We start from the raw sequence: 57,671 nt of genomic DNA on the forward strand, positions 1-57,671 counted from the left end.
TGCAAGGCGTGCGTAGCCGGGCATCCATAAACCTTTACGCAGAGTAAAAGGAGGAGCGTTGTTCGCTCACATTACAGCTATGGCTTTCCAAACCCAATTTTGTTTGACTATAAAACGGGTCAACGAGTTAACAAGTTAACCCATTGACCCGTTAATATTAATAAGGGTGTAATAAACAAAGCATTTCACTCCCCTCTTCGCTCATCTGAGTTGGTTTTGCTTACCTTGTGAGGTGTAATAAACAAGGCATACCACTCCCCTCTCCCCTTGGAGAGGGGCCGGGGGTGAGGCTTTTTCCTTACTCCGACTTCATGGTAACCTCAATCCTTCGGTTACTCTTGATAATGGCTTGCGCCACTTGCTGTATGTCGGCAGCCGAAAGTTGGTCTACCAACGCCTCGTAATCTGTGTGCAGGTCAATACCGTAGCGCAGGTGTTGGTACACAATACTGTTCCAATAGTCGTTGACAAGCGTTTCTTGTTGGTGAGCCTTCTTTAAGTAAGCCTTAATCTTGCGAATACTTTCGGGATTGATGCGACCTTGCGCCACGTGTGCCAACTGACGATACACGATGGGCATCAGTGCGGCGTACTTTTCAGGACCAGTTCGGAAAGCAATCTTCAACAACGAGTTGGGACGACTGTTGCAGTCTAGTTCGCCTTGCACACCCACGCCATAGGCACCGCCTTTCTCTTCGCGAATGCTGTCGGTAAAAGCGATGGTAAGCACGCGACGAAGGGCATCGAGAGCCAAGTTAGACTTGGGCGTATAGGGCAAGTTGAAGGTGTAGATGATGGTGACAAGTGCCGATGGCGTGTTCATCTTCTTGGTAAAGACATGCGTTTCGTTTACGTTGCGCACCTGCGGAAAGTTGTTGGCAAAGCTCTCTTTGCGCCCCGCTGCGGGCAACGAGGCCACATATTGGCAGAGAAGCGGGCGAAGCGAGTCGATGTTTACGTTGCCCACAAGCAACATCTTAAAGCCCGTGGCATCGGCAAAGCGTTCGCGATAGAGTTGCATAATGCGCTGATAGTTCACCTTGTTGAGGCGTTCGAGGGTCAACGGGGCGGTGCGTTCGTTGTGGCCATAGGCAATGAGCGAGAGCGAGTCGTTGTATTCTACCTGCGGATTGGCGTTTCTGTTCCTCAACATGGCCCGCCTGCGGTCGATGCTGGTGGCAAAAGCGGTGGTGTCTGTTCGCGGAGCGGTGAAGTAAAGATAAGCCAATTGGAACATCGTGGCTAGGTCTTTGCGGTTAGATTGTCCGCTGATGCCCTGCGTTTCTTGACCAACATAGGGCGAAACGCGCACATGTTTGCCTGCCAGCATCTTGTCTAAGCGGTCGGCCGAGAATGCGCCCACACCGCCATCAACGATGGCATTGGGCAGGAAAGAGAAGTTGGGGGCATCGGTTTCGGGACAAAGCGAGAGCCCGCCTTCGCCCCAAAGGCGCATGGTTATTTGGTCGGCGGCAAAGTTGGTGGGCTTGACATATACCTCGATGCCGTTGCTGAGCACAAGTTTAGTGACGCCGAAGTGTCCGTAAGGCTGCTCGCTCACAATCGTTCCGGCCTTTGGGGCATGCTCGATGAGGGTTGTGGGCAGGGGCTCTTCCTTGTATGGCTGGTAGCTATTGTCGGCTTGTGCCTGCAAAACGTATTGTTCCAATTCTTGATTGCTGGGCAATGTAAAGCCTGCCTTTTGCGGAGCAAGCACCGTTAGCACTTGATTTTCGTTAGAAATGAGCTTTCGGGCGGCCTCGTTCACCTCTTTGAGCGACACTTCGGCATCGAAACGCTTGGTTAGGGCAAGCCTTTCTTCGGGCGTTAGCAGGGGTTCGGACGAGAGAAAATGGCGAACGGCCTGCATGGCCAGCGTGCGATTACTACGTTCGTTGCGTTCGTCAAAGCGCGTTTGGGCACGTTGCAGCGCATCGGCTTTGGCGCGTTGCAGTTCGGTTGCGGTAAAACCAAAGCGGCGTGCGCGTTCGGTTTCGCCAATAACGGCACGAAACGAACCGCGTATGTTGTCTTCTTTACAGCCAAACGACAGGCTGAAAGCCTCTTTTGTCTGGGCAACGAGGAAGCTACCCGTACGCGCCGAGGCACTGAGCACGGGCGAAGGGTTGATCTGTTTGAGGGCGGTAAGCCGCTCGCTAAGCATCGCCGTAATGAGGTTTTCTATGTATCCGTCGCGCACATAGGCGGTTTGGCCCTTCTGTGCAAAGGGAGTGGCGGGGTGTTTCATGTGAAGACCCGCCAGAACAATGGGCTGTTCGCTATCCTTTTCTACGGCCACAATCATGCGTTTGTTGTCGGGCACGGGGTAATAGGTGCGCTTGGCGGGATTTTTGGGCATGGGAATGGTAGAGAACAGCTGCTTAATTTTGGCCTCGATGGCGTTTACGTCGATGTCGCCCACCACCACGATGGCTTGCAAGTCGGGGCGGTACCACTTGTTGTAATAGTCTTTGAGGTCTTGATAGGGAAAGTTGTCAACGATGTCCATCGAGCCGATGGGCATGCAGTCTTCGTATTTCGAGCCTTTAAAGATGGTGGGTTGCAGCTTTTCGTACATGCGTTGCGAGGCCATTTTCGCCCTGCGCGTGCGCCATTCTTCGTGTATCACGCCGCGCTCTTTGTCTATCTCCTTATCTTGCAGCAGCAAGTAGTGGCTCCAATCGTGGAGGATGAGCAGCACCGAGTCGACAACCGACGAGCGTTTCAGCGGCACTTGCGAGATGTTGTACACCGTTTCGTCGATGCTGGTGTAGGCATTGAGGTTGGTTCCAAACTTCACGCCGATGGTTTCGCACCACGGAACGATGCCCGGAGAAGTGCCATCGTTGCGGAAATGCTTGGTTCCGTTGAAGGCCATGTGCTCTAAGAAGTGGGCCAATCCGCGCTGGCGTGGCTCTTCGAGGATGCTACCCACGCGCTGTGCGATGTAGAAATCGGCCACGCCTGGCTCTTTGGCGTTGTGCCGAACAAAGTATGTTAGGCCATTTTTAAGCTTGCCCGTACGATAGGCAGCATCGTTTTTTAGGGGCTGCGCCAACAAAAGGGTTGGCAGAAAGAGTAATAAAAGGCTTACTTGCCTTAGAAATCTTGTTTGCATATTGGATAATGTTTTTGCTGTTTTAAACGTACGCCGATGTATGAAGGCATTTTTTAGAACCCGCCTTAAAACGTGCAGCCTATGGCCAAAGTGGCCTCGGTGCGGTGTTGGTTGTCAATCCAAGGCGAAGGCTTGGCGGTTTGGTGCCACGTGGTTTGGGCGCGAACGTAGAGGGGAAAGGGCAAATGGCGTAGGCCAAAGGCGTATTTGGCGGCCAGATGCAAGCCCCATTGCGGTGCGGTTAGCAGGTGATGCTGGCGGTAGAGATAGGCTTGCATCAGCGTTGGGGGCGTTTGTTTGTCGCTAGGCGTTGCCAATGTGGCTGTTTGGCCTGGCTCGCCGCTGCCCCATTGGTGAGAAAGTCCGCCCGTAAGGGATAGCATGGCGCGGCGACTAAGGGAGATATTGCGAGTGACGAGCAGCGAAAGCAGGTTGGTGTGCAGCTGTTGTCGCTGAACGTAGGGGTAGAGATAGGCCGACACTTGGCGGCTGTCGGCTTGCAAGGCGGCCGAGATGGTCCAATGCGCGATGCCGCCAAACAGCCTTAACCATGCTGTATAGGCTAGTTTCAGGCTGCTCCAACGCTTGTTGGATGTTTTTATGGGGTCGAAATACTCGTAAAACGAACTGCCTGTTGCTGTTTGGTTCTCGCGATAAGTGGTTTTGTGGTTGGTTAGCTGTTCGTTGGTGTACGACAGCGACAGCTGTTGTTGACTATGCGTGCGGTATTTATTCAGCACCAATTGTAGTCCAAAGTTGTCGCCCTGATGTTTGAAATGCACGATAGAATAAGGCGAGTTGCGCCCGTAAAATCCGCTTCGGTGCACCATCTGCGCACCAAGAAAGAGCGAGAACCCACGCCCCAAATTGCTTTCTGCCTGCAAGGCAAGCCCGTTTTGTTCGTCAAGTAGGGGCTGTTCGCGCGAGTCGTCGGTGTAGCCTTTGTTGCCAAACTGTTCCACTTCGCCCGTAAATGCGCCATAGTCTACAAGTGTTTTATACACCTTTTCGGTTTTTCCGTAGGTTACAAAGCGCAGACTTTCGGTGCTTCGGCCGTAAATATAGTTGGCACCCAACATCCATTTTTTACCTATTGGGGCTGCAATGCCCAGCGAAAGATTGAGTTGCATCAGGCTGTTTCGGTGGCGAAGGTCTTTGTATTTGGCGTAGTTGGCGGCGGTATAATCTACCTTTGCGCCCACGGCTAAGCCTCGCCAGAGGTCTATACCTACGGCTCCTACGAGGTTATAGGTGTCGCGATGCTTGTTGCCGGGATTGGTTAGCGAGTCTTCGGACAGGTCGAAGGGCTTGCGTTCGGGGTTGATGAACACCGAACCCAACATGTTTTTGCCCGCGAAGTTGTCGTAATCCATTCGCCCGTAAACCACCGTGCGTGGGTTAATACGGAAAAACGACTCGACCATCGCACCTGCTTGCACCACGTTGGCCGACTGGGAGTAGTCCACGAGGTCGCCTTTGGCCACGCTGCCCCTTACTTCGGCCATCGAGATATTGCGCTGATTGTAGCGTGTTAGTGCAGCTGCATTGGGCGAAGTGAGCCACGGGTTTGCCTGTTTCACGAGGTTGAAGTCGCGAAAGTGAGGAGTGGTGTCGGCTGGGAGAGCTGTCGACGTGAAGGATAGGGCGAATAAAAGGAGTGATAACACAGGGCAAATGGAGGGGTTAATGGGTTTAAAGAGGTAAGGATTAAAGGGGGATAGGGGCTGGGGTTCTAATAATTTTAGGCATCTCAGTTATTCATATTATCCTAGGGATTCTAGATATTCTAGGGATTCTAATTATCCTAGAAGTTCTAGGGGCTCTAGATATTCTTGTTATCCTAGGGCTTCTAGTTATTCTAGTTGCCCTAGGAATTCTAGGCATTCTGGTTGTTCCAGAACGCCTAGTTTTCCTAGAAAACAGCCCCCAAAGCCCTTTTTTGTTAAGCCAAGCCACGCAAGTGGCAGAGCGTTTTCAACTTGTTAATTTGTTAACTCGTTAATTTTCCAACTTGCCAATTTACTTTCCTTTAATGGAGAAAGCCTTTCTTTCGTGGAAGTCGTTGGTAGAGTTATTGGTGTCCATATATATAATATGTGCGCCATTCTTTATCGAAGCCTCGGCATCAATGCCACTGGGGTCGCCCGTAGACACGCCCATCGTGTAGCCATACACCAGCTTTCCCTTGTTTTCGGGCAGCTTTTCTGTTTCTTCTTTGTCCACGTTGCGGTAGAGCGTGTGGCCCAATTGGTAGGTAAGGAGTACGCTTCCGCCGTCTATTTCGGCAGGTAGGCGCTTGGCGTTCGCGGTCTTGTATGCAGAACTAAAAACTTCGATGCCATCGATAACCCACTCGTTAGGTATCTTTAGGTTGGCGGTCACTGGATTATGTGCAGCCCCTGGGGCATAGATAATGTTCGAGACGTTGGTGGCATAGTTGCGTGGCGTAACGCCTTGGGTTTGGAAAATGAACATGGCAGGTGACGTTACGCTAAGTGTCCAGCCATTACCTTGTCCATATTCAACAGCTTTTAGATAATGAGAAGTGGGGATAAGCTCTGATGGAGAGGGGTAATAAAGCTCATTGTCGTATCCCGATTCGGGGTCGTACATGGCATAATAGTCCTTGTTTGCATAGTTAACCGACTTAGAATAAGTCTTGGTATTGTCGATAGCACCATTAACATTCACCACAATTTGCGAGTAAGGCTGCATCACGAGCGGTCCTTGGAAATACCAAATACCATGAATACCAGGGATGTAACCTTGTCCGTCATATACCAACTTGCCGTTTTTTAGCCATTTGCTTGGTGCTTGCGAGTTGTAGGGATCTACAATACCAACGGCAAGATTGTTGATAACGGCCACCTCGCCACCATTGTTATAGAGAACGAATCCCTTGTCCATCTGGAAAAATCTACCACCATTATCAGGCTGGCAACCACCATTGTAAAGTTCTTTAATGATAATCTGGGCAGCTTTTGAGAGTTTCATTTCAAGCTTTATTTCCGTAGCGGGTGGCGATACAACTACCTTACTTTTATTGCCATTAAGGTTGAGTTTCCATATTCCATCGCCGCGTGTTGCGTTACTCCGAACATCGTATATGCCTGCTGGCACGTTGAACTCGGCCACGCCATTAGCGTTGGTTGTGGCAACAAATACTGATGCGCGTGCGTCAACAAGTTCAACCTTTGCACCTTCGTAGGGCTGAATGCTGTTTTCGGGATACTGCAAAGTTACGTTAACCTTACAGGTTTGCACAGTGTCTACCTTGTCGTCGCTGCTGCACGACAAAACCAGCAGCGCAAAAAACGCTGCTAAGAACGAATTGATAAGAATTGTTTTGCGATACATAATTGCTTATTTATTAATGAGTTTTTTAGTTTATGAGCTTGTGAGCTTGTGAGTTTATAAGCTTGTGAGTTTGTGAGCTTGTGAGTTGATGAGTTGATGAGTTTGTGAGTTGATGAGTTTGTAAGTTTGTGAGTTTGTAAGTTTGTGAGTTTGTAAGTTTGTGAGTTTATGAGAACGTTTGCCACGCTGCAACAACACATTTGGCTTAACTCCTTAACTCCTTAACTCCATAACTACTTACTCCTTTACTACTCAATTACTCCCCCCATCATATCTTCACTTTCAGCCCCAACCCATAGTAAAAGGCGGGCACATACGAGCTGCCGTAGAGCGAAGTTTCTTGCCCTGTGCGCGTAGAACGCACTCGGCTCATGGTGTTCCAGAAGTTATTGGCATAGAACATCAGCTGTACGCGGTCTCCAATCTCCTTCGTTACGCTGAAATTGGCCGAGTAATAGGCCGACAAACGTTCGGGATTCATCACGAAGGCATAGTTGGTTCGTTTCACCAGCTTAGCCAAATCGTTGAACAAAGCGGGGTCGTTGTCTTTGGCCCAAGCAAACTTTTCGGCGAAAGGGATAAGCTTATCGGGTTCTTCCCACGTGCTGTAATACTCGGGATAAACCACCATGTGCTTGTCGCGAACATCGCGTGTGTAGGGCCGTCCAAAGAAGTCGTCGCCCTTCTCCACAGCATATCCGCGCGTTCCGTTTGGCAATTCGCTTAGCGGACGGTTGTATTGATAGAGCGAACACTCCACGCGTAGCGACATGATGATACGTATGCGCGGCACGTGGGTTGTGAGTGTAATGTTGAGATTGGACTCGTGCGTGAGCGAACCGTTGCTTACCGAGGGCGACGCCGTATTGTCGGTAGAGGTTGTTCCGCTGCCGCGATAATGGCCAATATAGGTGTAAGGCTTGCCTTGGGCATTGAGCGTGCCAGCCTCCGAAGGCAATGCTGCGAAGAGCAAATCGTCTAATCCTTTGTAATAATAGTAGTTTCCATCGAGCCTAAGCGAAGTGCGCAGTGCCTTGATTGGGGCGAAATCCACAATCCATTCTATGCCGAAACGTTCGGTGGGCGACCCATTTACGTATTTGCGGTTGCTCAGATAGCCTTCCCTTTCTTTGTAAGGCAGCAGTATGGGGGTGTTGGCACCCGTGATGTCCCTCACGGTTACGATGCCTGTTTGTTGGTCGATGTGGTATTCGCGGTTGGCCGATGGGATGGGGCAATGCTCTAATGCAGCTTGCGAAGTGTACTTATAGGTGTAGGGTTTGTACACCACTACGGCTGTATATGGGTTAAATGTTTTGTGATAAAAGGCCGAAACGTTAACGCGCGTGTGGCCAATGTTGGCCTGTAAGCCAAGGTCTAGCTGGTTGGTGTACTGCCATTGCAGTTGCGGATTGTACACCGCCTGCGACGGAAAGGTGTGATAGGCATAGTAAGCTTTGTTGTCGGCCGTGCTACCAGGCGTAAATGCCAGTCGGTCTATATAGCTGGTGCGGGGGTAAAGCACTTGAAACGAGGGTAGTTTAACCGATTTTCCCCAGCCCACATGTGCCGAAAGACTTCGCATCCACGTATCGCGACCATGCCAAAACACGTAACGAAGGTTGGCGCGTGGCGAGAGGGTTGAGGCCGTTCCGTAGGCCGAACCAGCGATATGACTGATGTCGTTGCGAACGCCCACGGTCAATTCCATGTTCGAAAGTTTGCCCGTTGGTATGTTCAGACGTTCTTCGGCATAGACGGCAAGGTTGTTCAGCGTGGGCAATTCGTGGTAACGGTAGGGTCGCCATGTGGGTGTTAGGCGCGCCTTCTCGTAGTAAGTGCCGCGGCCGAGGTTGCGACTGCCGGTGTAATCGGCCCCAACCGACACCTTATTATATATGCGCGCGAACCGCTTTACCCAATCGGCCTTCAACTTAAAGGCGTAACTTAGGGGGCGACTATCGTTGAAACTGCGCATATACCAATAGCCCGTAGGCCCCAGAATGATGTCTGCCGAGGGGTGTTTGTCATAGTCGTAGGCCACGAAATAGCCTTCTTTCATGGTGTGGATGTAGGGAAGTGTAGTGGCTGAACTTGTGTGGCTGTAATTCTCGTATAGCTGATCGGCATACGAAAGCGACGATTTCAGTACCACGCTGGTGAGCCATTTGCGGTTGAGTAGCCACTCGGCCGAGAGGTTTGCGGTAAATCTGTTGTCGCGTTCTTTCTTATAACTGTCTAGTTCGCCATCGGGATCGGCCTTCGAATTATAGCCGCCCACGTTGCCCGTAAGTCCAAGTTTCAGCGTTAGGGGCATGCTTTGGCGCATCAACACGTTCATATACTGGGCTGAAAGCACGTTGCGTTGGTAGGCGGTGAAGGGCGATGTGATGTCGCCGAACGTGCGTGCGTGCTCCATTGAGAAGTTAAAGAGCCCCATTTTGCCGCCAAGGTCAACACCTTTGCTTAGTGCCAGCTGGCGTGTGTTTTGGTTTAGCTTGGCTTCTACGATGAAAGGCGACTTGCCGCTGCGCGTGTTCACCTTCACAATGCCGTTGCTTAGGTCGCCATATTCCACCGACGGCACACCCGTAACCACCTCAACGCTCTCGATGTTGGCTGTGCTAAGGGTGCGCGTACCTGCTCCGAGCGTTTCGCCGGGCGTGGCGTTGTTGTCCAATCGCACGCCATCCACCTCGATGGCCGTACCAAACGAGGCGTTACCCATCTCTCCGCTGCTGCTGCGAAGGGCAATGCGGGTGTCGCGCAGCAACGAACTGTTCCATGTTTTGCCGCCAGGAAGAAGGCTCATGATGTCGCCAAGGTTCAAAGCTTGTCGGTTGTCAAGTGCCAAGCGGTCGATGGTGTAGCTTGTTGTTGTGGCATCGCCCTTTCGTTTGGCCACCACTTCCACCTCGTTCAGTTTCAGGTTGTCGTCGTTTAGGCCGATGTCTACATGTGGCATGCCTGCCCTTACGTTCACCTTCGTGGTAAACGTGGCAAAGCCTAGGCAACGCACGGTGAGCGTTACGTTGCCCGATGGCACGTTTTTAATGGCGAAACGCCCCTTATTGTCGGTGATAGCCCACAGCTCGCACTCTTTTAGCGTAACGGTGGCATACTCTATTGGCCGCCCATCGCCTTTGCTTTTGATGGTGCCGTTCAGCAAAACGCCCTGCGCTTTGACCGTTGAGACCGCGCCCACGACAAACAAGAGGATTGCAAAACAGATTTTGAACATTCGCATTTAAAGGTTAGTTAATGCCGATGTACAGCAATGCTTTGCAAAGATAGGTATTATATGGAAAGTGGACAATACCTAAAAAAGGGGATAAAGCGGGGCAGTCGGACTTGTCTGACCAGTCGGACTTGTCGGACTTGTCGGACCAGTCGGACCAGTCTGATTAGTCTGATTAGTCTGATTAACCAAACACTCCCAGCTCCTACAACTGCCCTGCCTCCACCTGCAACACCACCCTTTCGGTTAGTCTATCCACGCCATTAGGCTGATATTCCTTTTTAAGACTAGCCCCGAAAAACCAGGCGAAGGCCTGATAAAAGCCAGCGCGGATGGGTCCAAGAAAAGCTTGGATGAGTTGATACGAAGACGAACTGGTTTCACGATACACCAATTTGATGAGCAACTTGCCCTGTGCGTAGGTTAGTTTCTTCATTCGTGGCGTGTATTCGCGTTTGATGTCGGCCTCAACACGTTTCATGTGCTCGTCGCGCGACTTCTTATCGGGCAGCGTTTGCAAGTATTCATAGGTCTCGATAATAATCTTGTTCACCTCTTTGGCAATGGGCAGCACCTTCTTTACGTTATACACAAGGCGGTTGTACTCCATTCGTTGGCGTTCGTTTTCAAACGTCAGCTGCGGATAAACATATATCTTGTTCAGTTCAACATATTGTATGCTGTCGCCCTTATCCAGCACCCTACCCACCTTTACCATCGGCACAAAGGTGGGATTATCCATGTCTACCTCCTTCTCTTCGGGGTTTACACGGAGCTGGCCGTCCTTTTGCGCCCACGAGTAGGCAACAAAAAACGACACAAAAAGTATGGCCATACAAAAGCGTTTCATTTCTTTTACGATTTATGTGCAAGTACAAAAATAAGTATTTTCTGCTTAAATATATGCCAACTACACATCTTATTTTCAGATTTTGCCTTGATTTACGCATTTTTTGTGTAAGTTTGTGCCTGATGAACGAAGACAAGAACATTATTGTGGGCTTTGATGCCAAACGCATAGTGCGTAACGGAACAGGCTTGGGAGCATACGGAAGAAACCTAGTTAACGACCTTGCAGCCCTCTATCCCAACGCACAACTGCTGCTTTATGCACCCGATGCGGGCCGAGAAGACTTGGCCCGACAGGTGAAAAGTGCGCCGAACCTGCGCATGGTGTACCCCAAGAACGCGAAAAACGCGCTGAAAAAGGCGGCGTGGAGAAGTGGCGGCATGGTGAAAGACCTGTTGCGCGATGGCGTACAGGTGTTTCATGGCTTGTCGGGCGAACTGCCCAAGGGCGTTAAACACGCAGGCATCGATGCCGTTGTCACCATTCACGACCTTATTTTTATGCGCCATCCCGAGTTCTATCATTGGTGGGACGCGCTGATTTACCGTTGGAAGTTCCACAAAACGCTGAAAGAGGCCAACCGCATTATCGCCATTAGCGAATGCACCAAGCGCGACATCATGAAGTATGGCCACTATCCCGAAGAGCGAATCAGCGTGATATATCAAAGCTGCGACACGCGTTTTCGCGAGCGAGCAACGCCCGAAAAGCTGAACGAAGTGCGCCAACGCTATGCACTGCCATCGCGTTTTGTGCTGAATGTGGGCACCATCGAGGCGCGAAAAAACGTACTGCTTGCGGTCAAGGCCATGAAGAACGTGGACAGGGAAGTGCATTTGGTGGTGCTGGGCCGCCCCACGCCTTATATCAATAAGGTGAAATCGTGGGCGGCGCACAATGGTTTGTCGGCGCGCGTGCATTTCTTGCACAATGTGCCCAACCACGACTTGCCGGCCATTTACCAGCAGGCCGAAGTGTTTGCCTATCCCTCGCGCTACGAAGGCTTTGGCATTCCTATCATCGAGGCCATACAAAGCGCACTGCCCGTTGTGGCCTGTACGGGGTCGTGCCTCGAAGAAGCGGGCGGCCCACATAGCCTATATGTGGCCCCAAACGACCATAAGGGCATGGCACAAGCCATCAATGCCAGACTGAAAGGGCAAGCAGGGCGCGACGAATCTATCAGTCGGAGCATGGAATACGTGCAAAGATTTGAAAACAAGAACGTGGCGCAACAGGTGGCGCAGTGCCTGTTTGAGAATAAGTAAGCCTAGAAAGCCAACAGCCACAGCAAGCCTAGAAAAGCTAACATCCATAGAAAACGGGCGTCGATACATGCCCAACCACCAACAATAAATGAAAAAGTGCATCATCATTGGTAGCGGACTTGGCGGCCTTTCGTGCGGACACATACTCGCACGAAACGGCTATGAGGTTACCGTACTCGAACAAGAAACGCAAGCAGGCGGCTGTTTGCAGAGCTTTGTGCGCAAAGGCGCGAAGTTCGAAACGGGCATGCACTTCATCGGAAGTGCCGAAGAGGGGCAAACTTTGTACCCCCTTTTGCGCTATCTTGAATTAGAAAACCTGCCGCTTAGCCGACTAGACACAACGGGTTACGACGTCATTTCGATGCCGCAAGGCAGGTTTGCCTTTGCCAATGGCCACGAGGCTTTTGTAGAAACGCTTGCCGCACACTTCCCCAAAGAACGGGATGGGCTGCACCGCTACCTCAATTTGGTGGAGCGGTTGGCGCAGGCGTCGCCCATAAACGGGCATCGGCCAACGCCCGAACAAATGCACTTGAAAACCGAATACCAAATGCGCGCCGTAGACGAGGTGATAAATGGCTTTACCAACGATGCCCTTTTGCGCAACGTGCTGGTAGGAAATCTGCCGCTCTATGCAGGCGAACGCGGACAAACACCTTTCTCAACCCACGCGTTCATCACCAATTTCTACAACCAAAGCGCCTTTCGCCTAGCTGGTGGAAGTGACATCATTGCCAAACGACTTATAGAAGGCATTGCACGAAGGGGCGGAAGGGTTCTCACGCGCAAACGCGTTGAACACATAACTTGCAACAACAGCAAGGCAACGGGCGTAACAACGGCCGACGGCGAACACTTTGAGGCCGACCTTGTGATAGCCGCCATACACCCAACGTTGGTGATGCACATGCTGAACGATACCAATCTTATCCGTCCCGCCTTTCGTCAACGCATGCTAAACCTGCCCAATACCAAGGGCGTGTTTACCGTTTACATCAAGTTTAAGCCGCAAGCCATGCCCTATCGCAACCACAACTTGTATGGCTATGCCGCCGATACGCCTTGGCAATGCGAACAATACACGGCCGACAACTGGCCTTGCGGTTTCCTATATGTGCACCTTAGCGATGCGCTTGCAGCCGACGAACAGCCGCCCAACACACACCAGCAGTGGGCCACTTGCGGCGAGATAATGAGCTACATGCGTTACGAAGAAGTGGAACGATGGGCCAACACGCGCATCATGCACCGCGGAGAGACGTACGAAGACTTTAAACGCGACAGGGCCGAAAGGCTTATCGATGCCGTTGAAAGGCATGCGCCAGGCTTGCGGCAAGCCATAGACTGCTACTTCACTTCCACCCCCCTCACCTACGAACAATATACTTCTACTCTGCAAGGCAGCATGTATGGCGTGGCCAAAGATGTTAGGTTGGGTTCGGCTTGTCACGTTCCAAGTCGCACACGCATACCCAACCTGTTCTTTGCAGGTCAAAACGTCAACTCGCATGGCATGTTGGGCACGCTGGTTGGTACGCTGTTAACTTGCGGCGAAGTGCTGGGAGAGAAACTAAAATTATGAACAACAACCACATTATCATCATAGGCGGCGGACTAGGCGGCCTCACCACTGGTGCGCTTTTGGCCAAAGAAGGCTGGCAAGTAACTGTGTTAGAGAAGAACCACATCGTGGGCGGAGGGCTGCAAAACTTCTCCCGTCACGGCATACACTTCGATACGGGCATGCACATACTGGGTGGGTTTCGCCCAGGACAAACGCTCCACCGCATTTGCAAGCACCTAGGCATCGTGCAAAAACTTCGCCTACTGCCCGTAGACAAGCTTTGCATGGACGAGATTTACTACGCTGCCACCAACACCACTTATCGTGTGGCCGAGGGAAAAGAAGGTTTTGTAGAGAGTTTCGCCAAGCATTTTCCACATCAGCGCACGCAGTTGCAACGCTATGTGGCGGCCCTTTACCAGCTGGCCAACGAGATAGACCTCTTTAATCTGCGCCCCACGGGCGACAGCATTCCGCAACATAGCGAGCGTTTTCTGTGGTCGGCCGACAAGTTTATCGGCCATTACATCGACGACGAACGGCTTTGCGATGTGTTGGCCTATATGAATCCTATGTATGGAGGTGTTTCGGGTAAAACGCCTGCCTACGTTCACGCCCTTATCAGCGTGCTATATATCGAGGGTACCGACCGCTTTGTGGGCGGCTCGCAGCAGTTGGCCACGGCTTTGACCGAGGTTATAGAAGATGCGGGGGGACAAGTGGTGGCCGATGCAGAGGCGGTTCGCATTGCCGTAGACAACCGAACGGCAACCGCAGTGCAAACCAAAGACGGGCGAACCTTTACCGCTCCTTATTATATAGCGGCCACACACATGGCCGAAACGCTACGCATCGTAGACAAGGGCGCGTTTACCCCTGCCTACACCAAACGCCTGAACGCCATCGACAACACCTATTCGATATTCAGCCTGTTTGTAGAACTGAAACCGCAGACCTTTCCTTACATCAACCACACGTGCTATTACCAGCACGATTACCACCACGTGTGGCACTTGGGCCATTACAATCGCGAGCAGTGGCCCTACGGAATGATGTACATGACGCCACCCTCGGCAGAACAGACGGAATGGGCTACGCACCTCATCATTAACTGCGTAATGCCTTTCTCGGCGGTGGAGCAATGGCAAGATACGCTTACGGGTAGGCGCGGAAAGCAGTACGAGGCGTGGAAAACGTGGCACCAACAGCGCATCTTGCAACGCATGGAGGAGGTACGGCCCGGCTTTGGGCAATGCGTTAAGAGCCTGTGGAGTGCCTCGCCATTAACCGTGCGCGACTATTACCACGCGCCTGTGGGTGCCATATACGGCTTTGCCAAAGACTGCCACAACCCCTTAGCCACGCAAGTGCCTGTGGCTACGAAGGTAAGTAACCTTTTGCTTACAGGCCAATGCGTAGGCTTGCACGGCATTTGCGGCGTTCCGCTGTCGGCCATCACCACGGCAGAGGCCTTAGTGGGTAGGAACAAGATAATAGAAAAGCTGCAAAACATTTAACCCAAATCGGTCGTTAGAGCCTGTGCAGATTTTGTGTATTGTTGAGCATATTGGCTGTCTTGTTCTTGAAGGCGTAGCGGGCTACGTCGAGAGAATAAGATAGGCAAGATGCCGACAAGCAAACGAAAGATGAACAGGAAGCGATGGAAAAACTAAAATAATAAGTAAGCGGTCTAACGACCGATTGGGGTTAAAGGCAGCACAACCAACAATGTTAAAGAAGAACATGAGAACAGTACTTATCATGCTGCTGGCTTTCATGGCATATCTGGGCCATGCCCAACAGCATAAGCCTTTAAAAATATGGCAAGGCACGCCCGAACACGCCGCCAGCGTAACCCTTACACCTTATATTCCGCAAGGTGCAGGGCGCGATTGCCCTGCCGTTATCGTTTGTCCTGGCGGCAGTTACCATTGGCTAGACACCCGAACCGAGGGCGACGGTGTGGCGCGATGGCTCAACAGTCAGGGCATTGCTGCCTTTGTGCTCCGCTATCGCGTGGCAGGCGTGCTGGCTTTTGTCACCCATTACCGCTTGCTTATTCGCGGACGGCAGCAGCCCGACATGCTACGCGATGTGCAACGCAGTGTGCAACTGGTGCGCGAAGGGGCATCAACATGGGGCATCTGTCCCACGGAGGTGGGCGTTATGGGCTTTTCGGCAGGCGGACATCTTGCAGTGGCCTCGGCTGCCTTTGCCGCAACCAACTATCTTGCACCGCTAGGCATCAAGCCAAAGGTGAGTGTTCGCCCCGACTTTGTGGCCGCACTCTACCCCGTTGTTACGCTTGCCGACGAGCGTTACGTGCATCGCCGCTCGCGAAAGGGCATCTTGGGCGAATGGAAAAAGACCGACAACAGGCTGAAAGACTCGCTCTCGGTGGAGCGAAAAATACCTTTCGACTGTCCGCCCGTTTTCCTTGTGCACTGCGATGACGACCCCATTGTGCATCCAGGCAATAGCTTGCTGCTCGACTCTGCCCTCACTTCAAAAGGCATTCCCCACAAATTCGTGCGTTATGCCACGGGTGGTCACGGCTTTGGTGCAAGCGATGTGAAGGGCTCAGAAGAAAGTAGGCAATGGCGAGAGGCCTTTGTTCAGTGGCTTAAAACCACAGCCCTGCCCTTGGCTAGAAACAATACCAAGTGTAAAAAACGACATGCATAGTGGCCTCACCCCCAAGGGGGTATGTCAAAATAGGCACACCCTCTCGTCTCATTTACGAGAATATGACATCATATTTTAATGCGATAGTAGGATTAGAGCGGGAAATAAATCTTTTGAAATTCATCCCTCGCCCCCTTCCTGCAGTTTATAACCTCCTCCATTTCTCTATGTCCTCACCGTACTCCTCCAGATGGAGGCACACGATGCTCTCCACAAAACTTGAAAGGTTGCTGCCCCTGTCGCCCAACCTGCGCACGATGAAGTCGGCACGCTCCTGCGTTTCCCGGTTCAGATAGACCACCTTTCGGTGCTCAGTTTTGTCGGAACAAGGTAGGTTTCGAGCGTTTCCTTTCTCTTTTTGGCACTGATGCGTCTTTGAACGGTTGCATTCTCTGTATGCTGTGCAGGTTTAGAGTGCTCGATATTCTCTATTTCTGCTTGTTTGTTGGTCCTTCTATTTCAGCAACCTCAGTCCCTTCCTGTGGAGTAGATTCGTACTCTGTTTCATTTTCTACACCCAAAAGCCATGAAAAATCTTTGTCTGTTGTCTTTGTCTTATTTTCCATTTTGCTATCTAATGTTATGTTTGACTTGTTTTGATTTCTTGCTCTCATTTTGTTCTATAACCACCATTCGTTTCTGTTCCTGTGCTTTCTGCTTCTTCTGCTCACGCATACGACTGACATGAAACACGTTGAGGTCTTTGCAGTCCTTGTAATATCGGGACATATCCTCCACCTTGAAGCCTGCCCTTACAAATTCTGGCACGGTTCTCCGCCCTGCATCGCCATTGTCAAGGAAGGCACGGATATGGGTCAGATGTTGGTCGGTCAGATAGCGGACTGCTCTTGCCACATTGCTTACGGAGTTCATCACAAGGCAGTGGTTGGTGATTTCTTCTTTCATTGAAAGAAAAGAAAGAAAATCCATAAATCCCTCAAACACACATACAGGCGGTGTCTTGTCTGTTGCGTGTTCTGATTGTTTGGTAAATATCGGAGATATGCAGGCGGTGCTGTCCGCTATCAACGGCGTGAGCAAACGAATTAAGGAAGTGGCACAGACGCACAAACCGTTGTTTGGAGATGAGCATTTCCTAACGGGCAAGGAGGTGTGCGAGCAGCTGTATATCAGTCCCCGAACTTTGTAGGACTATCGGGACAGGAGGATTATTCCCTACACGCAGTTTGCAGGAAAGATACTTTATAGGGCTTCGGACTTGGAGAAGATTCTTGAAGAGAATTATTATTTCAAGCCCATTTGAGTTTAGTATCATAATTCGATTTTAAAATACCTATTAATAGGTATTGCCTGTATAGGATTATTCCTATACCTTTACATCCAAAATCGAATTAATGATAAAAATATCACACAGCCGCATAAAGGCAATAGTAAAAGTAGCGTACTGTCTAAAAAAGACAGTACGCTTTTTTTATGAACAAAATTAAACGATGTCCGTTAATAAAATAGTAATGAAAACGTTAAAAGAAGACATAAGAAACAGGATTGTCACAGCTGCTCGCAATGAATTTATTAAAAATGGCTTTAGAAAAACTTCGATGCGAACAATTTCGGCAAAATCGGGAGTTGTCTTAGGTAATATATACAATTATTTTAAGACAAAAGATGATATTTTTTATACTGTCCTTAGACCTTTACTTATAGTCTTGGATGAAAGGATGTCCTCCTATCGCATAGAACATAACAAAATAGATAAACTTCACTTCTCTATACAAAATCAAAAAGATTTGCTGAGAGAAACGCTTAAAATAATTTTCTTATATAAAGAAGAATTAAAGTTATTACTCTTTGAATCAAAAGGTACTTCTGTAGAGTTTTTCCGTGAAAATTTTATTGAAGAACAAGTTGCAATAAGTAAAGAATATGTTGATCAAATGCAAAAAGTCTATCCACAAATACAAACAAGAATTTCGCCACTATTCTTTCGGATTTCCTCTTCCACATGGGTAACAATCATCGGAGAGATTGTCTCAAGCACAGAAATCTGCAAGGAAGAGGTAAAACAGGTCTTATCTGAATACATACGCTATAATACGGCAGGATGGCGAGAACTCATTAATCCATAAAATTATGAACAGATTATTCATCGTAACGATACTATGTTTGTGTACAACAGTTTTGTCTGCCCAAAATATATTACAGGGGAAAATCATAGATAAAGAAACAGGACTTCCCATATCTGGGGCATACATATCAATCAAAAATACAAAACAGAAAACAGTTTCTGACAAGACAGGCAATTATCAAATTGACATACCCTCAAATGGAACATGTATTGTTGAGGTTTCATTTGTTGAATATAAACGAGTAAGGCAAGTCATTGCATTAAACGGCAATATCACAAAAGACTTTTTCTTAGAATCATCAGCGAACGTCCTTAACGAAGTTGTAGTGAGAGGATCTTCCCAGCAGGCGGAAATAAACCGCATTCGGCAAAGTCCTATGGCTGTAACCGTAGTAGACGGAGCCAAGCTGCGGGGACGTTCAAGCGGTATAGAAGAAATTCTTACACGCACATCTGGCATCAAAGTAAGAAAGACAGGCGGATTGGGAAGTGCGTCGCGCATATCTGTACATGGTTTAGAAGGTAAGCGTGTCGCCGTATATATTAATGGGTTTCCACTCAACAGTCCTGACGGTTCTTTCGACATCAACGATATTCCAATAGATGTGATCAAATATATAGAGGTATACAAGGGTATTGTGCCTGCAGAATATGGAGGCGACGGATTAGGAGGAGCCATCAATATTGTGACACGGGAGGATGAATGCGACTTAGTAGGATTCACGCAGGAATTGGCATCATTCGGAACATCCAAGACACTTGCAAGTGCTCAAAAGCTTTTTGCAAAGTCAGGCATATTATTTAACGTTGCTTTCTTTAAGAATAAATCCAAGAACAACTACACGATGTCATGGCCAGTATTCGAGACAAACCTACCAGCCTCAGAGTACAGAAAAGTGAGACGAAATAATGACTATTATGACGCAGACTTCTATCATGTCGGCATTGGTTTTAGAAAGCTATACTTCGATAAACTGGATTTGGAATGCGCCTTCTACAGAAATAAAAAAGGTATACAGTCTCTTAGCTTTGATTCGCAGCATGCCTATATGAAAAGCTTTAATATAATGCCCACCTTGCATATAGAAAAAAACGACTTCATCTTTAAAGGTTTGGAAATGAAATCATCCCTTGTTATTCCTATTATACAAACGAGCCTGATAGACACAACAACAACAAGAAGACAATGGGATGGAACCATCACTCAGGCAATGGGGGAAACAGAAGATAATCTTCTTAATGAATCCCATAACCGACAATTTGAATTACGAAACAAATTTAATTTAAAATATACATTTGGACAACATACATTCAACATAAATGATCAACTTGCTCTTTCGGACTACCGTCCTAAAGATGAACGCATGAATGACTATCTCGGTTTCGATCCTAGCTCGTTTCCCAGCAAAATGATTTCAAACAATATCGGACTCAGTCATTTGTATGCCTCTTCCAATCATCGTTTTCAGAATTCCTTGACGATAAGCATTTATTATCTGAAGTCAAAGATCTTTAGAACAAGCGATGCCTTGTCGAAAGCCCAAATGAAAGATGCATCAGCTCCCAAACAGACAAGTGTGAACAAAACGTACTACGGATTTAGTGAGGGAGTGAGCTATGAGTTTTGGAAAGGCGTGAGGGGAAAGTTCTCGTTTTCACACAATGTGAGACTCCCTGACACAGGAGAACTTTTCGGTAACGGAATGAGCATCAAGCCATCAGTGAACTTACTGCCTGAAATTGGAGACAACCTGAACGTTGGAACCATCATAGATACAAGAAATGTGATGGGACTTACCCACGTGCAGTGGGAAACAAACTTCTATTACATGTATATCCAGAATATGATAAGGCTTTTCCCCGCTGATATCCGTTCCATCTACACAAACTTGGGAAAGACGAGCACGATGGGATTTGATACCGAATTGAAAGTAGACGTGACACCAAACATCTATACATATTTCAATCTTACACTACAGGACATTCGAGACCGGCAGAAATGGTTAAACGATGCAAAAGGGACGGATAATCCCACATATAATAAACATGTACCCAACATACCGTCTTTCTATTTTAATTATGGTTTGGAGTATCATGCAGAAAATTTGCTGGGGCGAAATGAACTATCTAGAATTTATATGGATGTGTCCCATGTCGGAGAATTCGATTGGGGATGGCAAATGAGCACACTGTCCGACCAGCGTAAAAAATGGATTATCCCCTCCAACGATGTGTTTACCATAGGCCTTCAACAATCCTTTTGGCACAATAACATTTCATTGAGTTTCGAAGTTGAGAACATCTTTGACAAGGAGAACTATATGGAATTCAAGATGCCACTGCAAGGACGCACTTTTAAAACAAAATTGCGTTTTAATCTGTTCCGCGACAAAACATCGGGCGGAGCAATGAGTTTGTAATATATTACCAATTTAAAAACAAATAAAATGAAACATTATTTTTTAATCGCAGCCCTTGTGTTGCTATCTCTTGTAGGTCTCACCTCATGCGGAAAGGACTCTCCGGACTTTCCTCCCTCTACAAAATCTGAAGTAGGATTTGTACACAGCGTAAACATCGGAGAAAACACATATATTAGCCTGTTCAAGGATTTGAGTGTTAGTTCACTCAATACAGACAACGCATTGGTGCTTCCGAAGGGGGCATTCACATTCGTGTATAAAAATAAGATATATGTGACAGATACAGAACACCTCTACAAGTACATCCCTAAGGATGGAATCCTTGTTCAAGAAGGAAACACCATGCTATTTCCAAGTGGTGCAAAGGCCACATACATCACATTCTTATCCGAGAAAAAAGCCTACGTTTCTTGTCTTGGATTAGGAAAGGTGTGGATTATAGATCCGTCCTCCATGACAAAAACAGGAGAAATAGATTTATCTGGCTATTCCTTGGGGAAGTTGGCTGGCGACAATAATCCTGAACCATGTGCTTCCATCATCAGAGACGGCATCTTATACGTGACGCTCTGCCAATTAAAGTCTGCCTACTCATGCGAGAAGGGGGCACATATAGCCTTAATAGATACCAAGACCGATAAGCCCATCAAAATGATTAGTGACCCTCGTGCTACAATGGCCTCCTCTATGACCCCTGCTGGGGACCCATTCGTGGACGAGAAGGGTGACATCTATTTCTATTGCGTAGCTATGTTTGGATACCAGCCTGGGGTCAAAGAAGGATTCTTGCGCATTAAGAAAGGGGAGCAAGACTTTGACAACTCATATTGCTTCACCCTTGCAGACGTAAACTTAGAAGGAGTAAAGGGGAACAGAACATCGTATGTTTATAATAAAGTGTATGGTGGAAACGGAAAGGTTTATGGATACCTTAACATTCCCGGAGCGGCAAGCAATCCACCTGACTACGTTCATGACAAATCATTTCAAGCCTTTGAAATTAATCTATACAATAAGACTTGCAAGAAGATGAATTTTTCTGGAACTGTAGGCTGGGCCACATCCATCTGCAAGTCTGGCAATAATATCATCTTCGGCATGTCAACAGACCAAGGCATGGGCTACTCTGTCTATCACATGGATGATGGAAGCTATGAAAAATTGAAGGTAAAGGTTTCTGGAGCACCCTACATGTTGCATGAGCTTAAATAGTTGCCATAAAAGATATTGGATACAAACTCAACATCTGAAAGGATGCGAACTTCTTGATTAGAAACTTTAATCTCCCTCAAAACAAGAAAAAGAGCTGTGTCGTTACTCATTATAGGGTTTGATACGGCTCTTTTAAGTGTATGTGTTCATAATCTGTAATTTCTCATGGCTGTGGTTTTAGTTTTGATACACTGTCAATTCTATTTTTATAAAAAACTTTCTTTTGCAGTAGCGTAGTAAATAATTGGAAAATATTATATATCAATAAAATTCTTAATCCTTTTTCTTTCACCGTGTTATCTCTTATTGTAGTTATGTAGTAAGATATAATCGGTGAAAGAAAAAGGAAATATAAGAAATAATCATTAGTTATTCGTGTTACCGAGCAGAAATATCGGTGTTATGGTAGTTGTCGGTCGTTGTATCCTATTGCAGGCATACTTCTGAACAAATGAGCCTCCGTACTATCCAACAGAAAGGATAGGGCAATGATTATTGGAAGCGGATAGAGCGGTGCAAACTCATAAACTCAAAAACTCACCAACTCAAAAACTCACTAACTCAAAAGCTAACTAACTCAAAAACTCACCAACTCACCAACTCACTAACTCACCAACTCACCAACTCACCAACTCACTAACTCACTAACTCAAAAACTCACTAACTCAAAAACTCACCAACTCACTAGCTCAAAAACTCAAAAACTCACTAACTCAAAAACTCACCAACTCAAAAACTCATCAACTCAAAAACTCACCAACCCACTAACTCATCAACTCAAAAACTTACCAACTCAAAAACTCATCAACTCAAAAACTCATCAACTCAAAAACGCACTAACTCAACAACTCACCAATTCTCTAACTCAACAACTCAAGAACTCAACAACTTAAATTGTTGTTTTTTTACAAAGCCCCTCTTTTTTTCGACCCATTCTAGCGAAAATATAGGTTAAAACGTAGGCAAATAGCCACCATTTCTAGCATTTCACGTCCTTCAACTTGTCTGTTTTTAAGAAAAGAACCTGCGTTTTGCACCATTTTGCCTTTCTAGATTGGTTGTCAGCCCATTATTTTTTACCCCCAATTTCCCCCTTTTAGACCCTAAAATGCCGCATTTTAATAGCCATTTTGCCCCTTTTAGCCCTGTATTTCATGGTTCGAAAGGGTTTTGTTTATACAATTACAGTGGATATTTATGCTTTTCGCCTCGCGTTTAGCGGCAAAAAGTACTGCATTTTGCACCATTTTAGCTTGCGTTTAGCACCAAAACGCACTGCAATTAGCACCAAAACGCACTGCGTTTAGCGGCATATTGCACTGCGTTTTGCACCAAATTGCACTGTATTTTGCTGCAAATGGCCCAAAATATGGTGTAAAAGACGATTCTTGGTAATAAATATTCATTCTCCCGCATCCGTGAACACCCTCCCGTTTGCACCAAAAACAACCCTCGCGAGAATCGATTTTTTGCGCCTTGGTGGGCGATTGGCGGAAAAAATCGCAGCCATAATGTTAAAACTTTTGCTGAAAAGTGGACAAGGAGAGATAAGTTGACGAGTGAGCCAGTTGATAAGTTAACGAGTGAACCAGTTGACAAGTTGACCAGTTAACGAGTTGACAAGAGTTTGAGTAGTGGAAGAGAGGTTAGGGGGTTGATGAGTATATAAGATCGGTAGTTGACGAGTAAACCAGTTAGCGAGTTGACAAGTTGACCAGTTAACGAGTTGACAAGAGTTTGAGTAGTGGAAGAGAGGGTGGGGAGTTGATGAGTAGACAAGATCGTTTGTTGACGAGTGAACCAGTTAACGAGTTGACAAGTTGACCAGTTAACGAGTTAACGAGAGTTTGAGAAGTGGACGAGTGGTTAGGGAGTTGATGAGTAGACAAGAACGTTAGTTGATGAGTTAACCAGTTAACGAGTTGACCAGTTGACCAGTTAACGAGTTGACAAGAGTTTGAGAAGCGGACGAGTGGGTGGGGAATTGATGAGTAGACAAGATCGTTAGTTAATGATTTAGCCAGTAACAAGCGGTCAATCAACAAGGCATATCACTCCCCTCTCCCTTTGGAGAGGGGCTGGGGGTGAGGCCCGTAGGAGTGAGGCTTTGTCAACTAACAGGGCATATCACTCCCCTCTCCCCTTGGAGAGGGGCTGGGGGTGAGGCCAGTTGTGGGTGGGCCAGTAGGTTTGTGGGTGAGGCCAGTTGAGGCCAGTTGAGGCCGATTGTGGCTGACCCTTTATCAATAGCTGAACGAACTGCCGCCCAAGAACTCGCGCAACAGCGACGTTGGCGGCAGCTGATGGAAAGGCATGGGTGCAAAATAGCGAAGGAACTTGCGCAGACGGTAGGCCTCAGAATACTCGTCGCTGCTCTCTGGAACTTGTTCGAGCAAGGGTTCGGCCTGCGTTTTGATGATGGCCAACTCGAAAAGCATGGCCGTATTAAACATGGCGTCGGCCTCTTCTTGATAGGGGAATATCCATTTTGTTTCGCCAGCACGTACGCTTGGCCAACGCTTAATGGTTTCGGCTGCCGACACGCCGCGATACTTGTGGTCGCGAACGATGCGGCGAAGTAGGCGATTGTCGGTGGTGGGGATGTAGTTATGGTTGTCTAGCAAGATGGTTGTTAGTGCCGAGGCATACACCTTGTACTTCTGTTCGGCTGGGATGAGAGCCGTTAGTTCGGGGTTAAGGGCATGAATGCCTTCAACAACCAAGATACTATCTTTGGGCAGATGCAGCCGTTTGCCTGTTGGCTCGCTCCTTCCTTCAACGAAGTTGTATTTGGGCATCTGAACTTCTTCTCCACGGAACAGCGCAGCCAGGTGTTCGTTAAGCAGCGGTATGTTTAACGCGTAAAGGCTCTCGTAATCGTATTCCCCATCGGCATCTTTGGGCGTATGTTCGCGATTAACAAAGTAGTCGTCTAACGAAATTTGCACGGGCCGTATGCCATTTGCCAGCAGTTGCACCGAGAGTCGTTTGCAGGTTGTGGTCTTTCCCGACGACGACGGGCCGGCCAATAGCACCATGCGCACTTCGGGCCGCGCGGCAATTTCGTCGGCAATGCGGGCAATCTTCTTTTCTTGCAAAGCCTCAGACACGTGCACAAGGTCGGCACTGAACCCATTGGCCACCGCTTTGTTGAAATCGCCCACGGTACGTATGCCTAATATCTGTTGCCAACGATGGTGTTCCTTAAATATCTCGAACATTTTGTCTTGGCGCACCAGTTCGCCCAGCTGTGCGGGGTTATGCGTGGAGGGCACGCGCAGCAAAAGACCATCGTAATAAGGTTCGAGACCGAAGAGGTGCAGCTCGCGCGTGTTGGTTAGCAGCGAGCCGTAATAGTAATCCACGTAGCGGTCTAGCTCGTAATAGGTGGTGTAGAGTGTTCCCACGGTTTCGAGTAGGCGCACTTTCGACTCGTCGCCCACCTTCTTAAACATGGCGATGGCGGCATCGGTTGTTGTTTCGTGCCGCGAGATGGGCAAGCGCGCGGCGATAATCTCTTGCATGCGGCGGCGAATTGCGTCGGCATCTTGCGGGGTTATGGGGCGTTGAATGTCGAGGTCTACGTAATATCCGTTGCTCACGGGGATGTCTATCACCACGTTGCTGTGCGGATAAAGGTCGTGAACGGCCTTGCACAGCACGAAGAACAGCGTGCGCGTATAGGCCCGTAAAGCCGAGGGCGAATGCAGGTCGAGAAACTCTACGTCTTTGTTATGATACAGGCGATAGTGCATTCCCTCGATTTTGTTATTCACCTTGGCGTTGACGGGACCGTAAGGCATATTGAGTTTTAATTCGTGAAAAACATCATAAAGTGTGCTGCCGATTTCTACCTTTGCGGTTTTTTTATTATTTTTGCATCGTATTTGTATGGATTGTTTCATGCTCAGCGACATTAAGAATTTAGCGAGTGTAAAGTTAAAGAATATATTTCAAAGTCACAACAATAAGGCACCACAATAAAGTTAATTTATGGATACAAGCAATTATCTGGTTTTTGGTTTTAAGATTGCAGGATCGTTGGCCTTGCTCATCTATGGCATGAAGATTATGAGCGAGGCATTACAGAAGATGGCTGGTCCGCAATTGCGGCACGTGCTTGCAGCGATGACCACCAACCGCTTTACGGGAATGCTCACGGGAGCGTTCATTACTTGTGCCGTTCAATCGTCGTCGGCCACCACCGTGATGACCGTTTCGTTTGTTAACGCCGGCTTATTAACCCTGGCTCAGGCCATATCGGTAATTATGGGCGCCAACATCGGCACCACACTCACGGCCTGGATTATGTCGCTGGGCTACTCGATAGACCTTACCGACTTTGTTTTTCCCGCCTTTCTAGTAGGAATTGCGCTTATCTACTCGCGCAAACACCGCTACAAAGGCGATTTTCTTTTTGGCATATCGTTCCTCTTCTTCAGTCTTGTGCTGCTGAGCGACACGGGTAAGCAGCTAGACTTACAGCACAACCAGGGCGTTATCGACTTCTTCAGCTCGTTCGACGTGAACAGCTATTTCACGATATTGATATTCCTGCTCATTGGTACGGTTATCACAACCATCGTTCAATCGTCGGCCGCAGTGATGGCCATCACCATCCTTTTATGTTCTACGGGCGTGCTGCCCATCCACTTGGGCATAGCCTTGGTTATGGGCGAGAACATCGGAACAACGGCAACAGCCAACCTCGCAGCCTTGGGCGCCAACACGCAAGCGCGCCGAACAGCAATGGCGCACTTGGTGTTTAACGTCATTGGCGTGATGTGGGTGCTCATCGTTTTCTATCCGTTTGTGAACATGATTTGCAACATGGTGGGCTATAATCCCGAAGGACCGAAACTGTCGCAAGCCGAATTGGCCATTAAATTGCCTGTTGTGCTGGCGGCTTTCCACACCTGCTTCAACCTCTTTAATACGGGCATACTTATCTGGTTCATACCGCAGATTGAGAAATTGGTGTGCATAATCATCAAGCCGGGCAAGAAAGACGAGGAAGAAGAGTTCCGCCTCCGTTTCATTCAGGCGGGCATTATGAAGACGCCCGAACTGTCGGTGCTAGAAGCGCATAAGGAGATTAGCAGCTTTGCAGAACGTATGCAGCGCATGTTTGGCATGGTGCGCGAGTTGCTCGGCACACGCGACGACTCGAATTTTGCCAAGCTTTACTCGCGCATAGAAAAGTATGAGAACATATCCGACAACATGGAGCAAGAGATTGCCAAGTATCTGAGTGCGGTGAGCGATGCACACCTGAGTGACGACACGAAGGGAAAAATACGCGACATGATGCGCGAGATTACCGAATTGGAAAGTATCGGCGACAGCTGCTATAACCTTGCACGAACGATTAGCCGACTGGTGAACTCGAAGGAGGACTTTACCGAAAAGCAATACGAACGCATCCACCAGATGTTCGAGCTTACCGACGATAGCCTTTCGCAGATGAACATTATCATTCGCGGACGTAAGGAGTACTTGGACACTACCCGTTCGTTTAACATCGAAACCGAGATTAACAACTATCGCAAACAACTTCGTAACCAAAACATTAACGACATCAACAACCACGAGTACACCTATAATGTGGGAACGATGTATATGGACATCATCAACGAATGCGAAAAGCTGGCCGACTATGTGGTGAATGTGGTTGAGGCTCGCATGGGTACGCGTAGGGTTGAGGCTTAAAGCAAGGGCGTTGGCGATGGTTATGGCTAAAAAAGCTAAGCTTTCTAAGCATAACCATTAGGCAACCAACAGCCGCATCGGCGTAAGTGCATCGGTACAAGCGGCTTGTAGCGACACTATAAAGGTGCTTGTGCTGATGCTACAAGGTGCTTGTAGCCCACTATAAACGGCATTGTACAGATATATTGCAGGCAACTTGTTGGCAGACGAACTTCTACAAACAAGCCATTTTTGCTGTAACGAACAAAGATTAAGTGTACATGACTATGTTTTGGGCTAATAAACAGCTTGTAGTGACCTGCTTACAAGCAAATGAAACTTTGCCCAAACACAGACCATTACAAGCTGTTTGCAAACCCCAATGAAAGTTCTTTATTGTTGTACAAAGGCAGGTTTGCCTTAATTTAACCGAAAAAATGGATGCTTTCGCCTTATTGCTTTGCGGCATAGCCCACGGCGTAGGCCTTGATTTGTTTCACCATCGAGAGCAAACCGTTGGAACGGGTGGGCGAAAGGTGGTCTTTTAGGCCGATGGCATCAATGAAATGCAGGTCGGCATGCGCTATCTCGTCGGGCGTATGGTTGCTTATCACCCTGATAAGCAAGGCGATAATGCCCTTGGTAATAAGCGCATCGCTATCGGCAGTGAACACTAAACGGCCGTCGACAAGGTCGCATTGTAGCCAAACACGACTTTGACAGCCTTCGATAAGGTTGCTTTCTACTTTATACTTGGCATCGAGTGGCGGTAGCGTGTTGCCCAAATCGATGAGCATTTGGTACTTATCCATCCAATCGTCGAATGCCGAAAACTCTTCAATCACTTCTTCTTGAAGTGCGTCTATGGTTGATGTTGACATGTGTTATGGGGTGTTTATGAGTTTATAAGTTGGGGAGTTGGTGAGGTTTCGAGTTGGGGAGTTTACGGGTTTTGGGGTTTATAAGTTGACGGGTTGGTACAAAACGAGCAACAAGGCTCAATGCCTGCAAGGCAGACTTCCTTGGCTATCCACCAACAAGTTAACTTGTTAACTCGCCAACTTGTCGACTTATCAACTCGTAAACTTGTTTACTTGCCGACCTGTTAACTCATCAACTCATCAACTTATCTATTTATTTACCTCGTTCTTTACTAGTTTAAACAGTTTGTCGTTTGGCCTTACCTTGTCGGGAACGGGTATTGATACGCGCGTACCTTTTTGTGCTGTTTGCACTGGTTCCAACTCGTAGCGTATTTCTTTGGCATCGAAGAACATCACGCCCGTTGTTGGACCCGTTATCAGAAGATGGTCGTTAAGTTGTATTTCGCTGGCCTCAACAGCGATTTCGGCTACGCCTAACTTAGAGAAGTGCTTAACAACTTTACCCACAAGCACTTTTTTCTCGGTGGCTTTGTTTCCGTAGTGTTTAGTCCATTCGCCCATAGTCTGGCCTTGATAATATCCATCCCAAAAGCCACGATTAAACACAGTGCTCAGTCGTTCGTCCCATTCGTCTTTCTTTTCTTCGGTGAACGAGCCGTCGAGAACGCTGGCGATAGCCTCTTTATAGCACCTTACCACGGTGTAAACATACTCTGGACCGCGTGCCCTACCCTCAATTTTGAACACGCGCACGCCCGCATTCATCATTTGGTCGATAAAGCGAACGGTCTTTAAGTCCTTCGGACTCATGATGTATTCGTTGTCGATGTCTAGTTGCGTGCCCGTTTCCTTGTCGGTAACAGTGTACGAACGGCGACAAAGTTGCACACATTGGCCGCGGTTGGCCGACCTATTGGCGTCGTGCAGGCTCAAATAACACTTCCCGCTGACGGCCATACACAGCGCGCCGTGGCAAAACATCTCGATGCGAACGGGTTCGCCATTAGGACCCAGCACGCGTTGTTCGTTAATCTGCTTGTATATTTCGGCCACCTGTTCCATGTTCAACTCGCGCGCCAACACAACCACATCTGCAAATTGGGCGTAAAATTTCAACGCGTCGATGTTGGATATGTTCAGTTGCGTAGAAAGGTGAACCTCAACGCCCACTTGCCTACAATACATCATTACGGCCACGTCGCTAGCGATAACGGCAGACACCTGCGCTTCTTTGGCTGCGTCTACGATGGTGTGCATCGTACCAAGGTCGTCGCCATAGATAACGGTGTTAACCGTTAAATAACTCTTCATGCCATGTTCGCGACAAGTAGCAGCAATGTCGCGAAGGTCGTCTATCGTGAACTGATTGGCCGAATGCGAGCGCATGTTCAACTGTCCGATACCGAAATACACCGAGTCGGCACCAGCTTGTATCGCTGCAACAAGGCTCTCTCGCGAGCCTACCGGCGCCATTATTTCAAATTCTCTTATCTTGTTATTATCCATTTATTATCCTTTGCTTTTGCAAAGTTACGAAAAAATGGTATCTTTGCCCATCATGAACAGAATTATTCTCATACTAGTGGCGTTGGCCACGCTATGCTCGTGCACCTCGAAAAGCGAGCCAAGGGCTACCACGAGGCTGCCTAAGATAGAGATATTGCTGAAAACCACGCCCGTAAAGGACCAAGGACAAAGTCAACTGTGCTGGATATTCGCCATGTTAGCCACAATTGAAACCGAACACCTGATGCGTGGCGACTCGGTAAACCTCTCTACGGCATACGTTGCGCGCATGGCTTTGCGCCAACGCATACAGGACGCGTACCTTGCAAAAGGAAAGCGCCCGATACATTTGCGGGGTATGGCCTCGAACGCTCTTTCGGCCATTGCCGACCAAGGCTTGTTGGCATACGATACATATCATGTGGAAGATTACAGCGTGTTCAGCGCGTTCCCAAAGAAAGCAGCCAACCTTTGCAAGCTGGCCGTAGCGCAGCAAGAAGGCCTTGTAAGGCTAGTACAACGTTACGACAACCTGGCCGACCAATCAATTGGCGCGCTGCCAAGGGCGCAATTCATGCTGGGAGCCGAATATACGCTGGGCGAATTTGGCCGAAGTGTGTGCCGACACGACGAGTATGTGGGGCTTACCAGCTTTACCCACCACCCCTTTAACGCGGCATTCGCCCTCGAAGTACCGGATAATGTTAACCGCGATTGCTTGTTAAACTTGCCCATCGACAGTTTAGTAAGCCTTACAGAGCGGTCGTTACGCGCCGGTCATCCCCTTTGTTGGGAAGGCGATACGTCCGAACCGGGGTTCAATTTCACCCAAGCCATTGCCCGCATTCCCGAACACAGCACCGCCCCTACGCAGCAAATGCGGCAGCGCGAGTTCGAAACGTTTCGCACAACCGACGACCATTGCATGGCCATCGTGGGCTTGGCGCGCGATGCGCAAGGCAAACGCTACTTCATTATGAAGAATTCGTGGGGCACAGACAATGCCTTTAAGGGGTTTATGTTTATGTCGGAAGATTATTTTAGGATGAAAACCATCGCCCTTTGGGCACAACGCGAGTGCTTAGGCGCGTAACAATACGCATTTGCCCAGCCTTTCTTGTAAGACAGAAAGGCTGGGCAAACCATCGTTTCTAGACCTTAGCAAGCTATTGTTGCTTGCTTTTTTGCCTATTTCTTTTCCCCTTCGCTCACTCTTTTAGGTGGCTCTGGCATCTCCTTGGCCTTAACCTTAATCGTGTCGAACCCTTCGCCGTACACGCCGATAACGGCACTCTGACTAACAAAGGCGTTGGGGTCTATCAATTTAATCAGTCGGAAAATCATTTGGCTCTCGTTCTTCTTAGCCAGCACGCAAAGCACTTTCATTTCCTTACCCGTGTACCATCCGTGTCCATCGAGAATGGTAACGCCGTGGTCGGTATGCAAGGCTATGGCGTTGGCAATCTCTTGATACTTGCGCGAAAAGATAAGAAACTGCACCGATTCGCGCCGCGCGTTCATCACATAGTCGAGCATGAAGTTCTCTACAATCATCGTACACAGTCCGAAGACTGTCATTCGCGCCCGTTCGTAATATGTGCCGAACTGCGGAAAGAAGAAACAGCTACCAATGATAAAGATGTCTACAAGGAACAACACCTGACCCAACGACAGGTTGAAAAACTTGTTTACCACGGCGGCAATGATGTCGGTTCCACCCGTGCTGCCATTGTTAAGGAACACGATAGCCAACGACGAACCCGTTAACGTACAGCCGATGAGCAGCGACATGAAGTTGTTTCCAGGGCCAAGTATCTGCACAAACTGGTCGGTCCCCTCAATCTTTGGCATCAGCTCTTGCGCATATTCCAGCAAGAAATACAAGGCTGCCGTGGCATAAATGGTCTTTAACAGGAAGCGCCAGCCCAGCACTTTCAGTGCCAAAACCAAGAGCGAGATGTTGATGATGGCGTAAGTGTACTCTATCTTAAAGCCCGTGGCGTAGTTAACAACGAGCGATGCGCCCATAACACCGCCCGTTACAATCTCGTAAGGTATGATAAACACCACCAGGCCAAAAGTGTATAGGCAGAGGCCGAGTGTGATAAACACATAGTCTTTAATCTCGCTAAGGAGCATTTTATGGTCGATTGTCATATCAAATTTGAGTTTATGAGGGTTTTAGTTTATGAGTTTTTGAGTTTATGAGTTGGTGCTTTTTGAGCTGAGGAGTTTCTGAGTTGGTGAGTTTCTGAGTTTACAGTCTCAAAAACTAATCAACTCATTAACTCAAAAACTCACCAACTTAAGCATCACCCTTTCACCACGATGTTAACGATTTTCTTCGGCACAACGATTACCTTCACCACCTGTTTGCCTTCAAGGAACTTGGCCGAACGTTCGTCGGCCATAGCTGCTTGTTCTATTTCGGCATTGGTGGCGTTGGCGGCGAAGGCCTTTTGGAAACGTGCTTTGCCGTTAAAGGCGATGGCCAATTGCACTTCGCTCTCTTCAAGATACTTCTCTTCGTAGGCAGGCCACTGCGCATCGCACACCGATGATTGCCCGTTACCCAGAGCCGCCCACAGCTCTTCGGCGATGTGCGGAGCGAAAGGTGCGAGGGCAACCACCAACTTCGAGAGCAGCGCTTTATTGGTGCAATGGGCTTGCGACAATTCGTTTACGCATATCATAAAGGCTGCCACGGCCGTGTTATACGAGAAGGCGGGGATGTCGGCCGACACTTTCTTCAACAATTTGTGAACAGATTTAAGCTGTTCGGGCGTTGCCTCGGCATCGTTCGGCATAAACTCGCCCGTGCGCATGTTGTAGAACAAGCCCCAGAACTTCTTCAAAAAGCGGTGACAACCATCAATTCCGTTGGTGTCCCACGGCTTACTTTGCTCCACCGGACCAAGGAACATCTCGTAAAGGCGCAACGTATCGGCCCCGTAGTTCTCAACGATGAGGTCGGGATTTACCACGTTGTACATACTCTTCGACATCTTTTCTACGGCCCAACCGCACACATACTTGTCGTTTTCAAGCACAAACTCGGCATCCTTATATTCGGGTCGCCATGCGCGGAAGGCCTCAATGTCCAGCACGTCGCCATGAACGATGTTCACATCCACGTGTATGGGTGTAACCTCGTATTGGTCTTTCAGTCCCAACGACACAAAGAGCGGAGCCTTATCACCCTCGCCTTCGGTTCTTTGCACACGATAAACAAAGTTACTGCGGCCTTGAATCATACCCTGATTAACCAACTTCTGGAACGGTTCATCGTTTACGGCCACGCCCAGGTCGAAGAGAAACTTGTTCCAGAACCTACTATATATAAGGTGTCCGGTGGCGTGTTCCGTTCCGCCCACATAGAGATCCACGTTCTGCCAGTAGCTAACGGCCGCGTTGCTCACCAGTGCATCGTTGTTGTGAGGGTCCATATAGCGCAAGAAATAGGCCGACGAACCAGCGAAACCAGGCATGGTGTTCAGCTCTAAGGGGAACACCTGCACCCCATCCACCAGGCTCTTGTCTACCACTTTGCGTGCTTTCTCGTCCCACGCCCATGCTTTGGCGTTGCCCAATGGCGGTTCGCCCGTTGCCGTAGGTTGGTAATTGTCCACCTCTGGCAATTCAAGCGGCAAGCATTCTTGTGGAATCATGTAGGGCATGTCGCCCTTATAATACACGGGGAACGGCTCTCCCCAATAGCGTTGGCGCGAGAACGTGGCATCGCGAAGGCGATAATTCACCTTAATGCGACCCAAGTTGTGGCGCGAAACATATTCTTTGGTCTTGGCGATAGCCTCTGTAACGGTCAGTCCGTTTAGCACCAAACCCTGCGCTTGGCCATCGTTGGCGGCGTTGTTTGTGGCGGGCGAGTTAATCACGATGCCCTCTTTGGCGTCGAAACTCTGCTCCGAAACGTCTGCCCCTTCGATAAGCGGCACGATGGGCAGCGAGAAATGGCGAGCAAAAGCATAGTCGCGACTGTCGTGTGCAGGTACAGCCATGATGGCTCCCGTGCCGTAACCGGCCAGCACATAATCGCTAACCCAGATGGGAAGTGCCTCGCCTGTTAGTGGGTTAATGGCGTAAGCGCCAGTGAAAACACCGCTAACCTTGCGGTCGGCAATACGTTCGCGTTCGGTCCTTTTCTTCGTTGCCTCCACGTAAGCCTGCACTTCGGCGCGTTGTTCGGGCGTTGTAAGGCGGTCTACCAATTCGCTTTCGGGAGCCAGCACCATGAAAGTAACGCCGAAAATGGTGTCGGCGCGAGTGGTAAAGATGGTGAAACGCTCGTTGCTATCTTTCACGGCAAACTCCACTTCGGCCCCTTCCGAGCGACCAATCCAGTTGCGTTGCGTTTCTTTCAGCGAGTCGGTCCAGTCCACTTTGTCCAGTCCTTCCAGCAAACGCTGCGCATAGGCGCTAACGCGAAGGCACCATTGGCGCATTTTTTTTTGCACAACGGGGTAGCCACCACGCACACTAACGCCGTCTACCACCTCGTCGTTGGCCAGCACCGTGCCCAGTTCGGCACACCAGTTCACCATCGTTTCGCCCAGATAGGCAATGCGATAGTTCATCAGCGTGGCCTGTCGGGCGTGCTCGTCCATAGCCTTCCACGCCTCGGCCGTGATGTTCAAGTCTTCGCTACAAGCAGCATTCAGCCCTGCCGTGCCCTGTTTGGCCAATCGTTCTTCAAGTTGGGCGATGGGCAAAGCGCGTTGTTGGTCGTTGTCGTAATACGAATCGAACATCTTTTGAAATGCCCACTGCGTCCATTTATAATATGTAGGGTCGCAGGTGCGTACCTCGCGGCTCCAATCGAACGAGAAACCAATGCGGTCTAGCTGCTCACGATAACGCGCAATGTTGGTTTCGGTGGTCACGGCAGGGTGTTGTCCCGTCTGTATGGCGTACTGTTCGGCCGGCAAACCATAGGCATCATAGCCCATAGGGTTAAGCACGTTGTAGCCTTCCAGTCGCTTATAGCGGGCATATATGTCAGAGGCAATATAACCCAAGGGGTGTCCCACGTGTAGCCCAGCCCCCGAAGGGTAGGGGAACATGTTGAGTACATAGAACTTCTTTTTGCTGTTGTCTTCTACAACGCGATAGGTTTGCTGTTCCTCCCATCGCTTTTGCCACTTCTTTTCTATTTCCCTAAAATTATATTCCATCTTGTTTTATTTAATGTTTCTTATTATGAAGTTGGTAAGTTTATGAGCTTGTAAGTTTATGAGTTTAGGCTCTAAGGCTGTGGGTGATGAGTTTGTGAATGGCCAAGAACGCTCTTTTGCAGCTCGCAAACAACATATCACGAACTTAAAAACTCCTTTGTTTCAGCTGCTCAAGTCCTTATGGGTGAAGTGTCCGAAGACATTTCGGCTTGAAGGCGTTAGCCATTTTTTCACCCTTTCACCGTTTCACCTTTTCACTCTTCCACCTACGACCCCCTCATACGCTTATCAACCGCAAAGTTACTAAAAAGTTTTCTCCCCGAAATGCAAAGCGGCTGCTAATGTGTTTGTTTTGCGTTTTATGGAGCGTAAAGTGTGGTGTACAAGCTGATATATAACAGAAAAAACCATGCCGCGTACCTCCTTTAAAGATACAACACGGCATGGCGATTGGCATATTGATGATGTTAATCACCTCAACAGCAATGTTTGTCACTGCTTATGTAACGGGCACCACCTCAAACGGCGTGGCTATCGTGCGGCGACCAAACTTGCGTAGCAGCGTTACAAGGTCTTCCCTTGGTGCATCTTTGTCTAATTGCAACTGCGAAGAACTGGGTATGCGCGATGCAAAAAACGGCCAAAGTTCACTATCTCTGTACGTTTTATCTTTTGCTGGAAAGTTAGACAATGGCACAATACGGCTCTGCTGTTTAAACTCCTCGCTGTAACTGAACTGCCAAACGCCACCCGAATAAAGCAGTGTGCCCACTGTCAATTTACCCAAACTAACGTTGAACGCCGCATCTTTTTCGGCGTTCAGCACCATATCGCTTTGACTTTCAGACCCGGATTGCCGTAAAAGCTTTTTCTTTTCTATATCCTTCATAGGCACATTTTGCAATTTGTTAAACCGGCGAAAAGCCTATTAAGCAACAATTCAGTCACCGATTCTATCGGATACCACTTGTGTCCGGTCTTGGCAATGTAGCGAATCCAGTTTTTTCGGTTTGCCTTATGCTTGCCATTTAGCAAACGATAGTCGTAAACGCCAATGAATTTCTTCGGGGCATCACCATCTACCGAGATGGTGTCGTCGATGAAGTAGTCATTGTGTTTGATTACAAGAGCTTTTGGTACTGCATAACAAGACGCCCCTGTAAAGTTCTCTATCTTATGGAAAGGTATCTTATCCAAGCTCCTACGTACGCTTTATGTTCGTTATAGCAAAGATAATACAATTATATGAGAATAAAGTATTTTTGCATTTTCTTTTTTGACAATACTCCATTTTTTCGTATATTTGCGCATACAACTATGCCTTATTCACCTTAATTCCATAAGCCGAGAGCGTTAAAATGCAGACAATGCGGACATTCAGGCTTGGAGAACAGCCCCAGAACAAGTTTTTTATTAAATACATCAATATGAAACCTACCATCACACGCACCACACCTCGTGCCATAACACATAACGTGTTGTGCATTGCACTTTGCGCCTGCATCGTAAGCGCATTTATTTCGGCCTGCGCTTTTGTGCCCACAGCCTCAAATTTCCCACGCGACAAGGTGCAACTTGGCATGAACACGCGCGAGGTAAGGGGAATTATGGGTAAGCCGTTCAGCGAAGACACGTTTGTGGAAGGAGAGAAACGCGTTGATGTTCTTCATTATAAGGAGGCGGTAAGGGTTAAGACACAAGGCTTTATACTCACCACCTCACTGCGATTTGAGAACGATTCGCTTACCGCAATCACTCAAAACGAGAAGATGGTGGATGAGGTTACGAGGGAAAGTAAGGTTCAATAATAAAGAATAAAGTCGCACCCCAGCCCCCACTTCTAGGGGAAAGAGGGGGCGCAGTGCGCCATGTGCAACACGATTGTTGGCATAACGAAGGTGCTCATCACTTCTTTTTGTATTTAACATGAAAGTTTTCTTTCCCAATACATGTGCGTGTATAGCTCAAAAAATCACGTCCTCAATAACTCATATCACTCAAAAGCGAATACGCTTACAAACTAAACAACTCAAAAAACGCACGTCCTCAAAAAATCATATCCCTCAAAACCTCATAAACGCACAAACTAAACAACTCAAAAAACGCACGTCCTCAGAAACTCATATCTCTCAAAAAACCATAAACGCACAAACCAAACAACTCAGAAAACGCACAACTTCAAAAGCTCATACCTCTCAAAAAACCATAAACTCACAAACCAAACAACTCAGAAAACGCACGTCCTCAAAAACTCATATCTCTCAAAAACCCATAAACGCACAAACCAAACAACTCAAAAAAAGCACGCCCTCAAAAAAAACATATCTCTCAAAACCTCATAAACGCACAAACTAAACAACTCAAAAACTCACACCCTCAAAAACTTAAAACCTTACAATTTATTTTACAAAACACCACCTATCCGATACCCCATTCTAGCGAAAATTCAGGCCGTAAAGCGGTCAATTAGCACCTTTTTCCTCTCTCGCACGTTTCATTTTCTGTCCATTTTAAAGAACACAACCTGCATTTTGCACCATATTGGCTTTCTAGTTTGGTTGCAAGCTCATTATTTTTTATGCCCAAAAACCTGCTTTTAGCCCCTAAAAACCCACTTTTTAACGGTCGTTTTGCCCTTTATAGCCATGTTTTTCATACCGCAAAAAGGTTTTATTTATACCATTGCGATGGATATTTATGCTTTTCGTCTTGCATTTAGCACCATTTTGCACTGCATTTAGCACCAAAACGCCTTGCATTTAGCACCAAAACACACTGCATTTAGTGGCATATTGCACTGCGTTTAGCACCAAAACGCACTACATTTTGCTGCAAATAGCCCCAAAAACTGGTGCTAATGGCGGTATTATGAAATAAAATTCATTTTGCTTGCAGTTACAAATACCCCCTCAAAGCCTCAGAACAAACCTCCACGAGAATCGATTTTTTGCGACCAAGTGAATTGTTGGTGGATAAAAAGGGCAGCCATAGTGTTAAAATTCTTGCTGAAAAACGGACAAAAGAAGAGCGGCAGACGAGTTGACTTGTCAACCTGCCTACCCTACAACCTACCACCTCATAAAACTAAAATCCACGCAATCTAGCAAACAAAAATCACACTCTCTTTGTGCGTTAGCAGCTTATTTTCTATCTTTGCATATAGGTAACGGGACACACGCCTTACAACTTATCGCTCGCGCGCGAGTGCAAAACAGCGACGAATAAAGGCGAAAACCCATTGAACTGACAAGCATTATGGCACAAAAGCTCATACAGACACAAACGCAAAAACAAGTGCAAGTGCAACGACTCTCACAGCAACAGATGTTGCAGGTGAGGCTCTTGGAGATGCCGCTTACCGAACTGGAACAGAGCGTTGTTGCCGAACTGGACGACAATCCTGCACTAGAAACAGATACAAACGAACCAAACGAGACCGAGAACTACGACACTGCACCCGCCAACGACGAACAAGGCGATGAGGATTTTGACCAGCAGACGGAACGCGAAGAACGCGAACAGGCCCTGGATGCTGCGCTGGAAAACATCGGTCGCGACGACGAAATGCCCGAAACATTCAGTAGGGAGAACCATAACAATGCCGAATACGAGGAGATTGTGTATGGCGACACCACTTCGTTTTACGATAAACTGAAAGAGCAAGTGGGCGAAATAGACCTCAACGAGGAGGAGGAACAGGTGCTGCTTTACCTCATCGGGTCGTTAGACAACGACGGACTGCTGCGCAAAGACCTCGACACCATTGCCGACGAACTGGCCATTTATCAGAATTTGGACGTAGAAACGTCCGAAATAGAACGGATGCTTGGCGTGCTACAAACGTTCGACCCGGCTGGCATTGGCGCGCGTTCGCTTAAAGAATGCTTGCTGATACAGATTGACAGAAAGCCCGAAAGCTGGGCTAAGGAGATGATGCGCCGCGTGATAGACGAGTGTTTCGAGGCCTTTACCAAGAAACACTGGGACACGATACAAACGCAACTGCAACTCACCGATGAGCAGGTGCAGGAGGTGCAGGCCGAAATTAGAAAGCTGAACCCTAAGCCGGGGGCATCGATGGGCGAGACACAAGGGCGTAACTTGCAACAGATAACGCCCGACTTTATCGTAGACACCGACGACGACGGCAGGGTTTCGTTCTATCTCAGTCGCGGAAACATACCCCGACTGATGGTGTCGCCCACGTTCGCCGACATGGTTGACCACTACCGAAACAACAAGGCCAACATGACGAAAGGCGAAAAGGAGGCCTTGCTCTATGCAAAGGAGAAGGTGGAAAAGGCGCAGGGCTATATCGAGGCCATCAAGCAACGGCAACATACGCTAAGCGTAACGATGCAGGCCATTATTGACATACAGCGAAAGTTCTTTGTTGAGGGCGACGAGGCCGACTTACGACCGATGATTCTCAAAGACATCGCCGACCGTACGGGGCTGGACATCTCTACCATCTCGCGCGTTAGCAACATCAAGTACGCACAAACTAAGTGGGGCACGTTCCCCCTGCGCTTCTTCTTTACCGATGCTTATACCACGGGCGACGGCGAAGAGTTGTCTACACGCAAGATAAAAATAGCCCTTAAAGAGCTTATCGACAACGAAGACAAGAAGAAACCGCTGAGCGACGACTTGCTAAAAGAGGAACTGGCAAAGAAAGGTCTGCCCATCGCTCGCCGCACTGTGGCGAAGTATAGGGAACAACTGGGACTGCCAGTGGCGAGGTTGAGGAAGGGGTGACAAAACCCACAGCCGGCCACAGCCCGCACAACCGGCCTCACCCCCAACCCCTCTCCAAGGGGAGAGGGGAGTGATTAGCCTTGTTGTTTTGTGGGGTGGCGCAAATGATGACACCATATAATAATGGTGTGCCTTGCGGATTAAGATGTGCATTTCACCGATTAGTTCGATTTGTCCCATCAGTCGCATGAGATTTACGAGCCAAAACAGCAAAGCGTTTAGTCGCTAGCTACACACTAAAGGAAAGGAAGTGATATATTAAAGGCTTGATAATATCAAAGCATTCCGCCTATTGGTTCGATTTGTTCCATCAGTCGCATGAGGTTTACGAGCCAAAAAGAGTAAGGCGTTAAGTCGCTAGCTACACATTAAAGGCAAGGAAGTGATATATTAAAGGCTTGATAATAGCCAGGCATTTCACTCCCCTCTCCCCTTGGAGAGGGGTTGGGGGTGAGGCCGGTTACTTAAAGTTGCTTATGAAAGAGAAAAACATCATATTCGGCGCGCGGATGATGAGCATGCTCTTCACCCCGTTTTATCTGCCCATTGTTGGGTTGATAGCGTTGTTCACTTTTAGTTACATGTCTCAATTGCCTTGGGATTACAAACTAGAAGTGTTGCTCTTGGTGTATATCGCCACCATATTTATCCCCACGATACTGATACATCTGTATCGCCGTTATCAGGGATGGACCCTCATTGAGCTAGGACATAAGGAGCGGCGCATGGTGCCTTACGTCATCTCCATATTGTGTTACTTCGGCTGTTACTATCTCATGTCGGTGTTACAGATACCCCGTTTCATGGCTCGCATATTGGTTGCCGCCCTCGTTGTGCAAGTGGTATGCGCGCTTATCAACGTTTGGTGGAAGATTTCCACGCACACAGCAGCCATTGGCGGCGTGGCAGGTGGACTGATGGCCTTTGCTTTTCTCTTCATGTTCAACCCTGTTTGGTGGCTCTGCTTGGTGTTTATCGTGGGCGGACTGGTTGGAACCAGTCGCATGATACTTCGCCAACACTCGCTTTGGCAGGTGGTAGCGGGGTTCCTTGTGGGCATGGTCTGCGCGTTTGTGGTGATATAACCAACCCCACAACTGGCCATAACCTACCCACAACCGGGCATAGCCAACCCCACAATCGGCCTCACCCCCAGCCCCTCTCCAAGGGGAGAGGGGAGTGATTGGCATAGTTTCTTTGAAGCGTTACAGCAAAAAACATTGGAGCATAAGCATTAAACAATGGTGCATTGTACCATCAAAGGATGAAATATTACAAGTAAATAGTAAAATACGAATAAGTAAATAGTTAATGATTAACAAGTAAATAGTAAGCGATTAACAAACAAGCGCGCACGTCACCCGCAAGGATGCAGCAAGGCATACCACGCCCCTCTCCCCTTGGAGAGGGGTTGGGGGTGAGGCCGGTTGCGGGGTTGGCGTGTTTGGTTGTTGATGTTTATTTATCGAATAAGGTTTAATAAAAATATATTATGACCCCATCAGTAAGCATTATCATGGGCAGCACCAGCGACTTGCCCGTTATGGAGAAAGCATGTAAGTTGCTTAACGACTTGAAAGTGCCTTTCGAGGTGAACGCCCTCAGTGCTCATCGCACGCCCGATGCCGTAGAAGCCTTTGCCAAAGGAGCCAAGGCGCGTGGCGTAAAGGTTATTATTGCGGCCGCTGGTATGGCTGCAGCCCTGCCTGGTGTTGTGGCAGCATCCACCACTTTGCCCGTTATTGGCGTACCCATCAAAGGTATGCTCGACGGATTAGATGCCCTATTGTCTATCGTGCAGATGCCCCCAGGCATTCCCGTTGCCACTGTTGGCGTTAATGCAGCCATGAATGCCGCCATACTTGCCGTGCAAATGCTGGCCCTGACAGACGAAAACGTGGCGCAACAACTGGCCGAATATAAGGCTACATTGGGACAAAAGATTACCAAGGCCAATGAAGAATTGGCCGAAGTGAAGTACGAGTTTAAGACAAACTAGGGCGAAAGATAGTGAGTGGACTAATGAGTTTATAAGGCTGTGAGTTTATAAGTTTATGAGTTTGTGAGTTTATAAGGTTATGAGTTTATAAGTTCGCGAGTTTATGAGCTTATGAATTCGTGAGTTTATGAGTTTATGAGTTTATAAGGTTGTGAATTGACAAGTTGGTAGGCGAAGCATCTTTTCACCTTTTCACCCTTTCACTTTTTCACCTTTAAACGCCTTTTCACCTTTTCACCCTTTCAATTTTTCACCTTTAAAAGAATGATGAACGAACAAGATAACAACCATACTTCACGCCCTCTTTCCCTACAAGAAGATGGCGAATGGAGTGACATCGGCATCGACCTCTTTAACCTGCAACGCCGAAACGCATCGGTAACAACCGTTGGCAGCGTGACGATGGGTGGAAACAACCCCGTGCGCGTGCAGTCGATGACCACCACCGACACCAACGACACCGAGGCTAGCGCAGCCCAAGCCGAGCGAATTATACAGGCTGGCGGCGAGTTGGTGCGACTTACCACCCAAGGAAAGCGCGAGGCCGAGAACCTGCGCAACATCAATGCGGCACTCAGACAGAAAGGTTACGACACGCCACTTGTGGCCGACGTGCATTTCAACGCCAACGTAGCCGACGTGGCCGCGCAGTATGCAGAGAAGGTGCGCATAAATCCCGGCAACTATGTAGACCCAGGACGAACCTTCAAGCAGTTGGAATATACCGACGAAGAATACGCCGAAGAGATAAAGAAGATTGATGCACGCTTTGTGCCTTTCCTCAATATCTGCCGCGAAAACAACACGGCCGTACGCATCGGCGTGAACCACGGTTCGCTCTCCGACCGCATCATGAGTCGCTATGGCGACACGCCTGCGGGCATCGTTGAGAGCTGCATGGAGTTCTTACGCATCTGCAAACGCGAGCAATTCAGCAATGTGGTTATCTCCATCAAGGCATCCAACACGGTGGTGATGGTGCAATCGGTGCGCCTTTTGGTGCAACAGATGCGCCTCGAAGATATGAATTATCCCCTACATCTTGGCGTTACTGAGGCTGGCGAGGGCGAAGATGGCCGCATTAAGAGTGCTGTGGGCATAGGTACGCTGCTGTCCGACGGCATCGGCGACACCATACGCGTATCGCTTAGCGAGGACCCTGAGGCGGAAATACCCGTGGCACGTGCGCTTGTTGATTACATCGAGGCACGTTCGGACCACCTACCTATACCTGCTCAGGCGGCAAAAGGGTTCAACTACACCGCTCCCGAACGCCGTCCTACCACGCCCGTGGCCAACATCGGAGGCGAAAACCTACCCGTAGTGATAAGCAACCGCACGGATAAAGACAAGGTTCACGTGGTGGCCAACGCCGACCAAACGCCCGATTACATATATATAGGTAGACATCTGCCCGCAAACCTCTCGGCAAAGCGTCGCTACATCATGGACTACGACGCCTACATGCAGGTGGCCAGCACCAATCCGCAGGCCTACGAGCAGGTTTATCCCATCTTCCCACACAATGCCGTGCCCTTTATCTCGCTTGTCGAGGCAGATGTTAAGTTCCTCGTGCTGCAATATGGAGCCAATAGCGACGAATATTTGGCTTGTCTTAAACATCACCCCGAGGTGGTGGTGGTGTGCATGAGCACGCATAAGAACAAGGTGGGCGACCAGCGTGCGCTGGTTCACGAGTTGTGGTCGGCAGGCATCAACAACCCCGTTGTATTCGCGCAAATGTACCGACACGCGGCCGAAGAGAAAGAAACATTCCAGCTAAAAGCCGCTGCCGACATGGGTCCGCTGATGATAGACGGGCTAACGGATGGCATCTGGCTGATGAACGACGGCGACTTGCCCGACGAAGACGTGGATGCCACGGCCTTTGGCATACTGCAAGCCGCCCGTTTGCGCACCACCAAGACCGAATACATTAGCTGTCCGGGCTGCGGTCGCACGCTTTACGACCTGCGAACAACCATCGCCCGCATTCGCGAAGCCACCAAACACATGAAGGGTTTGAAGATTGGCATCATGGGTTGCATCGTAAACGGACCGGGCGAAATGGCCGATGCCGACTTCGGATATGTTGGCGCAGGCCCTGGAAAGGTGTCGCTCTACCGCAAAAAAGAATGCGTTGAAAAGAACATCGATGAGAAAGATGCAGTGGAACATCTGCTAAGGTTGATTGAAAAAGAAACGAAACAGAACCTATAACACACGCACGCCACCCCACAACCGGCCTCACCCCCAACCCCTCTCCAAGGGGAGAGGGGCGTGAATAGCCTTGCAACTCACAACAAAATATAAATCATCAACAACCCAATCATAGCAATAACGAGTCGTCACTCGCCCAAACAACACTGCATACCACGCCCCTCTCCCCTTGGAGAGGGGTTGGGGGTGAGGCCAGTTGTGTGGTGAAAATAAGACTGAAAACAAAATAATAAATATGAACGAACAAAATAAACCCGCTGACAACTCAGCGCAAAATCAAAACAATTCCGTGCCTTCCACCAAGGCAGCACAGCATACTACGCCCCTCTCCCCTTGGAGAGGGGACGGGGATGAGGCCAGTTGTGGGGTAGATTTATCCACATCCCCCCTATTAATCTACAACACCCTCACTCGCAAAAAAGAGCGTTTCGAGCCCCTACACGCCCCCAACGTGGGCATGTACGTATGCGGACCCACCGTATATGGCGACCCACATCTGGGTCATGCGCGGCCTGCCATCACCTTCGACGTGGTGTTTCGCTACCTGCAACACCAGGGTTACAAGGTGCGCTACGTGCGAAACATCACCGATGTGGGGCATCTTGAACACGATGCTGACGATGGCGACGACAAGATAGCCAAGAAAGCGCGACTAGAACAGCTTGAACCGATGGAGATTGCACAGCATTATACCAACACCTATCATGCTGCCATGCAACTGCTCAACGTGCTTCCGCCCAGCATTGAGCCACAAGCATCGGGGCATATCATCGAGCAAGAAGAGTTGGTAAAGAAGATACTAGCCAATGGCTTTGCTTACGAAAGCAATGGGTCTATTTACTTCGACATTGCCAAGTACAACGAAACACACCGCTACGGAATACTCTCTGGTCGCAACCTCGAAGACGTTTTAGATGCCTCGCGCAAGCTCGACGGCGTGGGCGAAAAGCGTAATCAGGCCGACTTCGCCCTGTGGAAGCACGCCCAACCCGAACACATCATGCGCTGGCCAAGTCCGTGGGGCGATGGATTTCCTGGTTGGCACTGCGAGTGTACGGCAATGGGAAGGAAGTATTTGGGCGAACATTTCGACATTCACGGTGGTGGAATGGATCTCATCTTCCCTCATCACGAGTGCGAAATTGCCCAAGCTGTGGCCGCAGAAGGCGAACAGATGGTGCGTTATTGGATGCACAACAACATGATAACCATCAACGGACAGAAGATGGGAAAGAGCCTGGGCAACTTCATCACGCTCGAACAGTTCTTCAACGGCGCACATCCCGCGCTCGAAAAGGCCTACTCGCCCATGACCATTCGTTTCTTCATCCTCTCTGCCCACTATCGCGGAACGGTGGATTTCTCTAACGAGGCCCTGCAAGCCAGCGAGAAAGGACTCGAAAGATTGCTCAACGGCATCGCCGACTTACAACGCATTCAACCCGCCAAAACTAGCGACGAGGCCACGGCAACCATCGTGAACGAACTGCCCCGCAAGTGCTACGAGGCCATGAACGACGACTTCCAAACGCCTATGGTGTTAAGTCATCTCTTCGAGGCATGCCGACTTATCAACACCCTTATCGACCACAAGGCGCAGATTTCGGCCGAACACCTCGAGCAATTAGCCACCACCATGCACCTCTTTGCCTTCCAACTGTTGGGTCTGAACGCCGATAACGGCAACAACAACGATGCCCGCGAAGAGGCCTTCGGCCACGTTGTAGACATGGTTCTCGACCTGCGTGCCAAGGCAAAGGCCGACAAAGACTGGGCCACCAGCGACCGCATACGCGACGAACTGGCCTCCGCCGGCTTTGAAGTGAAGGATACCAAGGACGGCGCAACGTGGAAACTGAATAAGTAATGCGGCCAAACCATTGCGCCACCCACATGCTGTAGCCCCACTACAAAGCACCTTGTAGTGGTGCTACAAGCATCTTGTACACACGCTACAAGCACTTTGTACACCCACTACAAGCGTCTTGTACTCGCGCTACAAAGCACCTTGTACTCCCCAAACAGCCAATAAGTGGCATGTAAAGCCCTATTAGCGGTTGTGCAAACATCCATAAGCGCCTATACATAAAAACCGAAAACGTCTCGTAATGAACCCAAGCCAGTACAACACCCTCTTTACATTTATATGGAATATTGCCAACGACGTGTTGGTACAAGCCTTCAACAAGGGCGACTATAAGAAGATTATCCTGCCCATGATGGTGCTTAGGAGGCTCGACATCTTGCTCGAACCAACCCATCAGCAGGTATTGCAGCTCAAACAGCAACTAACCGAACAAGGGGTCGACGAAACGCAGCAAGAAAGCATGCTCATACGCCGCACGGGGCTTGCTTATTGCAACACGTCGCGCTTTACCATGAAGACGTTACGCGGAGAAACCAACCCCGTACGCCTAAAACAGAACTTCTTGGAGTATCTCGACGGCTTTTCCAAGGACGTACAAGACATTATCGAGAAGTTCAAGCTGAAACAACAAGTAGACAACCTTAGCGACACTGGCCGCTTGGGCCGCATCATCGAGAAGTTTACCGATGCCGAAATAAACCTCGGAAAAGACCCCGTGCTCGATGCCGAGGGCAACGAAAGGCTGCCAGGGGTGGACAATCACACCATGGGAACGCTTTTCGAGCAGCTGTTGCGCAAGTTTAACGAGGCAAATAGCGTTACCGAAGCCGGAGAGCATTTCACTCCGCGCGACTATGTTGCGCTGTTGGCCGACATCGCCGTGCTGCCCGTCGCCAACAAGTTGCGCAACGGAACCTACACCATTTACGATGGCGCATGCGGCACGGGCGGTATTCTTTCCATCGCCGAACAACGCATTGCCGACATCGCCAAAGAGCAACGCAAGCGCATAAAGATTAGTCTCTACGGACAAGAGATGCAACCCGAAACATACGCCACATGCAAAGCCGACCTCATGCTCTCGTCCATCACCAACTCGTTTGCCTATCTCAACGCCGGCGTCAGGCGCGAAAGGTTCTTTTGCGGTTCAACCATCAGCAACGACGGACACCCTGGGATGAAGTTCGACTTTTGCATTTCCAATCCCCCTTTCGGCACGCCTTGGAAAACAGACTTGCAGGCTTGGGGACTGAAAGACAACGAAAAGCAACACATAACCGACCCGCGCTTTGTGCTGCCGCAGGGTTACGACCCGCACAACGGCCTGCGCTTTGTGCCCGATGTGGGCGACTCGCAGATGCTTTTCCTTGCCAACAACATCTCGCGAATGAAGAACGACACCGAGCTGGGCACGCGTATCGTAGAGGTACACAATGGTTCGAGCCTCTTTACGGGCAACGCTGGCGGTGGCGAAAGCAACCTGCGGCGGCACATTATTGAGAACGATTGGCTGGAAGCCATCATCGCTATGCCCGAGAAAGACTTCTACAACACGGGCATTGGCACCTTTATATGGGTGGTAACCAACCGTAAAGAGCCACGCAGGGCCGGCAAGGTGCAACTGATTGATGCAACAGACATCAAGACACCACTAAGAAAGAACCTGGGCGAAAAGAACTGCGAGACCAACGAAACCGACCGCCAGCAAATCATGCAGTTGCTAAACCGATTTGAAGAGACGCCCCAAAGCAAGATATTTGCCAACGAAGAGTTTGGTTATTGGGAAATAAAGGTAGACCGCCCGCTGCGTTTGCGCGTACTGCCACAAAGCGACATCACCGCAGGTAAGCTCACATCCAAGGAGCAAGAGGCGTGCAGGGCGGCCATGCAAGCCGTTCCCAACGATACGCCGCTAAACAATTGGGATGCCTACGCCGCCGCTTTGGGCAAGCTAACCAAAACGGTTAAGAACAAGCTGCGTGCACTTATCACCGTGCCCGACCCTTCTTGCGAACCCGTAGCAGGCGAAGCCGACCGCGCTTTGCGCGATACCGAGCAGGTGCCACTAACCTATCCTGGCGGCATCGAGGCCTTTATGCAGCGCGAAGTGTTGCCCTACGCCCCCGATGCCTATGTGGCCGAAGACGAAACTAAGGTGGTTTACGAGCTTTCTTTCACCAAATATTTCTACAAACCCGTTGAACTGAGACCCATCGCCGACATCAAAGCCGACATCAAAGCTATTGAAACAGAAACCGATGGACTGCTTGCTGATATTCTGAACGTGTAAAAATGGAGGATGTAAGCATTATGGAGAAATTTTATGTTTATAAGGATAGTGGCGTAAAGTGGCTTGGAAATATACCACAGCATTGGGAAGTGAGAAAAATTAAGTATGTTTTTACAGAACGTTCCCAAAAGGGATTTCCAAAAGAACCGATCTTATGTTCCACGCAGAAATATGGAGTAATACCTCAACACATGTATGAAAACCGCGTGGTTGTAGTTAACAAGGGCTTAGAAGGGCTTAAACTAGTGAGGAAAGGTGACTTTGTTATTAGTCTCCGTTCCTTTCAGGGAGGCATAGAGTATGCATACTATCAAGGTATAATAAGTGCAGCTTATACTATTCTCAATCTAAACGACAATTGTTATTCCAACTACATTAAATATTTAATGAAATCTTTTGATTTCATACAGCTACTTCAAACATGTGTTACAGGCATACGTGAAGGGCAGAATATAAATTATACGTTACTCCGAAAGAGCTCTCTCCCTCTCCCTCCCCTTGCCGAGCAACGTGCCATCGTTTCGTATTTAGATGGCAAGGTGGGGCAGATTGATACGTATGTAGCCAAACAAACGCAACAAATTGAACTGCTAAAAGAACTGAAACAAGCAGTTATCGCTAATGCTGTGACAAAGGGAATAGACAATAAGGCTAAATTAAAACAAACTGGGATTAGCTGGATTGGACATGTTCCTCAACATTGGGAGCGATGCCGTTGTAAAGATGTCTTGACAGAAATAAAGCTATTGGTTGGCAATGGGGAATACGCACTCCTTTCATTAACAACAAATGGAGTAATTGTGCGCGACCTTTCGGAAGGGAAAGGTAAATTTCCCAAAGACTTTAACACCTATAAAGTAGTTAAGCCTAACGACCTCGTGTTTTGTCTTTTCGACGTAGATGAAACTCCAAGAACAGTAGGTCTTGTTCATAATCATGGGATGTTAACAGGCGCGTACAATGTATTTGAAACAAAGAATGTTGATACAAGTTTCCTATATCATTATTTTATTGCATTGGATAACAGGAAGGCATTGAAACCTTTATATAAAGGTCTTCGCAAGGTTATACCCTTACCAGCCTTTATGTCCATGCCTTTATACATCCCTCCTCTCTCCGAACAGCGCGCCATAGTAAGCTATATCGAGGCCAAGACGGCGAGTATAAACAAGCTTATCGATGCTTACGAGCAGCAAGTGGAACGCGTAAAGGAATATAAGCAACGGCTGATTAGCGATGCCGTAACGGGAAAAATGAATGTAACGGACGAACATACCCAAACAAACTGAACGCCATGCCTACAACAATGAACGAAAAAGCGTTGGAAGACCTGATTGTTAACTGGCTTACCAACCATAACCAATACGAACTGGGCGACACCAGCCAATACGACACTCACTATGCCCTAGACACTGGCCGACTTGAAACTTTCCTCAAGCTAACCCAGCCCGCAGAAGTAGAAAAGTCGGGTATCTTCCATTCGCCTGTCAATCGCCGCAAGTTTCTAGAACGCCTGCGTGACGAGATAACAAAGCGCGGGGTGGTGGATGTGTTGCGAAAGGGATTGAAACACCAAAGCAACACCTTTGTGCTTTACAACCCCCTGCCCTCGGCACTTAGCGCCGAGGGCGAAGAACGGTATGCACTGAACAAGTTCTCTGTTGTGCGGCAGTTGCGCTACGATGCACAAAACCCCGCGCTGGCATTGGATGTGGCCATCTTTATTAACGGCTTGCCGGTGATTACGATGGAGCTTAAAAACCAGATAACAGGCCAAAACACGGCACACGCCATTGCCCAATACCGCACCGACCGCTCGCCCAACAACCTGCTGTTTATGCCCAAACGCTGTGCCGTACACTTTGCCGCCGACGATGATACGGTGCAGATGTGCACCAAACTATGCGGAGCCAACAGTTGGTTTTTGCCTTTTAACAAAGGATTTAACGACGGAGCGGGCAACCCCGTCAACCCCAACGGACTGAAAACGGCCTATCTGTGGGAAGAAATTCTTACCAAACGCAACCTTAGCAACATTCTTGAACACTACGCGCAGGTGGTTACCGAGCGCAATCCCGATACCCGGCGTAACATCGAAAAGACCATTTGGCCACGCTGGCACCAGCTGCAACTGGTGCGCGCACTGCTACACGAAACGGCCAAGGGCAACATCGGGCAACGCTTTTTGGTGCAACATTCGGCCGGTTCGGGCAAAAGCAACAGCATCACATGGTTGGCCTATCAGCTTGTAGAGCTGTTAGAGGGAGACCAACCGCTGTTTGACAGCGTAATTATCGTTACCGACCGCGTTAACCTCGACAAGCAGTTGCGCAACAACATGCGGGCTTTTAGTCGCAATGAAAACATCGTAGATGCCGCCAACAGTAGCGAAACCCTGCGGCAACACCTTGTAAACGGCAAGAAAATCATCCTTTCTACCGTGCATAAGTTCTCGTTCATCCTCGACGCCATCGGCAACGAACTGGCCAGTCACCGCTTTGCCGTAATTATAGATGAGGCACATTCAAGCCAAAGCGGCAAGATGGCGGCCAGCACAAACCAGGTGTTGGCAGGTTCGGCAGTGGCAGACGACACGGAGCTAAGCGTTGAAGACGCCGTTAACGAGGCCATTGCCCAATACATGTGCGGGCGGCGCATGGCGCCCAACGCCAACTTCTACGCTTTCACCGCAACGCCGAAGAACAAGACTCTCGAAACGTTCGGCACGCCCTTTATTAAGCCCGACGGCGAAACGGGGCATCGGCCCTTCCACGTCTACTCGATGAAACAGGCCATCGAAGAGGGGTTTATCCTCGACGTGTTGAGCAATTACACCACCTACGAAAGTTTCTATCACATTCGCCGGCGGGTGGAAGACGATCCCGAGTTCGACCGCAAGCAGGCCTTAAGAAAGATACGCCACTTTGTTGAACGCCAACCCGAAACCATTGAAAAGAAGGCCGAGGTGATGGTTGAGCACTTCCACACCTCCGTGGCGCATAAAATTGGCGGACAAGCACGCTGCATGGTGTGCACCACTGGCATACAACGAGCCATCGATTACTTCTTTGCCGTCAACCGCTTGCTAAGCCAACGCGATTCGCAATATCGCGCCATCGTGGCTTTTAGCGGCGATTTCGAGTACAACGGAAAGACCGTTAACGAGGGCAGCCTTAATGGATTTCCCTCTGCGGCCATAGAAAAGACGTTCCGCACGGGCAACTATCGTTTCCTCATCGTGGCCGACAAGTTTCAGACGGGCTACGACGAACCGCTGCTGCACACCATGTATGTAGACAAGCCGCTGCATGGACTGCAAACCGTTCAGACGCTTTCGCGACTTAACCGCACGTGCCCTAAGAAGGAAGATACCTTTGTGCTCGACTTCGTTAACACCTGCGACGACGTTGAACAGAGTTTCCAAACCTTCTACAAAACCACCATCCTGAGCCGAGAAACCGACCCCAACCGCCTGAACGACTTGCTGGCAGAGATAGAGAAACACCAAATTTACACACAATACGAGCTGGAAACGCTGAACCAACGCTATTGGAACAACGCCCCAAGAGAAGCCCTGGACCCCTTGCTCGATGCCATGTGCCAGCGCTTTTGCACCCTATCGGAAGAAGAACAGGTGGAGTGTAAAAGCAGCATCAAGGCCTTTATACGCACCTACGAGTTTCTTTCTACCATCATGGACAGCTGCTCGTTGGAATGGGAAAAGGCCGAAACGCTGCTTAAGCTGCTCGTGCGCAAGTTGCCTTCGCTGGGTACAGACGACCTGACACGCGGATTGATAGAGGCTATCGACTTTGACCGGTATCGACTTGAAAAGAAAGAAGAACGAAAGATACAACTGCAAAACGCCGATACCGAGATAGAACCTGTGCCCACGGCCACCGCTGCAGGTGTGGCCGAACCCGACATGCAACGACTAAGCGTTATCGAAACGCAGTTTAACGAGCTGTTCGGTTCTACCGACTGGGACGACATCGAAGTGGTGAAAAGGCAGGTGGAAGACGTTACGCAACGCGTTACCAACGACAACAACGTGCGCGACGCCATGCTGAACAACGACGAACAGACGGCCGCACAAGAGTGCGACGAGGCCACCAACGTGAAAATGGCCGACATGGCCGAAACCTATACCCAGCTGATTAGTAAGTACATGTCGGAGCCCGACTTCCAAGAGCGGTTTAATCAGCTGATACGCGAACGGGTAAAGGCTGCCATCAATCCCGAATACGATGAGCAAGATTTGGCCTTTAAGCTGCGCCAAGCATTTAAGGAAGACTTTGCCGACTTCTGCGATGGGGTTCATAACGTGGAGTTTGATGAGGTGTTGCGGCTGTTCTTCTGCCTGGTGAATGCCGAAACGATACCCGCCTTGCAGGGTCTTCGGCGGATATTGCGCAACACGCTGAATTGTCTTTATCGAGCACAGCACCGCGAAGAGGATTTCCGAACATGGTATGCCGACCTGGTTAGCCGTTTCGAGGCCTTCCTCAAAAAGATATATTGGCTGCAACATGGTGTGCCCATGCCGCTTGTTAACGATGGGCGTGACCCCGCCTTGCTCGATGCCGTGCGCCATTTCCCACGCATATCCAGTCTTTATCATACGCGTAACCCCAAGCACGAACGCTTTAAGCAGTATTATAATGTGGTGTTTACATGGCGCAATAAGGAGAATCACAGTGCCGAAGACCTGCCCGCCAACTTGCTCCCTGCGGCCCTTCACGCCGCCGTTGCCATGTATCTGTACGCCACAATGGTAAGCGCACCCGATTTGAAAGGCAAGCTATGAGCGAGAGAAAACCCCAACTGGCCTCACCCTCAGCCCCTACCGGCCTCACCCCCAACCCCTCTCCAAGGGGAGAGGGGAGTGGTATGCCTTGTGGGGTGTTTGCTTGTTAACTTGTAAACTCATCAACTCATCAACTTATTAACGCATCAACTCACAAACTTACAAACTTACAAGCTCACCAACTCATTAGCTCATAAACTTACAAAATCATCAACTCATCAACTTATAAGCTTACAAACTCACCAACTCATTAGCTCACCAACTTACAAAATCATCAACTCATCAACTCACAAGCTTACAAACTCACCAACTCATCAACTTACCAACTCATTAAGTTACCAAATCATCAACTAAAAAACTCACCAACTAAAAAACTTAAAATCCTACGTTATACTTTACAAAGTGGCTCTAATTTTCACGTCGTTCTAGCGAAAATTTGGGTCATAAAGTGGGTAAATTTGCACAAATTCTAGGCTTTCTCGCCTTGTGCTTTGTCCGTTTTTCAGAGCCAAACCTGCATTTTGCACCATTTTGCCTTTCTAGTTTGGTTGCTAGCTCGTAATTTTTGCAAGCCAAAAACCTGCATTTTACTGCTAAAAAGCAGGTTTTTGGGCCCCATTTCGCCCTTTTCAGCCATGTTTTTAATGGCTCGAAAGGGTTATTTTTATGCTATTGCGATGTATATTAATGCTTTTCGCCTCGCATTCAGCTGCAAAAAGCACGGCATTTAGCAGCATTTTACCTTGCATTTAGCACCAAAACGCGTTGCATTTAGCGGCAAAACGCATTGCATTTAGCACCAAAACGCATTGCATTTAGCACCAAAACGCACTGCACTTAGCGGCATATTGCAGTAAATTGAGCGGTAAACGCCCTTAAAACGGGTGCAAATGGCGGTTCCTTGTAATAAATATTCATCTTGCTATATCCACAGGTTGGCCCTTAGTTGCATCAAAACAAACCCTCGCGAGAATCGAATTTTTGCGGCCGAGCGGGCAGTTGGTGAATAAAAAGGCACTCATCGTGTTAAAAAAACTTGCTGAAAAGCGGACAAAACTTCTTCTTCCCCCACTTTCTTTCTCAATCCTTTGGCGAAACCAAATAGTTGAACTATATTTGCAACGTGCTTACAGAATATTCCGAAGTGGCATCGGTAAGTAGGGCAAGTAAATCGCGATAGGACGATGCTCATAGGCGTGTTTGTGGCTCATTGTACAATAACTAAACTTTATACAACATGAGAAGTAATAAGCTAAGCAACCTTTTATCACTGCTTTTTCTTGTGGCAACCTTGGGCGTAGCCGTTTATGCCGCATTTGTTAACGACACTATCGTTGTGCATTGGGGACCACTTGGTGGTAGTGAACTCCAAGGCATGAGCTATCTTATCTTATTTCTTCCCCTTTTATCTGCTGCACTTTACTTGCTGTTGCGCAAGGGAAAGGAAAACCCTTTCGCACTCGACCCAAAGCACGATATGCCCCAAACGCAGGGCAACGCACAACAATTGCGCCGATATGTTGATGTGCTTTCTCTGGGTGTAACGGGTTTGCTGTTGTACATCACGCTTTGTGCGGCAGGTTTCTTGCCCATGATACCCCTCGTGGTGATGCTTGTCGTGGCCTTTTTCATCATCTATTATGCGCGTTCGCGACGTAAATTGAGAGGTGCGTAGGGCCACTTAATTTTCTTTCTTCATGTTTTGGCGGTGACATACTTTTGTCGTAACTTTGCAAAACAAAATCATCGCTGACCACAGTTGCACTTGTGCCTTGTATGTAAATGGTTTGTTGTGCAGTGCGGCGCGCCAGATTGATGACAGAATGTAACCAATTATAAAGTACCAAAAGATGAAAAATTCTAGTTTAAAAGGCCTGTTGTCGCTACTTTTCTTAGTGGGCACCGTGAGCATTGTGTTGTACTGCATCCTAACGAAAGACACGATAAACCTACGTATTGATATGCCAGGCGGGGTTAGCAAACCCATTTCGCCTTTCTTCCTCTTACCACCAACTCTGTTCTCTGTTGGCGCTTACTTCGTAACTCGTTTTCTGGCAGACAAACCCATGCGTATGAAAAGTTTGCTAAGGAGGTATGTAATACCTATGAATGAGCATAATGCCCCATTGATACGTAACTTCCATGAGTCTGTTTCGCTAGGAGTTACGAGTATTATGTTCTATTGCTCGCTCTTCATATCGGGCATAATCGCCTTCAACCCCTTTATTACATGGGCGGTAATGATGTTGCCTTTCCTTATGATAGGATGGTCGTCGTTTAAGTTGATGCGTGATAAGGAAATGCAATGATAGAACATAACACGTCAAACAACCGAATAGCCGTGGTTTTTCTCGCGGCAACCTTCGCTGTGGCTCTCTACTCTGCGGTGATAGAGGTGCTTTCGGCCTTGCAAATTAGTTTCTTTGCCGCCGATGATAGGGTGGGTTTGCCCATCTTTACCTTTTTGTTGCCCTTCATTTCGGGGGCTCTTTACCTGCGGTTGCGCTATGTGTCGTTGCACCCGCTAAGCAATCCGCGCCCCAACGGACCAGAAGATACGGAGGAAAACAAATGGCTGATGAGCCGTTATGCCGACAAGATGCTGCCCAACATCACGGGGGTGATGCTACTTTTGGCCGTGGAGGATGTCGTGTTTATGCCTAATTTGATAACGGTCGCGCTGTTGTGGGGATTCTACATGGTGGTGGTTACGATGCAGGTTTTCAGTAAGATTACCTATAAAAAACGCTAGAACCGCTGCCCGCGCCTCCCCATTTCACGTTATTTTGCAGCGTGGCTTAGAGCCAGTTGCACATTTTTGCGTAACTTTGCAGTCGCTAACAGCCATGTACCACCCACAAAATGCGAGATGGGTGGCGCATGGCGCATGGGCATACAATTATTTATAGATACACAAATTCGTAGCATTATGGCATATCTTTTTTCTTCCGAGTCGGTTTCCGAAGGGCATCCCGACAAGGTGTCCGACCAAATATCAGATGCTTTGGTAGACCAATTCTTGGCCTACGACGACAAAGCGCACTGCGCAATCGAAACATTCGTTACCACAGGGCAGGTGGTTATCATGGGCGAGGTGCGCTCTAGTTCGTACATCGACCTGCAAACCATCGCCCGTAACACCATCAAAAGCATTGGCTACACCAAGTCGGAGTACCAATTCGACGGCGACTCGTGTGGCGTTCTGACCGCCATTCACGAGCAAAGCGACGACATCAACCGCGGCGTTAGTCGCGAAGAGGCCGACGAACAGGGCGCGGGCGACCAAGGAATGATGTTCGGTTACGCCACCAATGAAACCGAAAACTACATGCCCCTGTCGCTAGACTTGGCCCACTTGCTGATGATTACGTTGGCCGAGATACGAAAAGAGGGTAAGGAAATGACCTATTTGCGCCCCGACTCGAAGAGTCAGGTGACGGTGGAGTATGCCGACGACGGCCAACCCGTACGTATCGACACCATCGTTGTGAGCACACAACACGACGACTTCGGCCCTAACGACGAGCAGATGCTGGCCCAAATAAAGGCCGACGTGCTGAACGTGCTGATGCCTCGCGTTAAAGCGAAGATAACAAGTGCCAAGGTGCTGGCACTTTTCAACAACGACATTAAGTATTTCGTTAACCCCACGGGTAAGTTCGTTATCGGCGGTCCTCACGGCGATACGGGTCTGACGGGGCGTAAAATCATTGTAGACACCTATGGCGGCAAAGGCGCACACGGCGGCGGAGCGTTCTCTGGCAAAGACCCAAGTAAGGTTGACCGCTCGGCTGCTTACGCCGCACGCCACATCGCTAAGAACATGGTGGCCGCAGGTGTTGCCGACGAAATGCTGGTGCAGGTGAGCTACGCTATCGGCGTGGCCGAACCAGTTAACATCTACGTTAACACCTATGGGCGTAGTAAGGTGCAGCTAACCGACGGCGAAATAGCCCAAAAGGTGGCGCAGCTGTTCGACCTACGCCCCAATGCCATCGAGCGTAACCTCAAACTTCGGCAGCCCATCTACGCCGAAACGGCCGCTTACGGACACATGGGGCGCAAGAACGAGGTGGTGAAGAAAACCTTTACCAGCCGTTATCACGAAACGAAGGTGATGGAAGTGGAGCTGTTCACGTGGGAAAAACTCGACCGCGTAGACGACATAAAGAAGGCGTTCGGCCTTTAAACACCACGGGCTGCATGCCCTGAAATTCCTCGACAAACACCTTGCCGAGGGGATTTTGGGGCATGCCTAGCTTGTTTTGTACCTCTCTTCTTCATCGCGCCGTGCATCGAAAGCGGCCCCTTTGCTGGTGCATTGCAAGGCAAAAAGGCTTTCAACACAGGCATAACAACATACAACAAGCCCATTCTGAGCGTGCTAAAACCCATTAAAGAACAGTATTATATCGCCCCTGCCGACACGACGGCAGCCGAGACCGCCTTTGCAGACAGTGCAAAAACGGCCAAACCCAAGGTGCTAACACCCAAAGAGGTGCTTAGTTGGCTGCCCTACGACGCTACCCCCGAACAGCAGGACTCGGCCATTCAGGCACACTTCAAGCCCGACTCCATTCATTGGAGCACGCGCCCCGACACCTTGCACCTGCCTGGACACTCGGTGGGAAAGGATGTGCGCATTGTTGATTTGCC

35 protein-coding genes and 3 pseudogenes (1 of these 38 running past the window's edge) are annotated in these 57,671 nt (G+C 48.9%); 24 read left to right on the plus strand and 14 right to left on the minus strand.

Annotated elements, in window-relative coordinates; genetic code table 11:
* Positions 1-298: 298 nt before the first annotated feature.
* The 5 genes from HMPREF0670_RS08040 to HMPREF0670_RS08060 form a co-directional block, all read right to left on the minus strand.
* Positions 299-3,118: a M16 family metallopeptidase gene (locus tag HMPREF0670_RS08040; protein ID WP_009230666.1), complete on the minus strand. Its 2,820-nt coding sequence runs from the start codon at positions 3,116-3,118 to the stop codon at positions 299-301.
* A 65-nt stretch (positions 3,119-3,183) separates the two neighbouring features.
* Positions 3,184-4,785, minus strand: coding sequence for a DUF6850 family outer membrane beta-barrel protein (locus HMPREF0670_RS08045; protein ID WP_044077974.1), 1,602 nt, complete (start codon positions 4,783-4,785; stop codon positions 3,184-3,186).
* A 352-nt stretch (positions 4,786-5,137) separates the two neighbouring features.
* Positions 5,138-6,475, minus strand: coding sequence for a DUF4876 domain-containing protein (locus HMPREF0670_RS08050; protein ID WP_157579593.1), 1,338 nt, complete (start codon positions 6,473-6,475; stop codon positions 5,138-5,140).
* A gap of 268 nt (positions 6,476-6,743) precedes the next feature.
* The gene (locus tag HMPREF0670_RS08055) at positions 6,744-9,716 is read right to left on the minus strand and encodes a carboxypeptidase-like regulatory domain-containing protein (RefSeq protein ID WP_009230669.1); all 2,973 of its coding nucleotides are present in this window, start codon (positions 9,714-9,716) and stop codon (positions 6,744-6,746) included.
* Between the two features lie 202 nt (positions 9,717-9,918).
* Entirely contained in the window at positions 9,919-10,563 is a 645-nt protein-coding gene (locus tag HMPREF0670_RS08060) for a DUF4294 domain-containing protein (protein ID WP_044077975.1), read from the minus strand.
* Between the two features lie 122 nt (positions 10,564-10,685).
* On the opposite strand from HMPREF0670_RS08060, the gene HMPREF0670_RS08065 reads away from it, so the two are divergent.
* The 4 genes from HMPREF0670_RS08065 to HMPREF0670_RS08080 all read left to right on the plus strand — a co-directional run bounded on the left by HMPREF0670_RS08065 (position 10,686) and on the right by HMPREF0670_RS08080 (position 16,083).
* On the plus strand, positions 10,686-11,831 hold the full coding sequence (locus HMPREF0670_RS08065; RefSeq protein WP_044077976.1) for a glycosyltransferase family 4 protein: 1,146 nt from the start codon (positions 10,686-10,688) through the stop codon (positions 11,829-11,831).
* Between the two features lie 88 nt (positions 11,832-11,919).
* Positions 11,920-13,416 (plus strand): phytoene desaturase family protein, encoded by a 1,497-nt coding sequence (locus HMPREF0670_RS08070; protein ID WP_009230672.1) that lies wholly within the window; start codon positions 11,920-11,922, stop codon positions 13,414-13,416.
* Positions 13,413-14,915 carry a phytoene desaturase family protein gene (locus HMPREF0670_RS08075; RefSeq protein ID WP_044077977.1) on the plus strand — a complete coding sequence of 501 codons (1,503 nt, stop codon included), beginning with the start codon at positions 13,413-13,415 and terminating at the stop codon, positions 14,913-14,915. Before HMPREF0670_RS08070 ends, HMPREF0670_RS08075 begins: the two co-directional genes overlap by 4 nt.
* Before the next feature lie 226 nt (positions 14,916-15,141).
* Positions 15,142-16,083 carry an alpha/beta hydrolase gene (locus HMPREF0670_RS08080; RefSeq protein ID WP_044078060.1) on the plus strand — a complete coding sequence of 314 codons (942 nt, stop codon included), beginning with the start codon at positions 15,142-15,144 and terminating at the stop codon, positions 16,081-16,083.
* A 145-nt stretch (positions 16,084-16,228) separates the two neighbouring features.
* Here HMPREF0670_RS08080 and HMPREF0670_RS08085 read toward each other — a convergent pair.
* Both HMPREF0670_RS08085 and HMPREF0670_RS08090 read right to left on the minus strand, forming a co-directional pair.
* Positions 16,229-16,649 (minus strand): annotated as a pseudogene (locus HMPREF0670_RS08085) (DUF3408 domain-containing protein).
* Between the two features lie 4 nt (positions 16,650-16,653).
* A pseudogene (locus HMPREF0670_RS08090) lies at positions 16,654-17,088 on the minus strand (toprim domain-containing protein); the annotation flags it as partial.
* On the opposite strand from HMPREF0670_RS08090, the pseudogene HMPREF0670_RS08095 reads away from it, so the two are divergent.
* The 4 genes and pseudogenes from HMPREF0670_RS08095 to HMPREF0670_RS08110 all read left to right on the plus strand — a co-directional run bounded on the left by HMPREF0670_RS08095 (position 17,087) and on the right by HMPREF0670_RS08110 (position 21,804).
* Positions 17,087-17,347 (plus strand): annotated as a pseudogene (locus HMPREF0670_RS08095) (helix-turn-helix domain-containing protein). The pseudogenes HMPREF0670_RS08090 and HMPREF0670_RS08095 sit on opposite strands and share 2 nt — an antisense overlap.
* A gap of 187 nt (positions 17,348-17,534) precedes the next feature.
* Positions 17,535-18,170, plus strand: a complete 636-nt coding sequence (locus tag HMPREF0670_RS08100; RefSeq protein ID WP_009230678.1) for a TetR/AcrR family transcriptional regulator — start codon at positions 17,535-17,537, stop codon at positions 18,168-18,170.
* A gap of 4 nt (positions 18,171-18,174) precedes the next feature.
* Positions 18,175-20,589 (plus strand): TonB-dependent receptor, encoded by a 2,415-nt coding sequence (locus HMPREF0670_RS08105; protein ID WP_009230679.1) that lies wholly within the window; start codon positions 18,175-18,177, stop codon positions 20,587-20,589.
* A gap of 27 nt (positions 20,590-20,616) precedes the next feature.
* The gene (locus HMPREF0670_RS08110; protein WP_009230680.1) at positions 20,617-21,804 is read left to right on the plus strand and encodes a YncE family protein; all 1,188 of its coding nucleotides are present in this window, start codon (positions 20,617-20,619) and stop codon (positions 21,802-21,804) included.
* 2,243 nt (positions 21,805-24,047) lie between these two features.
* On the opposite strand, the gene HMPREF0670_RS08115 is transcribed toward HMPREF0670_RS08110, so the two are convergent.
* Positions 24,048-25,709, minus strand: a complete 1,662-nt coding sequence (locus HMPREF0670_RS08115) for a nucleoside kinase (protein WP_009230681.1) — start codon at positions 25,707-25,709, stop codon at positions 24,048-24,050.
* Positions 25,710-25,797: 88 nt separating this feature from the next.
* Here HMPREF0670_RS08115 and HMPREF0670_RS08120 point away from each other — a divergent pair, with 88 nt between their 5' ends.
* Positions 25,798-27,513 (plus strand): Na/Pi cotransporter family protein, encoded by a 1,716-nt coding sequence (locus HMPREF0670_RS08120; protein ID WP_044077978.1) that lies wholly within the window; start codon positions 25,798-25,800, stop codon positions 27,511-27,513.
* A gap of 431 nt (positions 27,514-27,944) precedes the next feature.
* On the opposite strand, the gene HMPREF0670_RS08125 is transcribed toward HMPREF0670_RS08120, so the two are convergent.
* Positions 27,945-28,373: a SufE family protein gene (locus HMPREF0670_RS08125; RefSeq protein ID WP_009230683.1), complete on the minus strand. Its 429-nt coding sequence runs from the start codon at positions 28,371-28,373 to the stop codon at positions 27,945-27,947.
* Between the two features lie 249 nt (positions 28,374-28,622).
* Positions 28,623-29,882: a peptidase U32 family protein gene (locus tag HMPREF0670_RS08130; RefSeq protein ID WP_009230684.1), complete on the minus strand. Its 1,260-nt coding sequence runs from the start codon at positions 29,880-29,882 to the stop codon at positions 28,623-28,625.
* Between the two features lie 52 nt (positions 29,883-29,934).
* Between HMPREF0670_RS08130 and HMPREF0670_RS08135 the strand changes: the two genes are divergently transcribed.
* The gene (locus tag HMPREF0670_RS08135) at positions 29,935-30,975 is read left to right on the plus strand and encodes a C1 family peptidase (RefSeq protein ID WP_044078063.1); all 1,041 of its coding nucleotides are present in this window, start codon (positions 29,935-29,937) and stop codon (positions 30,973-30,975) included.
* Between the two features lie 95 nt (positions 30,976-31,070).
* Here the strand turns inward: HMPREF0670_RS08135 and HMPREF0670_RS08140 are convergent, their stop codons facing one another.
* The 4 genes from HMPREF0670_RS08140 to HMPREF0670_RS08155 all read right to left on the minus strand — a co-directional run bounded on the left by HMPREF0670_RS08140 (position 31,071) and on the right by HMPREF0670_RS08155 (position 36,271).
* Positions 31,071-32,039, minus strand: a complete 969-nt coding sequence (locus HMPREF0670_RS08140; protein ID WP_044077979.1) for a YitT family protein — start codon at positions 32,037-32,039, stop codon at positions 31,071-31,073.
* Between the two features lie 155 nt (positions 32,040-32,194).
* Complete coding sequence (gene leuS / locus HMPREF0670_RS08145) at positions 32,195-35,074, minus strand: leucine--tRNA ligase (RefSeq protein WP_009230687.1); 2,880 nt, start codon at positions 35,072-35,074, stop codon at positions 32,195-32,197.
* A 499-nt stretch (positions 35,075-35,573) separates the two neighbouring features.
* Positions 35,574-35,963, minus strand: a complete 390-nt coding sequence (locus HMPREF0670_RS08150) for a HipA N-terminal domain-containing protein (RefSeq protein ID WP_009230688.1) — start codon at positions 35,961-35,963, stop codon at positions 35,574-35,576.
* Positions 35,960-36,271, minus strand: a complete 312-nt coding sequence (locus HMPREF0670_RS08155) for a hypothetical protein (protein WP_009230689.1) — start codon at positions 36,269-36,271, stop codon at positions 35,960-35,962. The genes HMPREF0670_RS08150 and HMPREF0670_RS08155 overlap by 4 nt, the downstream gene beginning before the upstream one ends.
* Positions 36,272-36,501: 230 nt before the next feature.
* On the opposite strand from HMPREF0670_RS08155, the gene HMPREF0670_RS15300 reads away from it, so the two are divergent.
* The 14 genes from HMPREF0670_RS15300 to HMPREF0670_RS08235 form a co-directional block, all read left to right on the plus strand.
* Positions 36,502-36,882: a hypothetical protein gene (locus HMPREF0670_RS15300; protein ID WP_157579595.1), complete on the plus strand. Its 381-nt coding sequence runs from the start codon at positions 36,502-36,504 to the stop codon at positions 36,880-36,882.
* Between the two features lie 1,447 nt (positions 36,883-38,329).
* Positions 38,330-39,832, plus strand: coding sequence for an RNA polymerase factor sigma-54 (gene rpoN / locus HMPREF0670_RS08165; protein ID WP_009230691.1), 1,503 nt, complete (start codon positions 38,330-38,332; stop codon positions 39,830-39,832).
* 476 nt (positions 39,833-40,308) lie between these two features.
* Positions 40,309-40,917, plus strand: a complete 609-nt coding sequence (locus tag HMPREF0670_RS08170; protein WP_019186424.1) for a phosphatase PAP2 family protein — start codon at positions 40,309-40,311, stop codon at positions 40,915-40,917.
* Positions 40,918-41,324: 407 nt separating this feature from the next.
* Positions 41,325-41,831: a 5-(carboxyamino)imidazole ribonucleotide mutase gene (gene purE / locus HMPREF0670_RS08175; protein WP_009230693.1), complete on the plus strand. Its 507-nt coding sequence runs from the start codon at positions 41,325-41,327 to the stop codon at positions 41,829-41,831.
* 402 nt (positions 41,832-42,233) lie between these two features.
* The gene (locus HMPREF0670_RS08180; protein ID WP_410524381.1) at positions 42,234-44,051 is read left to right on the plus strand and encodes a 4-hydroxy-3-methylbut-2-en-1-yl diphosphate synthase; all 1,818 of its coding nucleotides are present in this window, start codon (positions 42,234-42,236) and stop codon (positions 44,049-44,051) included.
* A gap of 235 nt (positions 44,052-44,286) precedes the next feature.
* Positions 44,287-45,918: a cysteine--tRNA ligase gene (cysS, locus tag HMPREF0670_RS08185; protein ID WP_009230695.1), complete on the plus strand. Its 1,632-nt coding sequence runs from the start codon at positions 44,287-44,289 to the stop codon at positions 45,916-45,918.
* A 241-nt stretch (positions 45,919-46,159) separates the two neighbouring features.
* Positions 46,160-48,208, plus strand: coding sequence for a class I SAM-dependent DNA methyltransferase (locus HMPREF0670_RS08190; RefSeq protein WP_009230696.1), 2,049 nt, complete (start codon positions 46,160-46,162; stop codon positions 48,206-48,208).
* Between the two features lie 20 nt (positions 48,209-48,228).
* Entirely contained in the window at positions 48,229-49,497 is a 1,269-nt protein-coding gene (locus HMPREF0670_RS15680; protein ID WP_157579596.1) for a restriction endonuclease subunit S, read from the plus strand.
* Between the two features lie 5 nt (positions 49,498-49,502).
* Complete coding sequence (locus tag HMPREF0670_RS08205; RefSeq protein ID WP_009230698.1) at positions 49,503-53,015, plus strand: type I restriction endonuclease subunit R; 3,513 nt, start codon at positions 49,503-49,505, stop codon at positions 53,013-53,015.
* 1,237 nt (positions 53,016-54,252) lie between these two features.
* Entirely contained in the window at positions 54,253-54,690 is a 438-nt protein-coding gene (locus HMPREF0670_RS08210) for a hypothetical protein (protein ID WP_009230699.1), read from the plus strand.
* 175 nt (positions 54,691-54,865) lie between these two features.
* On the plus strand, positions 54,866-55,324 hold the full coding sequence (locus tag HMPREF0670_RS08220) for a hypothetical protein (protein WP_157579597.1): 459 nt from the start codon (positions 54,866-54,868) through the stop codon (positions 55,322-55,324).
* Positions 55,321-55,767, plus strand: a complete 447-nt coding sequence (locus HMPREF0670_RS08225; RefSeq protein ID WP_009230701.1) for a hypothetical protein — start codon at positions 55,321-55,323, stop codon at positions 55,765-55,767. The genes HMPREF0670_RS08220 and HMPREF0670_RS08225 overlap by 4 nt, the downstream gene beginning before the upstream one ends.
* 177 nt (positions 55,768-55,944) lie before the next feature.
* Positions 55,945-57,204 carry a methionine adenosyltransferase gene (gene metK, locus HMPREF0670_RS08230; protein ID WP_009230702.1) on the plus strand — a complete coding sequence of 420 codons (1,260 nt, stop codon included), beginning with the start codon at positions 55,945-55,947 and terminating at the stop codon, positions 57,202-57,204.
* Positions 57,205-57,396: 192 nt separating this feature from the next.
* On the plus strand, positions 57,397-57,671 hold the 5' portion of the coding sequence (locus HMPREF0670_RS08235) for a DUF4271 domain-containing protein (RefSeq protein WP_083786827.1). Its footprint extends 766 nt past the window's final position; the window shows 275 of its 1,041 coding nt (coding positions 1-275); the start codon lies at positions 57,397-57,399; its stop codon lies beyond the right edge, outside the window.

It is taken from the genome of Prevotella sp. oral taxon 317 str. F0108, from assembly GCF_000162415.1.
GTDB classification, from domain to species: domain Bacteria; phylum Bacteroidota; class Bacteroidia; order Bacteroidales; family Bacteroidaceae; genus Prevotella; species Prevotella conceptionensis.

Bases quoted from the DNA above. Each gene is read 5' to 3' on its own strand.
- HMPREF0670_RS08100 (WP_009230678.1), top strand. From the start codon at position 17,535: ATGTCCGTTAATAAAATAGTAATGAAAACGTTAAAAGAAGACATAAGA.
- metK (WP_009230702.1), top strand. From the start codon at position 55,945: ATGGCATATCTTTTTTCTTCCGAGTCGGTTTCCGAAGGGCATCCCGAC.
- HMPREF0670_RS08105 (WP_009230679.1), top strand. From the start codon at position 18,175: ATGAACAGATTATTCATCGTAACGATACTATGTTTGTGTACAACAGTT.
- HMPREF0670_RS08075 (WP_044077977.1), top strand. From the start codon at position 13,413: ATGAACAACAACCACATTATCATCATAGGCGGCGGACTAGGCGGCCTC.
- HMPREF0670_RS08135 (WP_044078063.1), top strand. From the start codon at position 29,935: ATGAACAGAATTATTCTCATACTAGTGGCGTTGGCCACGCTATGCTCG.
- purE (WP_009230693.1), top strand. From the start codon at position 41,325: ATGACCCCATCAGTAAGCATTATCATGGGCAGCACCAGCGACTTGCCC.
- HMPREF0670_RS15300 (WP_157579595.1), top strand. From the start codon at position 36,502: ATGAAACCTACCATCACACGCACCACACCTCGTGCCATAACACATAAC.
- HMPREF0670_RS15680 (WP_157579596.1), top strand. From the start codon at position 48,229: ATGGAGAAATTTTATGTTTATAAGGATAGTGGCGTAAAGTGGCTTGGA.
- HMPREF0670_RS08140 (WP_044077979.1), bottom strand. From the start codon at position 32,039: ATGACAATCGACCATAAAATGCTCCTTAGCGAGATTAAAGACTATGTG.
- HMPREF0670_RS08150 (WP_009230688.1), bottom strand. From the start codon at position 35,963: ATGAAGGATATAGAAAAGAAAAAGCTTTTACGGCAATCCGGGTCTGAA.
- HMPREF0670_RS08225 (WP_009230701.1), top strand. From the start codon at position 55,321: ATGATAGAACATAACACGTCAAACAACCGAATAGCCGTGGTTTTTCTC.
- HMPREF0670_RS08180 (WP_410524381.1), top strand. From the start codon at position 42,234: ATGGGTGGAAACAACCCCGTGCGCGTGCAGTCGATGACCACCACCGAC.
- HMPREF0670_RS08205 (WP_009230698.1), top strand. From the start codon at position 49,503: ATGCCTACAACAATGAACGAAAAAGCGTTGGAAGACCTGATTGTTAAC.
- HMPREF0670_RS08060 (WP_044077975.1), bottom strand. From the start codon at position 10,563: ATGAAACGCTTTTGTATGGCCATACTTTTTGTGTCGTTTTTTGTTGCC.
- HMPREF0670_RS08110 (WP_009230680.1), top strand. From the start codon at position 20,617: ATGAAACATTATTTTTTAATCGCAGCCCTTGTGTTGCTATCTCTTGTA.
- HMPREF0670_RS08040 (WP_009230666.1), bottom strand. From the start codon at position 3,118: ATGCAAACAAGATTTCTAAGGCAAGTAAGCCTTTTATTACTCTTTCTG.
- HMPREF0670_RS08130 (WP_009230684.1), bottom strand. From the start codon at position 29,882: ATGGATAATAACAAGATAAGAGAATTTGAAATAATGGCGCCGGTAGGC.
- rpoN (WP_009230691.1), top strand. From the start codon at position 38,330: ATGGCACAAAAGCTCATACAGACACAAACGCAAAAACAAGTGCAAGTG.
- HMPREF0670_RS08080 (WP_044078060.1), top strand. From the start codon at position 15,142: ATGAGAACAGTACTTATCATGCTGCTGGCTTTCATGGCATATCTGGGC.
- HMPREF0670_RS08070 (WP_009230672.1), top strand. From the start codon at position 11,920: ATGAAAAAGTGCATCATCATTGGTAGCGGACTTGGCGGCCTTTCGTGC.
- cysS (WP_009230695.1), top strand. From the start codon at position 44,287: ATGAACGAACAAAATAAACCCGCTGACAACTCAGCGCAAAATCAAAAC.
- HMPREF0670_RS08170 (WP_019186424.1), top strand. From the start codon at position 40,309: ATGAAAGAGAAAAACATCATATTCGGCGCGCGGATGATGAGCATGCTC.
- HMPREF0670_RS08120 (WP_044077978.1), top strand. From the start codon at position 25,798: ATGGATACAAGCAATTATCTGGTTTTTGGTTTTAAGATTGCAGGATCG.
- HMPREF0670_RS08115 (WP_009230681.1), bottom strand. From the start codon at position 25,709: ATGAAACAATCCATACAAATACGATGCAAAAATAATAAAAAAACCGCA.
- leuS (WP_009230687.1), bottom strand. From the start codon at position 35,074: ATGGAATATAATTTTAGGGAAATAGAAAAGAAGTGGCAAAAGCGATGG.
- HMPREF0670_RS08055 (WP_009230669.1), bottom strand. From the start codon at position 9,716: ATGTTCAAAATCTGTTTTGCAATCCTCTTGTTTGTCGTGGGCGCGGTC.
- HMPREF0670_RS08220 (WP_157579597.1), top strand. From the start codon at position 54,866: ATGAAAAATTCTAGTTTAAAAGGCCTGTTGTCGCTACTTTTCTTAGTG.
- HMPREF0670_RS08065 (WP_044077976.1), top strand. From the start codon at position 10,686: ATGAACGAAGACAAGAACATTATTGTGGGCTTTGATGCCAAACGCATA.
- HMPREF0670_RS08125 (WP_009230683.1), bottom strand. From the start codon at position 28,373: ATGTCAACATCAACCATAGACGCACTTCAAGAAGAAGTGATTGAAGAG.
- HMPREF0670_RS08210 (WP_009230699.1), top strand. From the start codon at position 54,253: ATGAGAAGTAATAAGCTAAGCAACCTTTTATCACTGCTTTTTCTTGTG.
- HMPREF0670_RS08190 (WP_009230696.1), top strand. From the start codon at position 46,160: ATGAACCCAAGCCAGTACAACACCCTCTTTACATTTATATGGAATATT.
- HMPREF0670_RS08050 (WP_157579593.1), bottom strand. From the start codon at position 6,475: ATGTATCGCAAAACAATTCTTATCAATTCGTTCTTAGCAGCGTTTTTT.